Below are 57,671 nucleotides of genomic sequence, written 5' to 3'. Positions count from 1 at the left end.
TGGTAGACACTTTCTTAGTGTGTATATTAATATTGGAGAAGGTTTTGTAGATATGGGAACTACGGAGTTCATGTCTGTTCCATATGCGAAGCATGCTCAAATTGCGGAAAAAATTATTAAACTTCCTGAACCTTATATTTTAGGAAGAAGTTTAATAAGCTCTAATGCAAGATTTCAATTTAATGAAAAGCATGGGTGGCAGGCTGCACAAAAAATGTGTGAAGCAGCCTATCCTGGAGACCCTAACGTACGTGCTTTTACTTTAGAGCAAATAACCCAAGCCATAATTTTAGGAAACTATGATGAAACTAATTTAAATAGTATTAATCAAGTACGATTTTGGGCAATTACACCAGTTACCTATAATGTAGGTAATACCTATTTTGCAAGTGCTCATGAAAATAATGCTCATGGGCTCAATATTAACGCTGGAGATAGTGGCCGTGGAACAACAGGGGAAATACGTATCGAAGATTCAACTTTTATAGAAAATGGGAGTAATCCTTTTAAAACGTATTTAAAAGTATTTAATGGGGTTGGTCCAAATGCAAATTATCCATGTATGTGTGGTACATATAGGTGATTTGAATCTTGTATTTGTTTTAATAATGCTATGAAAACCTTAATTAAGTTTAGTAATAAATTTAATTATATTCTATATAAACTTTAATCTAAACTCATGAAAACATACAAGGTCATCTTACTACTTACCATACTTATTCTGTCTTGTAAAAACGAGACAAAAACAGCAACGGTTGAAAATAAAACACCAGAAGTCGTTAAAAAAGAAACGCCAAGTGTAACCAAAAAAAAATCTAAAGCTACTTTTTTTTGTAAAATCAACGGTGAAGCTTGGAGCTATAGCAAAGCTTCGGGTATTGTAAGCAGGCACAAAAAAACACAAAAGCGTACAGCTATAATTACGTTTACAAAGCAGTTAGAAAAAGGTAAGGAAAGTATACAGCTTTTTTATGATGGTGATACCAATATATTGGAAGAAGCTACGGCTATACTTAAAACGCCTAAAAAAGGTGGCGGAACTATGAGTGCCATGTATCAACTTAAAATAAAAGGCGGGAAGCGTGTGCCAGAAAGTAAAATTAACGGCACGTTGGATTTATCGAATCCAACAGCTTCTGGAACTGCTGAGGTATTAAACATGAAAATTCGCTTTGAAGAAGATCAATTAGCAGATGAAACGATGAGCACAATTTCCTTTACACCAATTACATTTACTGGTATAGGTTACTCAGATTCCGAAAAACTATTTGCACCGAAATAAATAAAAACTATTAATTATGAAAACAAAAATAACCTTATTCATCTTATTTCTAACTCCCATGGCTTTTGCCCAAAATGGTATTAATTATAAGGCTGTTATAAAAGACGGAAGTGGTAATTTAATAACGAACAGCCAAATAGAGGTGCAGTTTAATATATTACGTGGTTCTGCACAAACCAATGTCTATTCTGAAAATCATGAACCAACTACAGATGATAATGGCTTTATAGTTATTAATATTGGAGAAGGCACTTTAAATTCTGGAAGTCCAAATTTTACAAGTATTGAATGGGGCATCGACACTCATTTTTTAAATGTTTTAATTGATAAAGGTGATGGATTAGTCGATATGGGCACAACAGAGTTTAAGGCTGTACCTTATGCTTTGGATGTTGCTAAAAAGAAGCAAGTAATTAGTATTCCAGCAGCTGTGTTTTATCCGAATAATGAAGTCTGTTCATTTATTAATTCAATTGGTCCTGGTGGTGTAGAAATAACGAATACCAATGGAGCTACAACAATATGTGTATTAAACGCTCCAGTACAATTACCTCATGGCGCTCATATAGATGCTTTTACAGTGTATTACATTGATAATTCGGAGACAAAATTATCAATAAATTTAGGAAAGGAAAAATTTAAAGAAAGTTTCGCTTTAGTTTCAGATATTATTGAAACGACTGGGAATTCGAGTGATATTATTGAAGAAACGGTAGCACTCGATCATGTTGTAGATAATAATAACGGCGGTTATTTTGTCCGAGTATATTGTAGTAATTGGAATACTTATGGAGTAAAGAAAATTAAAGGTGCAAAAATTTCATACACGTATTGATATTAAAAAACAGGTTAAAAAACATAAAATTATGAAAGCAAAAATTATAATATTTAGTTTACTAATTTCCTATATGGGAAATTCTCAATCCATCGAAAAATTCAGTATAGATTCTGGTGGTGCATCAACAAGTGCTGATGGTATTCAAATGCTTTATACTATAGGTGAAGTTAATGTGCAAGAGTTATCTGTAGGTGATATTTACCTATCTGAAGGCTTCATTAATGGAGATATGGAGCAAATCACTTTATCGTCAAATAATTTAGAGTTTGAATCGAATTTTAAAATATATCCCAATCCTACATCTAATTTCATCAATATAGAATCTAATCTTGACTTAGACTACTTTGAAATGTACGATTTACAAGGAAAAAAAGTTCTAAGTTCAAGCAAACATGAAACGGTAAAAGTAGAATTTTTATCTAAAGGTGTTTATTTACTTAAAGCGTATTCTGGAAATAACTTTATTACAAAAAAGGTTATTGTGGAATAAAGATAAAATGGTAATTAATATAATCATTACAAAATGGGAGTGAGACCATTTTGTAATGATAAAATATACTTATTTTAATAATTCATATAATCTACAATCTCTAACCCATAACCAATTAATCCAACACGTTTAGTTTGTTCGGTGTTCGATATTAAGCGCAGTTTATGTATGTTTAAATCGTGCAGTATTTGCGCTCCAATACCAAAATCTCGATTATCCATATTGATTTTTGGTGCTTTTGTAACGCTTTTTTCTTTCTGATTCTCTTTTAAGAAAGACAAACGACTTAATATATTCATCGATTGTACTTCTTGATTAATAAATATAATAGCGCCTTTTCCACCTTTATTAATAACGTTAAACATATTTTCTAGTTGCGTATCTACATTGTTTGTAAGTGTTCCTAAAATATCGTTATTAATGAGTGTAGAGTTTATTCTTGTCGGTACCGCTTCATCATCACTCCAAGAACCTTTGGTTAAGGCAATGTGTACCTGCTTGTTTGTAGTTTGCTTGTAAGCTCTTAATCTATAGCTTCCAAAACGTGTTTCAATTTCAAAATCTTCTTTTTTCTCAATTAAGGAATCGTGCTGCATTCTGTATGCAACTAAATCTTCAATAGAAACAATTTTAATATCGTGTTTTTGTGCAATTTTGAACAATTCAGGTAAACGTGCCATGGTACCGTCTTCGTTCATAATTTCAACAATAAAACCCGCGGGCTCTAAACCTGCTAAACGTGCAAAATCAATAGCAGCTTCGGTATGTCCGGTACGTCTTAAAACGCCTCCTTCTTTAGCAACTAAAGGAAAAATGTGTCCTGGTCGTGCTAGGTCATGCGGTTTTGTTTCTGGATCAATTAAGGCCTGTATAGTTTTAGAGCGATCTCCTGCCGAAATACCAGTTGTTACACCATTACCACGTAAATCTACAGATACCGTAAAGGCGGTTTCCATAGGATCTGTGTTGTTGCGTACCATCATCCCTAAATCAAGTTCTTTACAACGTGTTTCTGTTAATGGCGCGCAAATTAACCCACGGCCATGTGTGGCCATAAAGTTTATAACTTCTGGAGTTACTTTTTCTGCTGCAGCAAGAAAATCACCTTCGTTTTCTCTGTTTTCATCATCAACAACAATAATAACTTTTCCATTTCTAATGTCTTCAATAGCATCGTGAATGGTGTTTAATTTAATATCTGGATTAGAAGCTTTCTTCATAGGTTCTGTAATCATGTGTTCTAGAATATTGTTATTTCAAAGAGTCTAAACAAAAACGTTTTAAATCTTCTTTTAATTTAACATTTAATAATGGGTAAGTAATCATATAAAACGGTAATCCTAAAAGGAGTAAAGCCAAGTTAGGACGTTTTGATTTTTTGTTTATGTAACTGTAAAAACTGTTTAGGTTCAAAATAGATTTTACATAGTAGATAATATACAGTGCAAATGATACAATACTTAATTGTATGGACGCTGTAGCCAATGGCAGTAATTTATTGTTTTTAAAGACAAAAAAGAGAATTAGTAGTACCGCACCTGTACCGTAAAGATAAATGGCAAACTTAGAGTGATCGCTGTAATCTTTAGCAATTTTTTCCGAAGCATCGTAGCTCTTGTCTATGTTAATTTTATTGGCCTCTTGTAAATCTTGAATGCTATGTCCGCGCTCATTCAAAATATTCAGTGCTTCATAACGGCAGTTTTCATCGTGTCCTAAAGCTTCGTAGTTTGTAATAACATTAACGAGTTCATCGTTTTTATAACCTCCTAAAAATCTAAAATCTTGACTATCTTTTTCTTTTATTTTGAATACTTTTTTAAGAGGTTCTGTAATGCTGCCTACATCGAAAATACCTTTATCGGCTGTGGCACGTTTAGTTAAATAAATACCTAAAGGCAACATAATAAGGGTTGAAAACCAACTGGCCAAAGCAGGATTAAAATCGCCGGTTTTAGCTGAGTTTGTTGCAAAAATACCAATGAAGTGATAGCTTAAGAAAAGTAAAATAGCAATAACCATAGGTAATCCAATACCACCTTTTCTAATTAATGCACCTAATGGAGCACCTACAAAGAATAAAATAATACAAGCAATACCAAGCGCAAATTTTTCGTGAAATGAAATAATATGGCGGTTAAAGGAAGTTTTAGCAATTTTGAAAGTTTTTATTTTTTGAGCTACCGTTTGTTTCGTACTCGAGGCGGCTTTTAAACTAAGTTCAATCAATTCTAGTTTTTTTCCAGTATCTAAAACATCTAGAATAGGACCAGTGTAAATCGAATCGTTACTTTTACTAGTGTTTCTATAGACTTTGTTTACGCTAGACCGATTTATTAAGTTTTTAGCAAGACCATCGTTTTCGTTTTTTTGCTTAACAATAAGCGAATCCATGGCCGTATTTAAATCTACAACATCTAGCATGCTGTATTTATCGGTTTGAGATTGCTCATCCATGTCAACCTTGTTAAGGTCTGATAAATCAATATTTATAATATACTTTTCAAAAGTACTTTTTGCAAAAGGTTTCTTATCTTTCTTTTTACTAGCAATATCACTGTAGTAGTTTCCATCGAATAAAATTAATTTTAAAACATTAGAATCTGGTTCACTTGCCAGTTCGCCTGTTTTAGATTTAATAGTCGTGGCGTTCGTACGGCCATCAGCAGCTTTTAAATGGATAGTCACGTCTTCCAGAAACTGGTCGCGATCACCATATTTTTTAGCAAATTTAATATTATAATTATCAACTTCGTTAAACTGCCCTTCGGCAAGTAGCATGGCCGGTTTCATTTTAGCAATATTACGCCGTAAGTTGTATGAGTTAACTTCTGCCCACGGAATCACGTTATTTGCAAAGAAGAAAGTAAGAATACCAAGGCCAACAATAAAAACACTTAAACCAGACATGGCACGTTGCAAGGAAATACCTGTAGATTTCATGGCAGCAAACTCATAGTTTTCGGCAAAACTTCCAAATACCATAATAGAAGATAGCAAAATGGTAAGCGGTAACACCAATGGTATAAGTTTAGGCATAAAATAAATTAAGAATTTTGCAATAACACCTATTTCTAGATCTTTACCTGCAAGTTCCTTAATGTAGAGCCAAATGGTTTGTAAAACAAAAATCAGCATGAGTATAATAAACACGCTGAAAAAAGTTTTTAGGTAAGTTGTTAGTATGTAACGGTCTAATATTTTCAAAGGAATACCTAATCTAGTTTATTGATATAATAGTCTTGATACTTGTTGGCATCAAAGGTAAATAAGGTTTTCGATAAAGTCTCGTTTGTTTTGAAAGAATTTACAGTAAGTGTTGTTTTTGTGCTATTCTTGCCTATTTGGATTAAGTTGTAAATGTTTTTTGTTTTAGAATCTATACCTAATAGTATAGTTTTAATTTCCGAACTAGAATCGATAGGTGTCAATTTTACATATTGAATTTTTCTACCATTAATATCTTGTTCTATATCTAAAGCATAGGTGTAACCATCTTCATAAAAAGATAACATTTTACTTGGTGTAATGGCATCGTTTTCATCATCATTCTCTTCAGAAATAGTAACTTCTTCATCCTCTGGACTAATGCTATACAGGGTTCTTCCGTCGAATAAACGGGTAATACCAAGTATATTTAGTTTGTAGCGATCACCTTGCATAATCACGTCGCCTTTGGTCACTTGTTTTAAACTTTCTGCTGTGTTCTCTAACACATACTTAAAATCTATTGAAATGTTATCGTAGCTTTTTACTTTTTGAGAGACTTCATTCAACAGTGCTTTTCCTTTATTTTGAGCAAAGGCGTTAACTGAAAGGGTAATTAATAAAAGTGCAATAATTTTCTTCATTTTCATTTTAAATTATATTTCATTTTCTAAATGCTGATCTAAGGCTATTAAATCGGTTACTAACACTTGTCTGGCTTTACTTCCTTCAAACGGACCAACAATACCTGCGGCTTCTAATTGATCTATAATTCGGCCGGCTCGGTTGTATCCTAATTTTAATTTTCGTTGTAATAACGAAGCAGAACCTTGTTGTGCTGTAACAATAACTATAGCAGCATCTTTAAAGAGTTTATCTCTATCTGATATATCTATATCAAGACTTGTGCCACTTTCTTCACCAACAAACTCTGGTAATTGATAAGCCTCAGGATAAGCCTTTTGCGCACCAATAAAGTCTACTATTTTTTCAACTTCTGGCGTATCTACAAAGGCACATTGTATTCTTATCATGTCGTTACCTTGTGTGTAAAGCATATCTCCACGACCAATAAGTTGGTCGGCTCCTCCGGCATCTAGAATAGTACGCGAATCAATTTTACTAGATACTCTAAAGGCAATACGTGCAGGGAAATTCGCTTTAATTATACCCGTAATAACATTAACCGACGGACGTTGCGTGGCAATAATTAAGTGAATACCGATGGCACGCGCTAATTGTGCTAATCGGGCAACTGGAGTTTCAACTTCTTTACCAGCTGTCATAATTAAATCTGCAAACTCATCAACCACCAAAACGATGTAAGGTAAATATTGATGTCCATCATTAGGGTTTAGTTTTCTCGCTTTAAACTTAACGTTGTATTCTGCTATATTTCTACAAAGTGCATTTTTTAGCATTTCGTAGCGGTTATCCATTTCTATACACAAGGAGTTTAGCGTATGGATCACTTTAGTATTATCGGTAATAATAGCATCACCATCGTCTGGAAGTTTTGCTAAATAGTGACGTTCAATTTTATTGAAAAGCGTAAGCTCTACTTTTTTAGGATCGACTAAAACAAACTTAACTTCGGCAGGATGTTTTTTATAAAGTAACGAGGTTAAAACGGCATTTAAACCAACCGATTTACCTTGACCCGTGGCACCAGCCATAAGTAAGTGAGGCATTTTTGCTAAATCGACCACAAAGGTTTCATTACTAATCGTTTTACCTAACGCAATTGGCAAATGCATTTCTGAGGCTTGAAATTTCTTTGAAGCAATAACAGAACGCATAGAAACAATGGTTGAGTTTTTGTTTGGCACCTCGATACCAATAGTACCTTTACCCGGAATAGGTGCAATAATACGAATACCTAAAGCCGCTAAAGAAAGTGCAATATCATCTTCTAAATTCTTGATTTTAGAAATTCGAACTCCAGCCTCTGGTACAATTTCATACAGTGTAACTGTTGGCCCAATAGTTGCCTTAATGCTTGCAATACCAATTTTGTAATTGTTTAAAGTTTCAACAATTTTATTTTTATTACTTTCTAATTCTTCTTGGTTAATGGTAATACCACCAGTATCATATTGTTTTAATAAATCTAAAGGAGGAAATTGATATTTACCAAGCTCTAGAGTAGGGTCGAACTGACCAAAATCTTCAACTAGTTTATTGGCTAAGTTGTCGGTTTCCGAACCTTCTTCAGCAACTTCAACCACTTTCATTTCTAAATCTTCCTCTACAACTTCTTCTTCTGCAACCTTTACTACAAGAGGTGTTTTGTCTTCAACTGTAACTTTTTCAACTTTAGGTTTTACAGGAGCTTCAACTGGTTCTAGAGGTGTTTCAATAGGCTTTTCTTCTTCAACAGGAATATTAAACGCAGATTTGATATCTTCGGCTTCATCAGATAAATTATTATCTAGAGGCACAATGATATCTTCCTTCATGTCAGATAATTCACTTTTGAAATTATTTTTAGCAGATTTAAATTGATTTGTAATACTTTCAAACGTTACTTTAAATCGAATGGCTAAATAGGTAATTAAACCAAAAAGAAGTAGGAGTGAAACCCCAATTTTACCAATATAGTCTTGTAGATAGTTGTTAATTTCAAAACCTATAGTACCACCGAGAATAGCATTTTTATTTCCGAAGAATCCGAAAAGAATAGAGCTCCAGATAATAATTAATACACCCCAAAACCAATGTCTTCTTAGTTTTTCTTTATTGATATTCATTAAAACATACATACCCGAAAGAAAAAGGAGACCTGCAAATATAAAAGAAGGTAAGCCAAAGCCACGTTGAATAAAGAAATCGCTTAACCAAGCGCCAGATTTGCTTAGCCAGTTTTGAGTTTCAATGTCTCGGTTTGCAAAATTAGATAAGCTACTTTGGTCGGCTTTTCCGGTAAAAAAGAACGATACAAAGGCAATAGCTAGCACAAAGCCAAACATAATTAAAAAGCTTCCTAACACTAGTTTTTGCTGATTAGACAACTTAAAACTAGGTAGTTCTACTTTTTTACGTGGTGCTTTTTTAGGTTTAGTTTTACTTTTCGCCATTAATGCGTTTAGATTTCATGATTGAGGCCTTGAAGCGAGTTCAAAGAGGTTATTATTTTTATAACGACACAAAAATACAAATTACTAACGTTAACGAAACTATATTTTAAAAAATTGCAGAGCAAACCTTTAATTAACTTAATTTTAAAGAGGATGACTTAGAAAATTTTAGGAATGTAGATAATAAGTCCGATAATAGAAGTGAAAATAGCGGCAATAAATACAGCGCCTGCGGCAATATCTTTAATTAAACCTATTTTTTCGTGATGTTCTGGGTGAATAAAATCGGCAATGGCTTCAATAGCTGTGTTCATGCCTTCGGCACACATCACTATGGCAATGGCTAAAAGCTGAATAAGCCATTCTGTAGTAGATATATTATAATAAAACCCGGCAATAGTGACTATAATGCCGAGCGTAAACTGAATTTTAATGCTGGCTTCGGTTTTAAGGAGCAATACTGCTCCTTTAAAAGCAAAGCCAACACTTTTTAATCTATTTACTAAAAAAGATTCTTTTTTACTACTCATTTAAAAGAGCTTCTAAAGCAGCTTTATAGTTAGGTTCTTCTGTAGTTTCTGCAACTTGCTCGGTGTATAAAACCGTGCCTTTTTCATCTAAAACAACAACACTTCTCGAGTGTAAACCTTCTAATGGGCCATCAATAAAATCTAAACCATAAGCTTTACCAAAGCTTCCTGTTTTAAAATCTGATAAACTTACCACATCATTTAAACCTTCTGCTCCACAAAAACGTGCATTAGCAAATGGTAAATCGCGAGATACACATAAAACTTTAGTGTTGTCTAATTCGCTAGCTTCACGGTTAAATTCGCGAACAGATGTTGCACAAGTACCAGTATCTACACTAGGGAATATGTTTAAAACAACTTTGCTACCTGCAAAATCACTTAATTTTTTTGTTGATAAATCGTTTGCGGTTAAAGCAAAATCAGGAGCTTTTGTTCCTTTTGCAGGAAGATTTCCTGATGTATTTATATTGTTTCCTTTTAATGTTACTGTTGCCATTATTTTATGTTTTATTAATTGTGTTGTAAAATTAAGAATAATTACATCTTTAAACTATTTGTTTAATCTTTTTTTAATTCTTATAGTTTTTGTTAATTATTTGTGATACAGCAGCTTGTATATCGCTATGCGTTAATAAATTGTTAAAGCTTAAATTTTTTTAAAACCGACATTGTCTAAACTTCGTTAATGTAAGCGAAACAATAAAATAACAATTTTTAAAAAAATCTAAAATTATGAAAACATCACAATTATTAAAATCAACTGTATTTACTATGGCTCTTTTTGCATCTATTAGCGGTTTTGCACAAAATAAAATGATGAAGAAAGATAAAATGATGAAAGAAAAAACAGTTATGGTTGGTGGAGCAGAAATGTACCCAAGCAAGAATATAATTGAAAATGCTGTGAACTCAGAAGATCATACCACTTTGGTAGCCGCAGTAAAAGCAGCAGAATTAGTAGAAACCTTGTCTGGTGAAGGCCCATTTACTGTGTTTGCACCAACAAATGCCGCTTTTGAAAAATTACCAGAAGGAACAGTTGAAACATTATTAAAACCAGAGAACAAAAAAATGTTACAAGGTGTTTTAACTTACCATGTTGTTGCCGGAAAATGGAATGCTAAAGCCGTTTTAGGTATGATAAAAGAAGGACATGGTAAAGCTGAAATTAAAACTGTAAGTGGCGGAACGCTTACTGCTTGGACCAAAGATAAAGCTGTTTATATTACCGATGAGAATGGTAACTCTGCGATGGTAACCATTGCAAATGTTAACCAATCTAACGGTGTTATTCATGTTATTGATACGGTATTATTACCGAAATCTTAATTTATTAGGGATTTATTAAGATTATTTAAAAAGCCGCTTCAGTTTGAAGCGGCTTTTTTTTGTACCTATGTTAGGTTTGCGTAAATTTAGAGACCTATTAAATGGTAATGTCTATAAGAATTTCTTATAGTAAAATAAAAACAATCAATTTTATTTATAGCCACTAAGCTCTTTAATAGAGTAATTTTATCAAAAATTAAAACGTAATAACTATATACTATGGATCATACAAACAGCGGCGATATTGGCAAATGTCCTTTTATGCAAGGCGCAATTACTACAACCGAAAAAACAGTTACAGATTGGTGGCCTAATACCCTTAATCTAGACATTTTACATCAACACGATAGCAAAACAAACCCGTTAGGTGCAGATTTTGATTATCATGAAGAGTTAAAAAAATTAGATGTAGCAGCATTAAAAAAGGATTTGCATGAGTTTATGACAGATAGTCAAGATTGGTGGCCTGCAGATTGGGGTCATTATGGCGGATTAATGATTAGAATGGCATGGCACGCTGCGGGTTCATATAGATTGCCAGATGGTCGTGGTGGCGGTGGTACAGGTAACCAACGTTTTGCACCGTTAAATTCTTGGCCAGATAATGTGAGTTTAGATAAAGCTAGACGTTTACTTTGGCCAATCAAGAAAAAATACGGAAATAAATTAAGTTGGGCCGATTTAATCATTCTTGCAGGTACTATTGCTTACGAGAGTATGGGCTTAAAAACTTACGGTTTTGCATTTGGTCGAAAAGATATTTGGCATCCAGAAAAAGATGTGTATTGGGGAGCAGAGAAAGAATGGTTAGCACCAAGTGATGAGCGTTATGGCAATGTTGATAAGCCAGACACCATGGAAAATCCGTTGGCATCAGTACAAATGGGCTTAATTTACGTAAACCCAGAAGGAGTAAACGGTAAACCAGATCCTTTAAAAACTGCACTACAAGTTAGAGAAACGTTTAAGCGTATGGCTATGAACGATGAGGAAACTGTGGCTTTAACAGCAGGAGGACATACCGTTGGAAAAACCCACGGAAATGGCGATGCTAGTATTTTAGGTCCAGAACCAGAAGCAGCAGGCGTAGAGGAGCAAGGTATGGGCTGGTCTAATCCAACTAAATCTGGTAAAGGTCGCTATACGGTTACTAGTGGTTTAGAAGGTGCATGGACAACGCACCCAACTAAATGGGATAATGGCTTTTTCGAAATGCTATTTAATCACGATTGGGAGTTACGCAAAAGTCCAGCAGGAGCACACCAATGGGAGCCTGTAAGCATTAAAGAAGAAGATATGCCGGTAGATGTTGAAGATTTAACAACGAAGCACAACCCGATGATGACTGATGCGGATATGGCCATGAAAATGGACCCTATCTATAAAGAGATTTCGTTAAAATTTAAGAACGATTTCGATGCCTTTTCTGATGCTTTTGCTCGTGCATGGTTTAAATTAACTCACCGTGATATGGGACCAAAAGACCGTTGGTTTGGACCAGATGTACCACAAGAAGATTTAATTTGGCAAGATCCAATTCCAAAGGGAACTACTAATTATAATGTTGCAGCGGTTAAACAAGCCATTGCAAATACAGATTTAAGTATTGCTGATCTTGTTTCTACTGCTTGGGATAGTGCAAGAACATATAGAGGATCCGATTTTAGAGGCGGTTCTGATGGTGCACGTATTCGTTTAGAACCACAAAACAATTGGGAAGGTAATGAGCCAGCAAAACTACAAAGGGTATTAGCGGTTTTAGAACCTATTGCTACGCAATTTGCTATTAGCCTTGCTGATACTATTGTTTTAGCAGGTAATGTTGGTGTAGAAAAAGCCATTAATAAAGCCGGTATGGATGTTGCCGTTCCTTTTACTCCGGGTAGAGGTGATGCCACGCAAGCCATGACGGATGTTGAATCTTTCGAGCCATTAGAGCCACTTGCCGATGGTTATAGAAACTATCAGAAAAAAGAATATGTTGTAAGTCCAGAAGAAATGTTACTCGATAAAACACAATTACTAGGTTTAACAGCTGCAGAAATGACAGTTTTAGTAGGTGGTATGCGTGTTATGGGAACCAACTATGGCGGAACAAAACATGGTGTGTTTACAGAAAATGAAGGCGCTTTAACAAACGATTTCTTTGTAAACTTAACCGATATGATTTACGAATGGAAATCTTTAGATAACGGTATTTACGAAATTAAAAATCGTAAAACAGGCGAAGTTAAATTTACCGCAACTCGTGTAGATTTAGTCTTTGGTTCAAACTCTATTTTACGTTCTTACGCGGAAGTATATGCCCAAGACGATAATAAAGAAAGGTTTGTAAAAGACTTTGTTGCCACTTGGACTAAAGTGATGAACTTTAATCGTTTTAACATAAAATAATACCATTAAACATAGCAATTAGAGGAATGGTTTTTAGTAGCCATTCCTTTTTTTATAATATAAATTCAGATGAAAGATATAGTTACCCTATTCGATAGTATAAAAAATAGAGACCTAATGACGTTAAAAAACGTATTATCAGAAAATCCTAAATTAGCCGAAGTTACCGACGAGCGTGGTTTTACACCATTAATTTTAGCGACTTATTTTGATAACGAAGCTGCAACCAAAGCATTAGTAGAGCACAAAGCACCTATAAACGCTAAAGATGCCTCAGGCAACACCGCGTTAATTGGTGTAAGTTTTAAAGGCAACGTGGCTTTTGCAAAATATTTAATTGAAAACGGTGCCGATCTAAACGAAGTAAATACCAACGGAACCACAGCGTTAACCTTTGCTACACAATACAACAAAGTAGACATTGTTAAACTCCTTTTAGAGCATAACGCTGATAAAACTATAAAAGATAACGCAGGAAAAACAGCTTTAGCTTACGCTGAAGAAAAACAGTTTACCGAAATTGTTGCGCTTTTGGGGTAATAGAAGTTGATGTTATTTATAACGAAAATGGAGATTAAAACCAGCCTAATACAAGCTGGTTTTAATCTCCATTTTTTGTTGAAATTATTTTCTTTTTATAAGGATACTTTTAGAATAAAGAATATCCTAAAATTACAGAGAAGGTTTTATACTTCGAATCATAATAAACATAATCCGATAAAACTTCTCTTTCTGGTTGAAAACGAAATTGTAAGCTGTATTTATCATTGTATTTGTAACCAATACCAAAACCTATATTAGGGTATGCATTAACATCTAAGTTGCTTAATTCAGTATTGTCTCCTCTTTTAAATGTAACTGAAGAGCTTGAACTAAAATCAAATATATAAGAGATATCAACAAAAATCTTAGAATTATCATTAATAAAAAAATAATGCCTTAAACTTACTGGCACTTCAATGGAAGTATAATCTACATTAGCTACTAACACACCTCCAGAAACGATACTGCTTTCAGAAGTTTGTTCGTTTTTGTAGCTTTGGAATGTTGGTTCTAGAGCAATAGCCCATTTATTTTTATTAAAAGGAAGAATAAACTCAGCCTCTAAACCCAATCCAAACCCTGTTTTATTATCAAAATCAGCATCTCGCGGATTGTTAGAATCTTGACGAATTGATAACGACGTGCTATTTACTCGTGGTCTAATCGTTAAATTAAATAGATTACCAATTCGTTTTTCTTCAAAATTAGTTAGTTCGCTGCCTTGGCATTCACCGTACTCATTAAAAAAGCGAACTAAATCATTTTTCTTATAGTTTACATTTTCAATTTTACTCATTTTAAAATCCGGACAAGGTAAATCAACCCATAATTGTTGTCTAAATCTATTATTTTTATGGATTTTATCATCTTTAGTTTTATAACTTTTGAATATTAATTGGCTAATATCAGCTGTTTCAGTGCTGTAAAAATAACGTTTTAAGTTACCCTCAATATATTCATATAAATTAGCTTTACCTTCAACTAATACTTTTAAAAATAGTTCTTCGTCATTAAACGTAGGGGCTTTGTCTTTGGTTAAATTACTAACGATCTCGCTAGATCTATCCATACTTACCGTTTGTTTTATGTATTTTGTAATTGTACCTATTGCAAATTCTTTAACAGTTTTTATTGTTGCTATTTTAGATTCGCTAGTTTCCGATAGTTTGTATTCAAATTCAGTTGGGTTGTTTTTTTTATCGCTATCCTTAATTAAACAATTAACTTTTTGATTGGCATTATCAATATAATAGCCTTTTTTAAAAGAAATTTGAGAATAGGAGGTAAAGCTTAAAATAGTTACTAAAATAAATAGAAGTTGTTTTTTCATTGTAGTTAATTAATAGAGGTGTAATTATAGTTTATATGTAAATTTTAGCTAATAAATTTTATGTGCGAAATATATTAATTATTCTTAGTTACTGAGTTATTATTTCATTAATTTTATTTGAAACTCTGCTGCTCTAAAAGCCATTTCTAAACCTTTTAGGCTTGGTTCCATGCTGTTTTCTTTAAATAGCGCATTTAAGTATTCAGCTTGTTTTGCAATATTACTGTGGTCTCTTAATAGCATTTGATATTTTAGTAAAACCAAATTTGCATGCACTTTGTCAGAAATATTTAAGCCTTTTTGTTTTAAAACATCATCTAGTGTGCTTTTTATTTTGGTATCGTTTTCTGGCAATTCATCTAGCAAATACGCTTGAGCCAAACTAGGCTTGGATTTAGCTGAATAATCACTTTTATCAGACATGTTTAGTCTATAAGTCATTTTGCTGCCATTTAGAAAATACCATCGCGTGTAAGAATCATTCGCGATGTCTATTTCTTTTTCAAATAGTTGTTCTCTTGTATTCCAGTTTGTATGTGCCACTAAAAGTTCATTGCCGTCTTTTGTTTTAAGAATAGCCATTTTTATTAAATAATTTCTATCTCCTGGTTTTTCAATCTCAATTTCCAAAGGCGTGTCTGCGGAAACATAGGTTTTTATAGCTTTTAATATAGACGAAACATCTTCTGTACTCGCCATAGGAAACAAGTTCTCGCGTAAAAATAAATCGATATAGAGATAATGCGTTAAATAGAAATCATCAGCTTTTATGTAGTTAGCTTCCTTAAGGCGCTCCGATTTTATTTTGATTTGTTCAGATTGCGTGAATCCAAAACTGCAGATGAAGATGGTGGCTATTAATACTATTTTGTACATGTTTTTGGTTTGTAATTTTTAGAGGGAGAATTTAATTTTTATATGATTAGATTGAAATAAGACTTTTACAAATTATAAATCGAGACTATTTTATGATGATTTTTGGAGAAGGGTTTTAGTTGAAAATCAGTGAGTTTTTACTTTTTTTAGCACAGTACTTTGTTGGCACAAGTTTATAATCCAAATAGCACCCCAATATTCCCATTCAGATTTTGATTGGCTTTCCAGCCATTAGGATATCCATTGAAATCAATTGGACTCAATCCGAATTGACCTCCCCAATCAAGAGTAATTTTTAAACTGTTTGTTAATTTGTAAATAACTCCAAGCCCACCAGCAAGCCCATAATCATAGGGCTTGAAATCCTCTTTATTATCCTTAACTTCATCATTGGAATATTCTTTTGAAGCAGACATTAGCAGACCTCCATACATTCCGAAATTAAAAAAACCTTGTAAATTTCCTTTGCCTACTCTCCATTCTGCCATAACAGGCATCACTATATAGTTTAATTTTTGTGTAAAAAGCTCTATTTCTGAATCGTCTGTAATCAAAATTCCTTTTCCTTCATATTTTAGTTTTGATTTTAGAGCCCAATTTCTAGAAAAGTTGAATTTACCCACGACTCCAAATGACATTCTATTTATAGATAAACCTCTTACATATTTAGCCTCAATATATCGATAGTCGCTAATATTTAATCCAATCTCAGGACCTATTTCAAATTTTGAGTTTTGAGCAACAATATTAAAAAAGGAAAGAACAAATATTAGTTGCAAGATTATTTTTGTCATTAAATTCTAGTGAGTTTGTTTTTAATTTGTGCTAACGTTTTTGTGTGCGAGGATTTTCCGAAGGAAAATCAGAAGCTAGCAAACGAGAAACTAACTTTGGTTTAGCTAAAACTAGCAATTTTTTTTATACGGTGTTGTACACAGTTATTTATAAAATGTATTTCAAACAATATATACTAGTCATTTGTATGACAAAAATTACTAGTCCGAAAATCGTCAATTTTTTGTTATACTTTTTGTTCAACAAGTCCGATTGAGTTTGTAATTCAATTTTTTGACTTTCTTTTATTCGTGCAAAATAATAACCTCCTTTTTGAATAAACTCTTGACCTTTTTGATTTATTTTCAAGTTTTTATTAAGGTCTTGAAGTATATAATTGTCTTGAAGTAATTTTTCTTTAATTAATTCTTTATGTCCAATATTCCAATTGTGATTAGGTAATGCTTTTGATACAAAATCCATATCAATAATTCTAGGATTGATTTCATCAAAGATTTTATTGAACGATGGATTTTCGTATGATAATAGTAGAAATAATATGTCATCTAAAATTCTACAAGTAGGTATTTCTAGTTTCATAATTTTGTCTATGGTATCTGGGTTTTAATTGTTTACAACGTCTACGTATAAGAAACGTAGGGCAGGTTATAAGCACTTTCGTTTCGGTTTATTACTTAGTTAAATATAAATATTTTGCTTTTATCTTTTCTACTATAAAAGCCAAATTTTATATTTAGCGGACTTCATTAATAAGCACATATCTTTAGGTTTAGCACAAACGCCCTATGTTTTTTATACATTGTTGGCATTAGTATTTATATTGTTTCAATTATTATATATGTATCAGCAATTAATTCAGCATATTTATTATCATTATCCTTTAACAAAGCTTTCTTTTCTGTACCATTACCAATACAAATCATATGAGCATTATCTTTAAAAATATCTGTTTTATAGCTTTCTATTTGTGATTTTACATTTTTGTCATCAGCTATGGATAATATTGTTTGTGTATCGGTAGGAAAATTAGAATTAATGAAATTAAGTATATTAATCTTATTCCCAGCTTCAATATCTTCATTAAAGATACTATCTAAAATAAAAGGTAGCCTATGTATGGTATCAGATTGAGTTAAAAGTTTATTAAAAGCAAAGTGGTAACTTAAAACAGCTAAATGTAATTCAACTCCTTGAAAAGGAAAACTTGAGATGTCGTATAATTTATAAAAGCGTTCTTCTTCTAATGAAGGAATACCTAATGCGACATTATTTTTAAAGTATTCTGTTTTAAATATTTTATTCTTTTTTGCTCTTTCAAAAAATATATCATCATCAGTTTTATATTCTTTTAATTTTTCTTTTTCAGTATCTAATTCAATAGTTAAAGCTCCAATTTGTTTTAATAAATTTTCAAATAACTGTATGTTAGCTTTATTGTTAATCCAATTTTCTAAAGTTACTTCACTTTCTGAATACTTATTAAATGTCTTATATTCTGAATTAATTGATTTTCGTAAAACTTCAATTTTTTGGTTAGTTGAATTAACTTTTGATTGAGCAGTTTTAATTTTACTTTTCAATTCACTTAGCATTGTAATAGTATCATTTTCTTCTTGAAAATGTTCATATACTTGTTCAATATTATTAGGTAATATTTGTGTGCAAGTTGGGCAAGAATCTTCTCCAGGAGTTTGGTTTTTATGATTTCTTTTGACTTTAGAAACAACTGAATGTCTTTGGTTATAAAAAGTTAATTTATTAGATAAGTTTACATAATCTTTTTCAAGTATTAGTAATTCATCTTTTTTTGAAGAAATAGACTCAATTAATTCATTTGCTTTACCAGAAAGTGAACTGTTTATTATTTTAGAAACTTCTAATTCTTCGTTTTCACGTTCTACATTTTTGAAAAATTTAATTTGTTTTTGTAAACTATTAATCTCTTTTTCAATTTTTTTCTTCTCCTCTCTATCAATAATATTTTCAATACCTAAATAGTAATCTAAAAAATCCTCTTTGAAATTTTTATAAAAAGTTAGATTACTAAATGATTTTCTTAAGTATACCCATCCGACATCCTGAGAAACGTAATACGGTAAGAATATTGTTTCCATTGGAGCTTCTGAAATACCAGAGTTAGACTCAAGAAGTAAGTTGAAATTAAATAGTTTATTGAAATACTTCTTTAATTTAATATGCTCTGCAGAGTTGTCACTTCCGATACCATTAAATCTAATTATCTTCGAATTATTATCTTTAATTATTAATGTTTCATCTTGCCTGATAAAGATAAACTCTTGTTTTTCTGTTCCTTTGTGTATTATACAATTTAATCGAACAAAGATTTCTTCTGTTAGAATTTCAGTCAATTTTATTTTGTTGTCATTTATACCAAATGAAAATAGAATAAGTTGAATTAAAGTACTTTTTCCAGCTGTGTTTTTACCATAAATAACATTTAGTTTATCCCTAAATGTTGTAAAAAAATACTTATCATTTAATTCACTATATACTAAAATATCTTTTATTTCTAATGTAATTTTCATAATTCAGTATTAATAATTTCTACAAATGCAGATGAAATGACTGCTTTAAGTTGCAACTCTCTTAATGTTGTTGTTTTTTTCTTATTGAACTCATTATAAAAAGCTAAAATACAATCAGATTCAGTTACGTGATTTTGAAAAATATTTTTATTGTTTAATACAAAGTCATAAATTTTCTTGTGTTCACTTTCTTTTAAATCTTTAAACTCATCAAAACTATTTAAGTAATGAAGTTTGAATGTTGGTTTATCAAATAGAGAGATATTAAATACAGTACATATTTCTTTCTCTTTTTCTCTCCAAAATGTGTAAGCTAATTTTTTGGTAGTGAAGACATTTAATATTTTATTAATATCATCAGATTCAATCCTTTTAGTTTCATCTGTTAATTTAGCTATGTTTCCCTGATTGTATTTAGATTCTATCTCTTTAAAATAATAGAGTAGCGTATCTATTGATGCTTTAGGGTCTTCTACAGAGCTTCCAAAAACAGTTTTGAATTTACCATATAATTGTTCTAATTGTGCTTTAGGTGTTCTATTAATATCAATGAAGTTAAAAACTAAGTTATCTAAATTGATTTTGTTTATTTCCGAAAATTTGATTGAAGAAGTACCTGTAGTTATCTTATCTTTTATATTAGTATCTAAATCAGAATATTTAACAATATTTTTTGTCTCATTAATAACTTCTTGGAAAATTTCCCCTTTTACTGTTTTCTTTAACTCTATAGTATTATTAGTAGTAAAATAGTTCTGTTGACTGAAATTATCATTTTTATTGATTTCATCGTCTAATATAGATTGGCTGACATCTGCAATTTTCTTAACAATTTCTATAAGTTTTTTTCCTATAGTCCATTTGTTTGTTGATTTTTTTGCTTGAAATGTTTCAATCTTTTCGAGTAATTCATTTTCATCTAGATACCCGAAAACAATGTCTTCTAAGTGTTCAAGAATAATGAAGTATTTCTCGTTTTTTATGTTTTCATACTTTTCAAGGAATAAATATAAAGTACAGTGTTTTTGAAACTCCATTCCTACATTTGCCTGTACACCTGAGTTTACGGCACTGTCTATATTTCCATTCATTAAATTTTTGGTTTTCTGAGTTTTTTTATATTAATGCCAACTATTATATATACTCACTTCTATTAATCATATCCAGCTTATAACAACACTAAAAACAAGAACCAGGAATTGGTCTTTCAATACAATTTCCTGCGCCAAAACAAACGGTTTCTGTTTCGCAACCGCCTTCATCTTCGGTGCAAGATGTAAAGCTTAAGGAAATTATTGCAGCTAATAAAAAGTGTTTTAATGTCTTCATCTGTTTTGTTTATAGTGTTAACATGGCGTATACTTTATACTTCAAAAGTATAAGCAACGAATTTACTTTGTTTATGTAAAAGAATCAATACGTATAACTGCGTATTTTTCTTTACTAACAGCAAATTACAACAGTTTGTTTAATTGCTTTTACGGGTAACCGTAATTTTGAAAAAAAAAAGAGCAAAAAAAATACCTTGCTTTTGCAAAGTGCTTTTAAAAAAAATAGGTTTTTAGAGGCTTTAAATTTAAACCTGCTGTGCTTTAATGGTTTAAATGCGCCAATGTTCTGTATAATTCTAAATGCACTAGGGTTTGCGCATAAGGGTTATTTTGATCGTAATAATTTTTATTAGCCGAATTTTTTACAATAACTGTATTTGTGGTTGGGTTAATATAGATATGCTGATTAAATACGCCAATGGCCATAAACTCGCCTTCGTTACCATCGTTTATCCACCATTGATAGCCGTAACCAATACCTGGACTAGAGGAGTTTTTACTTTCTGGTTGCAAATGCTCTTCATTGGCATCTACGGAAGCCTCAAACCAACTGAGCGGTACAATTTGTTTGCCGTTCCAATTTCCTTTTTGGAGATAAAGTTTTCCTAGTTTGGCATAATCTCTTAAACAGGCATTGAGTCCGCCGTTTACCATTTCCATGCCTTTGCCATCGGCTAACCAATAGGCATCGAATTCTGCGCCAATGGGTTTCCAAATTTTTTCTTCTAAATAGTCGGTTAAACTTCTGCCGGTAGCTTTAACGATAATCATGCCCAAAACATGGGTATTAATGCTTACGTAATGGTTGTAAGTTCCGGGAGGAATATCGTTAACTAAGGTGCTAGCAAAGGCATCTTGAGATTTTCCGGTAATAAAACCTTGCCAATATCTATTAATATCAGAATTAAGGTCGCTGTAGGTTTCGTCGAATTTAATGCCTGTAGACATTTGTAAAACATCTTTTATTTTTACACCATTGTAACCAGAGTTTTTTAATTCGGGCAAGTAGATTTCTACGGTTTCATCGATACTTTTAATGTAACCTTCTTCCATAGCGATGCCAAAAAGCGCCGACACATAAGATTTTGCCATAGACCAAGAGATATGCCGTACATCTTCTTTTTGTCCGCGCCAATAGTTCTCGTACTGTATGGTATCATTTTGAATAAAAATAAAGCCTTGCGTGTACGATGAGTCTAGGTATTTTAAAGTGTTGTAGGTTGTACCATTATGACTAAAACTTTCGGGCAATTTTATATTGTTTATTTTAGGAAATAGAAAAGGAACATCCGCTTTTTTTACTGTTTTAGCAGGCAAATATTCGTCCATGTGTATAAACGAATATTCTTGATTTTTCATGGCCATGGCGTCTTTAAACTCTTGGGCGTTTTTGTTGTTCTGGTTAAAGATCACAGCTGCTACTGTTATAATTAGCAATAAAATGATAAATGGAATTTTTAGCTGTTTTAAATTCATAGCTTATTCTTTTCCTGATAAATATATTTTTTTAGCACCAATGGTTTTTTTGTATTTAGTTTATTTTCAGTTTATTAATAGTGAAATCTAATGCGCTTATATCGCCTTTTGCTTCATTAATTCTGGAATTTGTATAATACAGCTCGTTGTTATAGATACTAAAAGTATCGGCCCATTTTACTTGTTCGCCTTCAGCAACAACACGTATTTCACCGTTAGTAATATCTAGCTTCATAATTTTATTATGTTCTAAATCGGCATAAAAAAGTTGTCCTGATGCATCCATAATCATCCCATCTGGAGCAGATGTTTTAGCCATATGTTTTACACCGTTTTCAATAGTTGCTTTATTTTGGCTCAATAGATTGTCGGTTGAAATAGCATAGAGATTATAACCGGTAAGTGCATGAAAATAAAGCATATCGTTTTTAGTATCGAGCGCAATACCATCGGAATGTACTGTGTTTTGCCAAACCCCGTTATTAAACTTTAATTGGTTGGTTTCTGCCAAGGTAGATTTGTGATTATCGAGCGCTCTAAAAGATGTTCCCGAAGCTATATCGATTACCACAAGGCCAGCATGACCAGAATCTGTTAAGTAAATTTTACCCTTCTTTTTGTCTACGCGCAAGTCGTTAATGTAAGAGTCTTTATGGAAGCTTTCCTCTTGTAAAACATAGATTTTTTCTAGTTTATTAGAAGATAGATTAAAAGCGAAAATTCTAGGGTTTGCTATAACACCTTTAAATAACGGGTTGCGAGTATCGAGAACATACAACGTATTTTCGAAAGCAACTACCGATTGTACGGCCACAAATACACTGTCGGTAGCGGTTTTTCCAATATCCCAACTGTTCCAAGTTTGATTAGGAAAAGGTGTTGATGTATTATTACTTACTTCAATTACCGAGTTTTTAACCTGTTCGCGCCATCTCGGAAAGTTGGCAAAAACACGACCATTATTACTCACTGTAACACCAGTAACTTGTTGACCTTTAAAAGAGGCTATTTTTTCAATTTCGGGCTTTTCAGAGGTGCAACTCCAAATTCCAAAGGCAATAACTAGTATATATATCTTTCTCATATTTTCCATTTAATTAAGCTACTAATTTAGCAAATATAACCGTAATAGAAACTTAAAAAGCTTTTGAAAATAGGGAAGTGGTTTCAGAAAAAACTATAGGGTTAATCTGTTTTACTATTCTTTTTTTAATTCGGTTTCGTACTTAATTAAAGCGTTCCAAATGGATACGACTTCGGGCCAAAAATTATCATCGAAATCGGAGTCTGTATTTACTAAAAGTATTTTACCTGTTTCAGTAATTGGATTAAAATACATGGCTGTCATCACACCAGGATCCGATCCGTTATGGCCAATAACATTGTCTTTAATTTTTATAAAGGCATTGCTAAACTCCATAAAAATGCCAAATTGTTCTCCCGTTTCTATATTCGGGAATTGCTGTTTTTCAAATAACTTTTTATAGCTTGCTTTGCTTAAAAGTTCACCATGTCCTTTGTAGCCTTTCATCAACTCTGTTAAAAATAGCCCTAAATCTCTATTAGAAGTAATAAAACCACCATCGGCATAGGTTATTAGCGCATATTCTGCGATTAGCATCTCTTTGTTAGCGAATAGTCTAGAGCGCTGCGTGGTATCAATATCTTTAGAAGACCAACCAGAGGATGTCATTTTTAAAGGTTTTAATATATAGTCCTTCGTAAACGCTTGGTAATCTTGTCCTGTTGCAAATTCAATAATTTGAGCACAAAGTGCTGCGCCTATATTCGAATAAGCTCTTAATTCTCCTGGCTTGCTATTGGTAAACATATCTTTGCTATACCATTTTCCTTCGGGAGTAAGGCTGTTTTTAATGAATTCTATAAGCGAAATTTTAGATTCAGGCATGTTAAACCAATCGTATACACCTTCGTTTTCATGGTGCTTAGACTTTTTTAAGACATAGGATTTAGAATACACCTCGTCAAGATCATTTATAGAGCTCGTGTGGTAGGCGAGATGTTTAATTAAAATGGGTGTTTCAGGAAAATTAGGATTTGTAATTTCGAAAGGTAAATACTTATTTATGGGATCATTCAGATTTAATTTCCCCATTTCTTGAGCTTTTAAAAGAGAAACTCCTATTAAAGTTTTTGATATGGAAGCTATATTTTGTGTGGTGTTTGGCGTGTACTTTTTTGTTAGTGCTATATCTGTATAGCCAAAGGCATTTTCATAAATTAAACCTTGATCATCCACCACAGAAACCGACAGCCCAATAATAGCACCTTTATCGAAAGCACTTTGCAAGTTTTTAGTTAGCGTATCGTTTATTGCCGTATAGTCTTTTTTGAGTGTTTTGTGAGATACTTCTTTTTGTTTACACGAAAATAATATAGTTGATACTAAAAGAAATAGAAGTGTATTTTTCATCTTGACTTAGTTTGTTTTATTAAATGTGTAATTGTATAGATTAACAATCGTAATATTCTGGTGCCGTTATTATTTCTAATCCGGTTAATTTAGATATTTTTTCTTTGTATGCATCAAAATTTTGGCAAGAACCGTAAAAGATAACATAGCTTCGATTATCGTTCTTAAAATTCAATTCTAAATAACTGGCGCCTCCACCTTTTGCGGGTAGGACATTTTGAATGGTAAAAGATGAAATATCACATGTATTATAAACTTGAGAATAGCATTTATCTGCAAAGCCAATTTTAGAGTTTTTATGATCGACCCAAATAGTTACTGCATCGTTATTATTCGGTAAAAGATTTGCTGGTCTTCGCTTTATTTGTCTGTTCCTTTTGTAATCGGAAGATGTTTTAACGCTTGTATCAATAACTAGATATTCGCTAACTTCCATGATATTCTCGTAATCACTATTAGCTAATAATTCGGGATAATCACGTTCGTTTTTTACAGAAAGGGATGTATATGCTCCATCAAATAGATACGTGCTATCATAAGTGTAAACTATGGAAATTACGATACCTTTAGCTTTAAATGAAAAGCTGTTTTGATCATCGCGCTCATAACCAAAATATTGGTTTTCTTCTAAAAAATCTTTTTGAAAGCGTTCTTTTAAAGCGTAATAACTTTTATCTGAATTTGAAACGTCGAAAGCATGTGTATAAAAATGCAAAACAGGAGCATCTGTTCTGGCATTATCAAAATAGGCCTTAAAATCTGTTAAAATGATGTTCCCAAGTCTAACGGGATATTTAAAATTCAAAATCTTTTGGCCATAAGGCGACTCGTTAAAATAAACATGAGGATGCTGTTCTAAATATCGATATGTTGTGTCCCAGTTTATAAAGGTTTTTTGTGGCGATTGTATTTCAAACCCTAATGCGTAATCATTATAGTTTTTATCAAGAATTTTAAAAGTTGTATTGTTTAATTTACGCCAAACTAGATGCTTTTGCTGGGTGGTTTTATTTATATTTTTGAAAAATACAACGTCGTTAAAATTAAATTTTGAAGACAATGTGTTATAAACTTTAGAAAAACCTTTAAAATTAGTTGGCAACCAATTTTGATGGTGATCGCATATAAATAATGAAGATTCACCTTGTGCATTTACAACCATATAGGCGTATTGCATAGCATCGATGTTAATCTCACAATTTTTGAAAGCATTATTACTTCTGCAAATAATTTTGTTTTCTGCTATGTAAATTTCGCCTAGATTTTCTTCTTTAGGAAATTTTCTTTTGTTTAAATATTTTCCAAACATGTTGCTTTAATAGTTTCATTATTTCTTAAGACGATATTTTTTAGAAAATAGCTTTTCAACATCAACATCAACATTAGCAATGGTGCATTCTTTCTGGACTCCAAGGTCAACGTCGCCCTTAACTAAAACAGCATATTTTCTTCATTTGTGCTTAAAGCAGACAAAGTACTCTACAGATTTTAAAATTTTATCTGCGCTAAATCCATTGGGAATTAACAAAAATGAGAAGCTTAGTAGAGCTTAATGACCAAAAAAGTCTGTTACATATTATATTACTGATAAAAGTTAGATGCAATAAAATTGGGAAACCTTCTTTTTTATAGTCTTATTTTGATGTTTTTTCTTTCAAGGATTTGAAATAATAAACTTCTTTCCTTTTCGCTCAGCAGATGAAGAAGAGTGAGTTTTTCTGTTTTTGTTCCATCGCTGTTTATTCCTATAAGGTTATATCCGTTATCATCTAAAGTACCGGAACCTTTATATATTAGATTAATATCAGAATAGTTAATTTTCCATTTTCTCATGGAATTAGTAAGCAATCTAATTATTACAATTAGTCCGCTGTAGCCAGAATGCAACATAATTTCTAAGTTATCTTCATTTAACTGAACTATTTTTGCTCCTAAATAACCATGAAACTCTGTTTTTGCAAAACGTTTTTTTACTTTATCGGCAGTTGCGTTTACTTTGTTAAGTAAATCACTAGGTAAATTACGGAGTTTGATTTCATCTTTTAATATTTCAACTATTTCAGGCTTTAAAATTTTAACATCTTTTTTAGCGATTTTAATTATTCTATCATCACTGAAACTCTTATAATTTTTTTTGATTTTATCTAACTCCATAAGTATTTTCTATATAGATGTAAATTTGATTTTGACTATTTTATAATGTGATTGAGCACCGAATTTAGCAAATAAATTTTGAAAATAAAAAGGGTAAATATTTTGCTATTTGATTTTAATACCGCTTTATAACGCTGTTATGTATTGAGTAAATGTAGCGTGCGGTTTTTCTAGCTTCTTTAAGTCTATTTACCTAATAATAATAGTTTTAAAATAGAGAAGTGTCTTGTTTAAAGTAAGTTACGGTTTAATATAGTTTAGTAAGGTTTTCATGAGCTTGCTTTGAATAGGGTAGCGGACGCTTTAATTTCTAACATACGAAGACAAACATAGTATAAAGCAAAAAACCACTAAGCTTTCACAAAGTGGTTTTTAAATACTAATTTTTCTTTTTCAATTATTTATCGATAGATCCTAATACGCGTTGCATAAAACTGTTTACAGCTTCCTTTTTAGGGGTGCCTTCTTTTATCATTTTATTCACTTCTATGGCGCCGTACATATTAGAAATAAGCTCACCAATAACATCTAATTCTTCATCTTTTAAAGAAGATACTTCAGTTAAAGCTTCTAATGTTTCAATAGTCTCAACAACGTAATCTTCGTCGTTTTCTTCAATAAATTGAGTTAAATGTTTTATTACTGGTAATTTCATTTTAATAGGTTTTTATTCTGCTTTCACAAAAAGATCTTTAATAGGTGTTAAATAACTTCGCTAACTAATTCTTTTAAAACATCGAATTTGTTAGTTTGTACTTGTTTAACTAATTTCCCGCCTTTAAAAGTAGCAAAGGTTGGTAAATTATCTACCGTAGCTAGTTTTCTAGATTCTGGAAATTTTTCAGCATCAGCAATAACAAAAGATACACCTTCATTTTCTGTTGCTAATTTTTTGAATTTAGGTTTCATAATTCTACAGTTACCGCACCATGTTGCAGAATATTGTACAATTACAGTATCATTATTTGAAACGATTTCACCTAAGTTATCTTGGTCTAATTCACTAATCATAACTATATTTTTTTGAGTGTAATTTAAAATGTGTTTATGGTTATAAGTATAACCTAGTGTAATTTTAAATTGAATTTTTAAGGCCTGCCGCATTTAAAATAACATAGACAAACAAGCCTTAAATTTTTTGTTACTAGTTAGCTGCTAAATATGCTGCTGTTCCTTTTGCATTTGGAGCCATAGCTTCTTTACCTTCTTCCCAGTTTGCAGGACAAACTTCACCTTTTTCTTGTACGTGAGTTAAAGCATCTACTAAACGGATGTACTCTCCAACATTTCTACCTAAAGGCATGTTGTTAATACTTTCGTGTTGTACAACACCATCTTCGTCTATAATGTAAGTAGCTCTGTAAGTTACGTTATCACCTTCAACTTGCACAGTGCCAGTTTCTTCGTCAAACGTTTCATTAGTGATATCTAAAATCCCTAAAATACTAGATAAGTTTCTGTTACTATCTGCTAAAATTGGGTAAGTAACACCTTCGATACCACCGTTATCTTTAGATTGGCTTAACCATGCAAAGTGTACTTCTGGAGTATCACATGATGCACCAATTACTACTGTGTTACGTTTTTCGAATTCTGGTAACGCCGCTTGAAATGCGTGTAATTCTGTTGGACATACAAAAGTAAAATCTTTTGGGTACCAAAATAAAACTACTTTTTTCTTGTTGTTTACTGCTTCTTCTAGAACGTTTACTTTAAAAGTATCGCCCATATCGTTCATTGCGTCAACGTTTAAATCTGGAAATTTTTTTCCTACTAATGCCATGTGTTTATGTTTTTATTTGTTAATTGTTTTCTGAGTACAAATATAAAACACATTTAAGATTTTTATAAGAAAGCAAAATTTTAATTTCTTATTACATTATAGTTTTTGTCTATTAGAATTAAAATTATTAATAATTTAATTCTATTTTGACGCTAATTGCCTAATTTTAATATTTAAGGCAGCGAACAGCAGTGTGGTAAAAGGACTTAACCAGTTGAAAATAGCGTAGAAAAAATATTCTGAAATACCAACACCTAATACACCAGATTGATAAGCACCGCAGGTATTCCAAGGAATGAGTACAGAGGTTACTGTGCCAGAATCTTCTAAAGTTCTACTTAAATTTTCTGGAGCTAAACCACGATCTTCATAAGCTTTTTTAAACATTTTCCCTGGTATTACAATTGCCAAATATTGATCGGATGCAATAAGATTTAAACCTAAACAGCTAACAACGGTACTTGCAAACAAGCCAAAAACAGAGGTTGCTATTGAAAGTAGTGCGTTTGTAATTCTGGCCAAGGCACCAATGCCATCCATAATACCACCAAATATCATGGCACATATTATTAAATAGATGGTCCAAAGCATCCCTTTCATGCCACCAGCAGAGAAGAGGTCGTTAAGTTTTTCGTTATCGGTAACTATTTGAGTATCGGTTAAAATAGAAGTTATTAAGCTTGAAATTTTAGAATCACCTAAACCATTAAGTATATCTGTTTGAAAAATATATGCGAAAACAGCTGCCAATAAAACACCAGTTACTAAAGCTATAAGCGGTTTTGTTTTTAACAAAATTAAAGCAATAACGGTTACGGGAACTAAAAACAACAAAGGTGTAATATTAAAGGTACTGGCAATTGTTACCAATAAACTTGAAACATCAGCACTTCCCGTGGTTTCCACATTTAAACTTAAAATACTAAACGCAATAAGTGTTATCACTATGGTTGGTATAGTGGTAATAGTCATGTAACGAATATGTGTAAATAAATCGGTGCCAGCCATAGCAGGCGCAAGGTTTGTAGTATCACTTAATGGGGACATTTTATCTCCAAAATAAGCACCAGAAATAACAGCTCCAGCAATCATACCTGGGGCAATACCTAGCGCGGTACCTATACCAACAAGTGCAATACCGACGGTAGCAGAAGTTGTCCAAGAACTTCCTGTAGCGATAGAAATTAATGCTGCAATAACAACAGAAGCGGGTAAAAATATACTTGGACTAAGCACTTGTAAACCATAGTAGACCATGGCAGGAATTACACCACTAACGAGCCATGTACCAGCTAATGCTCCCACCAAAAACAATATCATAATGGGTATAAAAACACTTTTTAGGTTTGCCCAAACTTCAGTTAGCATTCTATCGAAAGAGACTTTGTTGTAAAAACCAACAATGGCGGCAATGGCACCTCCAATAAGTAAAATAAATTGATTAGAATATTCTCCAAACCATTCACCATCTTTAAAGGTGATGTTATAAAATAACAATCCCATTAAAAGAATTACCGGAATTAAAGCTTCCCAAATGTTTAATTCTGAGTTTTCAATAATGGTTTCATGGTCTGCTTTTATTTCAGAAATATTCTTGTCGTCTTGCATACTATCAATTTTGTACCGTAATGTTACGATTTTAGTTGAATGTATGCAAATAGAAATACTTCCTTACTTTTGCATTTCATTTTTTAAAATAATATGGATTCATTAACTCAAATCGTTTTAGGCGCTGCTTGTGGCGAAGCTATTTTAGGAAAGAAAATAGGTAATAAAGCGCTGTTATTTGGAGCAATAGGAGGTACAATTCCAGATTTAGACGTTATTGTAGGTGGTTTAATTCATCAAAATAAAATAGATGCTATGCTGTTCCATCGTGGGTTTATGCATTCTATTCTATTTTCTGTTTTGGGTGCTTTTCTTTTCGGTTGGCTCGTTTTTAAGTTATATAACACCGGAAAAAGAGGAGATACCACCACCAGAGGCGATTGGATTCGCCTATTTTTCTGGTCGCTTTTAACGCACCCCATATTAGATTGTTTTACAGCTTACGGCACACAATTATTTGCTCCGTTTAGTGATTATAGAGTGGCTTTTAATAATATTGCTGTGGTCGATCCGTTTTATACCATTCCATTTTTGGTTTGTATAATCACACTTATGTTTTTTAAACGTAGCTCCATTAAAAGAAAAACTTGGTTAAAATTAGGTTTAGGTGTGAGCTCGGTGTATATGCTTTTTACAGTTATAAATAAATTGTATATCGATTCGGTGTTAAGAAGTTCTTTGGCTGCCAAGCAAATAGAATATTATCGTTATAGTTCTAATCCGGCATTGTTAAGTAACCTATTATGGTATGGCATTGTAGAAACAAAAACAGGTTATGTAATCGCTAATTATTCCCTTTTAGACACCAAAAGTAGTTTTATTAATTTTGTTGAATTGCCAAAGCAGCGTGACTTAAAACCAGAAGTTTATCGGGATATAAAAGATTTAGCCTGGTTTAGTAATGGATATTATAGCGTGTATAAAATGGAAGATAATAATTATCAATACAACGATTTACGCTACCCGTTATTAGATAAAAATAATCCAAATTCTTCTGTTTTTAAAATGAAAATTTTTAAGGATGGTGACAGGCTTAATATGATTCCTTTTGAAGCCGAATCTAGAGATTTTAATGCCGCAATAAGTAACCTTTGGGAACGTACTAAAGGTATTTAATCTTTCAAAATTTTGGTTTCAAAACCATCAATACTGGTTGTGTTTTTTTCTTTCCAGTAGTTTTCAATACGTGTTTTACCTTGTTTTTCAGACCAAGAATTTAGCATGCCACGCTCTTCTTTAAAATCCATAAAAGGAATAGAATAACCGCATGATGTTTGGAGCGAATCTACATTCATGACAATAATTTGTCTAGATCCCGTATTTTTTTCGAATAAACCAATATGTTTATGGAATTCAGCATCGCGTTCGTGATAAATTTTTGCACTACCATAAAGTCTTAAAATAAGTGGTTTGCCTTCAAACGCACAAAACATAATAGTCATTCTATTTTGTTGTAATAGGTGAGCGGCTGTTTCATTGCCACTGCCGGTTAAGTTTAACCAAACTATTTTATTTGGCGATAAAACGCGGAGCGAATCGTGTCCCTTTGGTGAAATATTTATACGTCCATCACTAGCCGCTGTACCAACAAAAAAGATATGCTGTTCTTTAATAAAATCTTTAATTTCTGGGCTTATGTGCGTATAAAAATAACTCATTTAAAAATCTTGTAATATTAATCCAAATACTCTGCAGGAATGGGGTTTAACCATGTTTCTTGAGTCCAATAGATATTCAAAATCCACCAGCGTTCACCATCATTCAATAATTGTATGCTGTTGATACCGCGCATTTCAGAATCTTCTTTATTTTCGTCTTCAGTATTATAGGTTTTATAACTACTAAATACGTGGGCCATTCGCCCAAATTCCTCTGTTTTTCGGCGCATTTCTTTTTTTACAAAACCATTAGAAGTAATCCATTTACTCGAGCTTTTCACATAATCTCCAGCACCCATAAATTTCACCTGAAATTCTCTTTCATTATTTCTTCCTGCTGTAATTAACTTCGCATCTGAGTGAAACAAAAGTTTAAAAAGTTTCCAATCACGTTCCTCATCTTTTTTTCCCGAAACTACATCGTAAAGCGTATTGATAATATTGTTTACTGTAGCAAAATTTTCCGTGTAATCAATTGGTTCTTCAGCCTTTTCTTTGTCATTTCCTTGTCCTTTTTTAGAACCTTTTTGCGCTTGGGCAGTTATAGAAATAGCAGTTAAAAAAAGTATAAAAACGTATTTTTTCATGGTTGTTTATTTGTAAATTTTCTTAATTCGGTCTAAATTTCGCTTATTATCACGATCTTTTATGGTTTCACGTTTATCATATAGTTTTTTACCTTTAGCTAAAGCAATAACCAATTTAGCGTAACCATTATCGTTAATAAATAAGCGCAACGGAATAATAGTTAAACCTGTATTTTGCACCTCTTTATACAACTTTTTCAATTCCTTTCGGTTCAGCAGCAATTTTCGTTCCGCTTTTGGTCTATGGTTGTAATAGTTACCATAAATATATTCTTCAACCGTCATATTTATTACAAAAAGTTCACCAGCTTCGTTAAACTCGCAAAAACTTTCCGCAATAGATGCGCGACTACTTCTAATCGATTTAATTTCAGTACCCGTAAGTACAATTCCCGCGGTGTACTTATCTAAAATCTCGTATAGAAAGCGCGCCTTTTTATTCTGTATGTTTACTTTGTTTTGCATGACCAACAAAATTACAAAAATTATTATGGCATTCCCTTTTTTAATGCTAGAAGATTTCTAAAATAAAATCTTCTAGCATTAAAAAACGTCGGGCTATACGTTACAAGTCCTCGCGCTGCCAATTACCATTTGCAGCACTGTGGGCTTTTCACTGCTATCCCTAATGCGAGCGCCAAGGTTCGGTTTACTTATAGTAAGAGTGACCTTTGTTTTAAATTTCTATATCTGTCAAAAAAATAAATTACTTTTACAACACCAAAACACATTAGAGCATCAATGCGTAAACTCATTTTATTTTTACTCTTAATTAGTTGTTGTGCATCTTGCGTAAGTGTAAAAAGGCACAATGCACAAATAGAGACATTGCACACGCCAAAGCACTTGCATCAGGATATAGATAAGGTTTACAACCAATTAAAAAAGCACCATCCAAAACTTTATCAATATACATCTAAATCTCAATTAGATTTTAAATTCGATAGCTTAAAGAAGGCTATAAATACACCTATAAATTCTCGTGAATTTTATAAAAAACTAGCACCAGTAATTGCAGAAATTAAACAAGGCCATGTGTCTTTAGGCTCTGCATATAGAGAATTTACAAAAAAAGAACGTAAGGCATTAAAAAAGAAAAAATTTGAATTTTACGATCTCGATTTTGAATATTTAAACCATAAACTTTGGGTTGTAAAAACGCGAGGTAAAGATTCTGCATTGGTAGGGGCAGAGGTTTTAAAAATTGATAATGAAAACGTAACGGACTTGGTAGAATCTTTTAAAACCCGTTTTGCTTCTGATGGTTATAATCAAACATTACATAACAGATTGGTTGGACGCAATTTTTCAACTTTTTACTATAAAGACAAGGGGTTTATTGATAGTTTGAATATTCAGTTTAAGTTGAAGGATTCTATTTTTTCAAAAACATTAAAACGTATTTTGAAAAAAGAAGAAACCAAAGAAACTGACTCTTTAAAGGTAAAACCAAAACCAATAAAATTAACAAGTGCGGAACGGAAGCAAAACAGAATAGCAGCCAAAAAGAAACGTACAAAAGATAAAAAATACGGTTTTATAGCAAAACAAAAAGAATATACACGGAACTTTAATTTTATTGGTAAAGATAGCACGACGGCGTACATGAAAATTAGAGGGTTTAAAAATGGAACTTATCGCAAATTTTATAAAGAGAGTTTTGCAAAACTAGATTCTGCAAAAACAAAAAACTTAATTTTAGATTTGCGTGATAATGGAGGTGGTCGCATAGAAGAAATTAATTTTTTATATGGGTATTTAACCAAAACAAAATATACATTTATGCCTCCAAGTCAGGTTAATAGTCGGTTGTCTTTTTTTCCAGCTTTCATGAATAACACTACAAGTATTACTCAAAAAATATTTGTTGGTCTATTTTCCCCTTTTTTAGCCTTAGACAATCTATTAAAAACTAAAAAACAAGATGGAAACTTGTATTATAGATTCCCGTATTCTAAAGAAAAAGACCCCAAAAAATTAAATTATACAGGCCATTTATATGTATTAATTAACGGGAATTCCTTTTCAGCATCTTCATTAATTTCAACGCATTTAAAAGCGACTAAAAGAGCTGTTTTTGTTGGTGAAGAAACTGGTGGAGCTTATAATGGTTGTGTTGCTGGTTTGTATAAAATTTATAGATTACCAGAATCTAAATTAAATATTAGAATGGGTTTAATGCAAATAGAAGCACCGTTTAAACAAAATCCTGATGGTTATGGTATAATACCCGATGTTGAAATAACACCAACAATTCCCGATAGGCTTTCAGGGAAAGACCCCGAATTGGAGTGGGTGCTTTCAAATATTTATAAAAACTAAAAATTTTTGGCAGTGTATTTGCTTAAAACAATTTGAAAGCGATAATTTCGTTTTCTAAAAATGTTACACTCTATATACATTAAGATATTCTATATGAAATTTATAAAATTATCAACTTTACTATTTTTTGCTTCAACTTTTGTTTTGTCTGCGCAAAGCATTAATCAATTAGATAGTGCCGGAAAGCGAGATGGAGTTTGGAAGAAAAATTTTGAAAGCACTGATATTATTAGGTATCAAGGTGAGTTTTTACATGGAAAAGAAATAGGAGAATTTAAATTCTATAAAAATGTTAGAGGGAAAGCGGTGCTTTCTGCTACAAAACTGTTTAATAAAGATAACAATATTGCAAAAGTGGTGTTTTTAGCTTCAAACGGAAAGGTTATTAGCGAGGGAGAAATGGATGGAAAAACCTATATTGGGACTTGGAAGTATTATCAAAAAAGTAACAATAACCTTTTAATTCTTGAAAACTTCGATAACTCAGGGCAATTAGTTGGAGAGCGGTTAGTTTTTTATAAGAATGGAGAAATTGCGCAAAGAGAGCATTACAATGCAGGAAAACTTCATGGCGAATCGTTTTGGTATTCTGAAAATAAAGTAGTTTTAAAGTCTTATGTTTATGAAAACGGGGAGCTTCATGGGCCAGCCAAAATATATAATGGTAAAGGTGAGCTACTTATTGAAGGCCAGTATAAACGTGATAAAAAACATGGCGTTTGGAAATATTATGACAATGGTAAATTAACCGAGGAAAAAGATTTTACTTACGTACCAAAATACGTTAAAAAATCTTAATTGATAGCTGTTTACTGGGTAAACAATTCTTATGTGTTTTTCTTATCTATAGCATAGTTATTTACTATCGAAATCCAATTTAAAAACAATCTATTATACCTACCTTTGTAAACTAATTTTTTTAGAGAACAAACATTAATTTAAGAAAACCATTTACCTGTTTTTATTTGTTAAAACCCAGGTAATTGGAACGTATATTTTATAATAATAAACATGAAACGAGTTGTAATTGGACTTTCGGGAGGTGTAGATTCTAGTGTTGCGGCCTATTTATTACAGGAGCAAGGTTACGAAGTTATTGGGTTATTCATGAAAAACTGGCACGACGATTCGGTTACTATATCCAATGAATGTCCGTGGCTAGATGATAGTAATGATGCTATGTTGGTTGCCGAAAAACTTGGAATTCCTTTCCAAACTGTAGATTTAAGTGAAGAATATAAGGAGCGTATTGTGGATTACATGTTCAATGAATATGAAAAGGGGCGCACTCCAAACCCAGATGTTCTTTGTAATCGAGAGATAAAGTTTGATGTATTTATGAAAATCGCTCTAGATTTAGGAGCCGATTATGTTGCTACAGGTCATTATTGCAGAAAAGGAACACTTGAAAAAGATGGTGAGGATATTTATCAACTTTTAGCTGGTGTTGATGGTAATAAGGATCAATCGTATTTTTTATGTCAATTATCACAAGAGCAGTTAGCAAAGTCTTTGTTTCCTATAGGGGAATTAACCAAGCCTGAAGTTCGTGAAATCGCAATGAGTCTAGATTTAGTAACTGCTGATAAAAAAGATTCTCAAGGACTTTGTTTTATTGGTAAAGTGAAGTTACCCGATTTTCTTCAACAACAACTAAAACCTAAAGAAGGTGTTATTGTTGAGATTTCAAAAGATCTTGACGTGTATAAAAAAGCAGAAGTCAATTTTATTTCCAAAGAAGAAAAATTAGCTTATTTATCGCGAAAAATTGAGTATAAAGTCGATTTAGGAAAAATAGTTGGCAAGCACCAAGGTGCACATTATTTTACTAAAGGACAACGAAAAGGTTTAGGTGTTGGAGGAACTATAGAACCTTTATTTGTAATTGATACCGATGTAAGTGAAAATGTTATTTACACCGGCCAAGGAAAAGAACATCCTGGGTTGTACAAAAGAGCTCTGTTTGTAACGAATGAAGAGCTACACTGGATTCGAAAAGACTTGGCTATTTTAAACGGTGAAACCTTGGAAGTATTAGCACGAATACGCTATCGTCAAACTTTAGAGAAAGCCACTTTGCACAAAGTAGCCTCTGGTTTGTATGTAGAATTCGAGAATCCGCAATCGGCAATTACCGAAGGTCAATTTGTTGCTTGGTATTTTGAAGAAGAGTTGCTTGGTTCAGGAGTTATTTCGTAACTTAGTGCTACTAAAACGTTTATATTGAAAAAAATTATTATTTCCCTCAGTTTAATTGCTTTTTCATGCCATTTATTTTCTCAAGAAGATGCATGGGTGTATTTAGCAGATAAAGAAAATGGAGCAGCTTGTATTGCTCACCCACTTACAATACTTTCCCAAAAAGCTATTGATAGAAAAGCGAGGCATGGCATAGCTATTGATGAGCGTGATATTCCTGTAAACGAAAATTATATTTCTGCTATTAAAAATGCTGATGGTATTTCCGTTTTGGCAAAATCTAAATGGTTTAATGCGGTGCATGTACGAGGTGAAAAAACGGCGATTGAGAATCTTTTTATTAATCAAAATACATTAATACAACCTCAAAAGACCTTTATAAGTAAAATTATTTTTGCAGATAGATCGCATGGCGCTATTGAGAAAGTAGCAAATACAAAACGTAGAAATAAATTTGAAAATATTTTAACTGATTATAATTACGGAAATGCTAATCAAAGTAATCAAATAGAAATGATTAATGGAGATGTGCTACATCAAGAAGGGTTTACCGGAGAAGGTATAACGGTGGCTATTATGGATGGAGGTTTTCCTAATGTAAGCACAATGAGTTCGTTTAAAACGCTTAGGGATGCCGGAAAAATTATCGACGATTACGATTTTGTAAATCGTGACGATGATGTTTACAGTAACACCTCTACAAACCATGGTACTCTGGTTTTGAGTGCCATGGCGGGTTATATTGATACAGCAGCTAAAAATTATGTAGGTACTGCTCCAGATGCCTCATATTATTTGTTTATTACTGAAGATAATGATAATGAAAATCCAGTAGAAGAAAGTTATTGGGTGGAAGCAGCTGAACGTGCAGATAGTCTAGGTGTCGATATTATAAATACCTCACTTGGGTATGATGATTTTGATCCAGGTTTTAAATACGATTATGCAACATCAGATATGGATGGGCAAACGGCGTATATTACAAAAGGCGCAAATATTGCTTTTGAAAAAGGAATGCTTCTTGTTACATCTGCGGGCAATTCATACGGTAGAAGTGTGGGGGCTCCAGCAGATTCTCCAAATGTTTTATCTATTGGAGCTGTCGATTCTAGAGGTGACTATGCTATGTTTAGTTCTATTGGTACAAATTACCAACCCACTATAAAACCCGATGTTGTTGCGCAAGGTGCAAGCAGTTATTTAATTAATGAGTATGATAACATTGTTACTAGCAGTGGTACATCTTTCAGTGCGCCTATTTTGGCAGGTGGTATAGCATGTTTGTGGCAAGCTTATCCGGGGATGTCTAACTTAGAGATTATGAATTTGGTTAGAGAGTCGGCGTCTCAATACAATAATCCAGATTTTTACTTAGGTTATGGTATTCCAAACTTGGAAACGGCCCTAACGGAACTTTATGCTCTGGATGCTGCTGATACTAGTGAAAATAATCAAATGTCTTTATATCCTAACCCAATCAGAGAGCGTTTGTACATTAATCTTCCTACTGATGATTTTGCGACGCTATATCTGTACGACGTTTTAGGTAAAAAAATTAATACGTTTCAGGTTTCAAATGATAGTAATTCAATAAATACATCAGAATTAGCCAATGGGATTTATGTTGTAAGACTGGAAACCTCTGATAGAATTGATACTTTTAGACTTATTAAAGAGTAATGGCGAATAGAATTAGTGAACTTTTTAGAATTAAGTACCCAATAATTCAGGCGGGAATGATTTGGAATAGTGGTTGGCGTTTAGCTTCTGCTGCCAGTAATGCAGATATTTTAGGTTTAATAGGAGCGGGGTCGATGTATCCTGAGGTATTGCGCGAGCACATTCAAAAATGTAAAAAAGCAACCTCTAAGCCTTTTGGAGTAAACGTCCCGATGTTGTATCCAAATATTGAGGACATCATGAATATTATTGTTGAAGAAGGCGTTAAAATTGTTTTTACTTCTGCAGGAAACCCAAAAACTTGGACTTCCTGGTTGCAAGATAGAGGTGTTACAGTGATACATGTGGTAAGTTCGGTAAAGTTTGCTTTAAAAGCTCAAGAAGCTGGTGTAGATGCTATAGTCGCTGAAGGCTTTGAAGCTGGTGGACATAATGGAAGAGATGAAACGACAACTTTGGCATTAATTCCAATGGTAAAAGAAAAAATAAAAATACCACTTATCGCTGCTGGCGGAATTGCGACAGGTAGAGCCATGCTTGCCACCATGATTTTGGGAGCCGATGCCGTTCAAATCGGAAGTCGATTTGTGGCAAGTAAAGAGAGTTCTGCTCACGCAAATTTTAAACAAGTTGTTGTGGATGCTAAAGAAGGTGATACGCAATTAACGTTAAAGGAATTGGCGCCAGTTCGCTTAATTAAGAATACATTTTTTAATCAAGTTCAAGATTTGTACAAAACAGCTCCTAGTATCGATGTGTTAAAAGACTTATTAGGCCGCGGACGCGCTAAAAAAGGTATGTTTGAAGGTGATTTAGAAGAAGGGGAACTAGAAATAGGGCAAGTAGCAGGACTTATTAATGAGATAAAGCCTGTTGGTCAAATTGTTTCAGATATAATAAACGAATTTGAAGAAGCAAAGTTGAGTATTTCTAGCCTTTAAAACTTATAGTTTTCTGAAGAGATAAACTTAAAAATTTCCTTTTAAATTAAGAATACAAAATTGCTTTAAACAAAGCATAAGATTACTTTTGCCGAATGCAATTAACTGATTACACCAAAGAATTTAAATACAACTGGCAACTCGCTGCACCAGTAATGTTAGGCATGCTAGGCCATACATTTGTAAGTTTTATAGATAATATTATGGTTGGCCAATTAGGAACAGCCGAGCTTGCCGCAGTATCTTTAGGTAATAGTTTTATGTTTATTGCTATGTCTTTAGGTATAGGTTTCTCTACAGCAATAACACCTTTAATAGCAGAAGCGGATGCTGAAGAGAACTTTTTAAAAGGTAAATCGTCTTTTAAACACGGTTTATTTCTATGTACTGTTTTAGGATTGGCGTTATTTTTGGTTGTATTTTTTGCAAAGCCATTAATGTATTTAATGAAGCAACCTATAGAGGTTGTAGAGTTAGCTATTCCGTATTTAGATTTAGTTGCTTTTTCGCTTATTCCTTTAATTATTTTTCAAGCTTTTAAACAATTTAGTGATGGTTTATCTTTAACCAAGTACCCTATGTATGCCACCATTTTAAGTAATGTTGTAAACGTAGTTTTAAACTATTTATTAATTTTTGGAAAATTTGGTTTCCCAGAAATGGGTATTGTTGGTGCGGCTTATGGAACTTTAGCGTCCAGAATTGTAATGGTTTGGTATTTATGGTTTTTGCTAAAAAGAAAAGATAAATCTAAAGAATTTGTTACCAATATTAAGCTTTTTGTACTCGATAAATTAATGCTGAAAAAAATTATTAACTTGGGTACACCAAGCGCTATGCAAATGTTTTTTGAGGTGGCCATTTTCACGGCCGCTATTTGGCTTAGTGGGTTGTTGGGTAAAAATCCGCAAGCTGCGAACCAGATTGCATTAAACTTGGCTTCTATGACGTTTATGGTAGCCATGGGATTAAGTGTGGCTTGTATGGTACGTGTAGGCAATCAAAAAGGACTTAAGAAATACGTGGATTTAAGACGTATTGCATTTTCAATATTTTTATTAGGTGTAATCATCGCCTTTGGTTTTGCCTTAATGTTTTTTGCTTTTCATGATTATTTACCAAAACTGTATGTAGATTTAGATGATGTAAAAAACTTTGCCGATAATAATGAAGTTGTTACTATTGCATCAAAATTGATGGTTGCGGCAGCAATTTTTCAGATAAGTGATAGTATACAAGTGGTATTTTTGGGAGCTTTAAGAGGACTACAAGATGTAAAAATACCGATGATTCTCGTTTTTATTGCTTACTGGATTATAGGGTTTCCTATAAGCTGGATTTATGGTAAAGAAGATGCTTACGGTAGTTTTGGCATTTGGCTAGGTTTATTGGCAGGTTTAACAACGGCATCTATTTTATTGTTTTTAAGGTTCAATTATTTATCAAAAAGGTTAATTTTGTCCAATAAGTAACAATTCAATTTAAAATGACACTACCAAAATTTATATTAGGCGACAATACGGAATATCCGAATGCCATTTTTGTAATTCACACTGAATTTCCAAGGTTTATAATTAACTTAGAAGATGATGATGTAGAGTGGTTTGAAGATTTTGATGATGAAGATCAGGCGGAATTAGAAACTGAAACTGAAAATGCCATTAAAGAAGCTACTGCTTTTTATGATGCGGAAGTTGCTAAGTACGACGAATAATAGCGTTAGGGATTGAGGCTTTGTTGAAGCTCTTTTTGTGTGGTTGCACCTATGCAACACAAAAAAGCGACTGCCGAAAGCCCGACCCTTGTGGTAACGCCAAATACTATATTAATGATAGATAAGCTTTTATATTACGACACAGAATTATTTGTTTTCCTTAACAGTTTGGGTTCCGAAACTTGGGACGGCATGTGGTTAGCGATTACAGATAAACTCACGTTTATCCCTTTGTATGCCGTTTTACTATATTTACTTTATAAAAAGTTTGGCTTAAAATCTTTATTAGTTTTTGTGGTTGTAATAGCTTTAATGGTGACTTTTACGGACCAAATTACTAATGTGTTTAAGCGCGGATTTGAGCGTCCTAGACCTTGCGGTGCTGCAGATTTAGTAGATAGAGTTCGCTTTATTGCTGTACGTTGTGGTAAGTATGGTTTCTTTTCTGGGCATGCATCTAACACCATGGCAGCGGCTGTTTTTGCAGGTTTAACACTTAAACCATTTTATAAAAATTTAATTTTTATTATGGTATTTTGGAGTGGTGTGGTTGCCCTTAGCAGAATTTATGTGGGTGTGCATTATCCGTTAGATATTTTATGTGGCTTAACTTTTGGAGCACTATCCGGAGTTTTATTCTATAAAATTGCGCAACTTTTATTGAAGCGATTTATTAAGGCTGAGTAAATAATCGGCTGCAACAAATGGTGTGGTTTGGTTGGTTTCAATAAGTTTTAACTGCTTTTCGAGTTCTTCTTGTATTTCTTTTTTATTGAAGAAAGACCGTTTTAATTCGTTTTCAATGGTTTGAATAAGCCAGAATTTATTTTGTTCGATTCTATGAGCTTCAAAATAATTGTTAGAGGTTGTTGTCTTTTTATAATCTAGTATTAATTTCCAAATAGCTGTAATGCCTTCATTTTTTAAAGCACTGCACAGCATCACTTTTGGAGTCCATTGGGAAGTTTTGGCGGGATAGAGGTGAAGCGCACGGCTAAATTCAACTTTGGCCAGTTTAGCTTGTTTCAGGTTCTCACCATCAGCTTTATTAATAGCAATAGCATCTGCCATTTCAATAATGCCACGTTTTATTCCTTGAAGTTCATCGCCAGCACCAGCCAATTTAAGTAGTAAGAAAAAATCAATCATACTATGTACAGTGGTTTCACTTTGCCCAACACCAAGAGTTTCAATTAAAATCACATCAAACCCTGCCGCTTCACATAAAATAATACTTTCCCTAGTTTTTCTAGCAACACCACCTAAAGAGGTTCCTGAAGGAGAGGGGCGAATAAAAGCATTTTTATTTTTAGACAAGGCTTCCATTCTGGTCTTATCTCCTAAAATACTACCTTTAGTTATGGAGCTTGTTGGGTCTATAGCTAAAATAGCAATACGCTTTCCTTGTGATATTAAATAGTTTCCGAAGGCTTCAATAAAAGTACTTTTTCCAACGCCAGGAACACCTGTAATACCTATTCTGATGGATTTGTTGGCATATGGTAAACAAGCTTTTACTATAGTATTTGCTTTATTTAAGTGTTTTTGACTTTCACTTTCCACTAAAGTAATCGCTCTACTTAAAGCTGATATGTTTTGATTAAGGATAGAGGATACTAAAGTATTGGTATCAACTTTTGCGTTTCGTTTAGCTTTGAAAAGCTTAATAGCATTAGTATTTGAAATTTCTGGTGAAGAAATTCCGGTATGCTCAGAAAGTGCCGATTTGTTTTTTTTTGTCAAAATATTCCTTTTGGAACTTCAATTTACAAATTTATTCAATAAGATATTTTGATTTTTTTTTTGAACAATTTAAAGTAAAATTATTTTAAAGGCACAGAAACTTTAACCACATCCCAAGCCATGGTTAAAAATAAATCGTCGGTAGAATTATCAAAAGCGATAGTAAATTGTTCTACAGGTTTACTTAAATCATGTACAGGAACTTCTATACTCAAGGCATCATAATTAGGATCCCACATAGGTTTCATTTCAGAATCGACACCCCAAGAATATTGTTTTGTATTAAAAATCACGGTCCAAACTGAATCTTTTGGAACAGTCCATAACGTGTATTTTCCTGCAGGTAAAGGCATACCCATAACTTCTAGAGTTCTATTAGTTTCAAAAGTTGTTGCCTCGTTGGCTCCTGTACGCCATACTTTATTAAAAGGTACCAAGGCTCCAAAAATATCACGATTTTTCTTAGACGGTCGGTTGTAGAACACTTTAAGTTCTAAGTCGTTCAACTCGAACTTTACTGTGTCTTTAGGACTTAAACGTGGTGCGAATATATTTTCAACAAAAGTAGAATATAAAAATAAAGCTAAAGCGATTACAGATAATGATATTAATACGCGTTTTAAAAAGGTGTTCATTTATGGAGCAATTTATTGAGGCAATAAAGATACTTTAAAAAGTATTGATTACTAAAATTCCTAACGCACATTTGTAGCAATTTGGTATATTTTAAGTAAAATTTAATAGTTTTTGCAACACTTTGTTTTTTTTGTCGTCTTTTAAACGAACCTAAGCCAATATAATGATAAATTGGCCTAACCAACCAAAAGCAAAATTAGTATGTTTCAAGTTGACATTATTGAAAAATGTAAACAAAACAATCGGAAAGCGCAATTGCAGTTATACAACCAGTACTGCGACGGTATGTATATTGTTGCTAAACGATTTTTAAAAGATGCGAACGATGCTGAAGATGTGGTGCAGGAAGCTTTTATAAAAGCATTTACAAAACTGGATCAGTATAAAGCGGAAGTTACTTTTGGAGCTTGGTTAAAACGTATTGTTGTTAATAAAAGTATCGATTTCTTGAAATCTAAAAAGCAAGAACTTGTGGAACTAGAAGAGGTGCACCTGAAAGTGATTGATACTACAAAAGACGACAAATGGTTAGTTGACGATGCGGTAACGTTGCATGATGTAAAAGAAGCTATTAATAAATTATCGCAAAAATATCAATATGTGGTAATGTTATATTTAATTGAAGGATACGACCATCAGGAAATATCTGAAATTTTAAACATAACACAAGTAGCATCGAGAACGCAACTATCGCGGGGAAAATTAAAATTACAAGAACTATTAATACACAAAAATAATGGCACAAGATATTAGAGACTTATTTAAGAATGAAAAGGTTGTACATGATGAAATGCCAACCAAGCATGAAGCGCGCTTTCTTGAAAAATTAGATAAGGCTTTACCTGAAGCTCCTAAAAAATCTGGTTTGGGGTGGTTGCAAATTGCAGCTAGTGCTGTTGTGTTTTTAGGTTTAAGTTTTGGTGCTTATTGCTTTTTTGACGGAGACATTGAAACCACCGAGACTATTGAGACTGTTGCAACTACAAAGATAACGGAAACAAAAACTTTAGGTGATGTATCTCCAGGACTTAAAAAAGTGGAAGACTATTATTTAGCGAGTATTAATTTAGAATTATCTAAAATGAAATACACGCCAGAAACCAAAGAATTATTCGATGGGTATTTGGCGCAGTTAGACGAATTGGATAAAGAATACAAGCGATTATCGTTAGACCTTACAGAGTCTGGACCATCGGAATTAACAGTGAATGCATTAATTGATAATTTAAAATTCAGATTAAATTTAATGTATCGATTACGCACACAATTAAAAGAAATGAAATCATCTGATACTTTATCAGAAAAAGAACAATCAATCTAAATCAATCAAAAAATGAATAGTACAATTATAAAAATTAAATTATTAATACTGTGTTTTGTTTTAACAGCAAGTGCTTTTGGACAACAAAAGTTAACAAAACTAGAGCAAAGTATTAAGGTAAATAAAGATGTAGTTATCGATTTAAACACAAGCCATTGTAATGTTGTTTTCGATACATGGAATAAAAACACCATTGAAATTGAAGCCTATGTTGAAGGTGAAAAAATATCGGAAGAAGCGCTTAAAAGTGTTTTGAAATCTTGGGATGTTGATATTGATGCCACTTTTGATAAGGTTTCGATAAATACAAATAAATCAAACCCTAATGTGGTTTGGGTTGAAAAGAATAATGACAGCGATGGCGATTTATTAACCATAATTTTTGACGAATTAAAATACGAATTGGCCGATTTACCTCAAGCTATCATGAACGGTTTAACTGTAGATGTGCCTGAAATTCCGGCTATGCCAGAAATGCCTCAATTACCAGAACTTCCGGCAGGCGCACATGCCATGGAGTTTGACTATGAAGCCTATAAACAGGATGGTGAGAAGTATTTAAAAAAGTATGAAGAAAAATTTGAAGCCACTTATGGAAAAGATTTTGAAGCTAAAATGGAAGCTTGGGGCGAAAAATTTGGAGAAGAATGGGGAGAGAAGTTTGGCAAGCGTATGGAAGCCTGGGGAGAAGCTTTTGAGGAACGATTTAATGAAGGCGATTTTGAAGAGAAAATGGAAGCTTGGGGAGAACGTTTTGGAGCGCAAATGGAAGCACAAGCAGAGCGTATTGAGGCGCAAGCCAATCGTGTTGAAGCGCAAGGTAAGCGAGTTGAGGCCAATAGAGAACGCCAAGAAGAACGTGCAACTTTAATGAAAAACCGCCATAAAGAAGTTGAAAAATTAATGAAAGGGCATGGTGATTCTAATATAAAGAAAACTATTAAAATAAAAATGCCAAACCATGCCAAGTTAAAAGTTAATATTAAATATGGTGAAGTAGAATTTGCCACTAATGTTAGTGATTTAAAAGCTAATTTATCACATTCAAAATTTAAAGCATATAGCGTTAATGGGAGTTCTACTTCCATTAATGCTTCTTATTCGCCGGTAAATGTAGAATTCTGGAATTTAGGAGAACTGAATCTAAATTACGTAAACAATGCTGAAATAAGAGAGGTAAAGCAATTAGTTTTAAATGCCACATCATCTAATATCGATATCGAAAAATTATGCGGTAGTGCTATAATTGATGGAAATATTGGTGATTTAAATATTTCTAAAATAGAAGATAGTTTTAGTAACTTAAACATTATTCTTCAAAATAGCAATGCCTTTATTAAATTACCCAATGTAGATGCTAGTGTGCAATACAAGGGAAGTTATTCTAAATTCTCGCATCCAAATCAATCAGCTAAAAATCAATCGTCCTCTTCTTTTTCTAAAAGTGGATCTAGCGGAAAAAGTATTATTATAAATGCAAAGTATAGTAATGTTGAAATGGAGTAGGCCGATATAATAATGCCTAATTTTTCAGCATAAAAAAGCGCCTTAAAAAAGACGCTTAAATTTTATTATTGATATCTAAATGAATTAGAATTGATATCTTAAACTTAATGCAATATCGAAAACAGTATTATCTGTAAAGTTGTTATTCCCAATTTCTGGTCGAAAATCTAATGAGATTAATAAAGGAATATCAAAATCATATTCTATACCCACATCTCCAGCTGCAAAAAATCCAAAGTCATCATCTAAGTTACTGTCATTTCTTCCAGAAAAAGATGCTACACCAGCGCCAGCGCCTGCATACCAGTTAAATCCACCTTCAATATTCCATACCCATTGGTATAAACCAGCTAATTTAAAAGCACTGTAATTATTTCCATTTCTCCAGCCTAAATCAGCTTCAATCCTATTGTTATCACCCAAAGCATGTTGGTATGTAATTTCTGCCCCGAGACCATCGCTATCTCCAAGACGCAACCCTAAAGCGTGATCGGCAATATTTTGTGCGCCAGAGGCAAATGTAAATCCTAATAATGTAATTGATAATAAAAATAATTTTTTCATAGTTTAAATAGTATTTGTTATTGATATACGATCTTTTTTAGTAAAAAGATTGTTTTGCTTCTGCATATTAAATGCATTGCAATAACGTAAAATTTAGAATTATATTTAATGAAATATTGGGTTAGCGGTTGTAATATACTTTTTTGAGTTAAAAAGAATTCATCTAAAGAGCTCTTTCGCGTAAAAGCACCGGTGTAGTATGTATAATGTTAGTTATTTAATCCTTCTTGCTTGCGTTGCAAATGATAAACCTTGTTGACCTACAGTAGAATTCATAATTGCTTCGAATAGAGGTTCTGGACAGCCTTTAGGTGTTTTCCACTCAAATACAAAATTAGAACCGGTACCTCCAGAGTTATCAATTTCATCAATAATAATTTCGCAGGTTTCCATAGGCGCTAAAAAAATAGCATGGCCAATGTAAGGGCGCACATGCTTACCGTGTGTATCAAAATACTTAGCACTTAGCACATAAATGGTATCTACATCGCTCGTATTTCTTAAACTAACCATTGTGGTTAAATTGTGTGTTTTATGCTCATGCATGCTAAAAATTTGCGAGTATGTCGATAAGTAAGATTTACCATATTCCAAAGAATCTGATAAGGTTGAATTTACTTTGCGTTTAGACCAATTTTCAGTACTTACTGAACTCATTTTTGTTTCATGGTTACAGCTTGTAGCTAATAGTAAAGAAAAAATAATAAGAAAGTATTTAGACGTATGCATAAAAGACATGATTAAAATGAATTGATTCTTATAAAATAAACTATTTATCACCAATGGTAAATTATATCGAATAATTAGGTGGTGATTAATACAAAGATAATGAAGTAAAGTGTTTAATAATGGCTTCAGTTGAGTTTTAAGAATAGCACCAGATTGAATTTCATTCTAGTGCTATTTGTTTTACCTTAATTATTTTATTTTAGAAACAATAAATTGTGTACGTCTGTTTAATTCGTGGTCTGCTTTAGAACATTTCACGCTGCCATCACAATGGTTTACAAGTTTTTCTTCTCCAAAACCCTTTACGGAGATAATTCTATCTTTATTAACACCGTGTTCAATAAGATAATTATAAGTAGATTGCGCGCGTTTAAGGGAAAGTCTTTTATTGTATTCCGCTGGTCCTCTAGAATCGGTGTGTGATTCAATTTCAATAGCCATTTCAGGATATGTATTCACCATCAAATTAACAATTCTATTTAATTCAGCCGTATCTTGGTTTCTAATAGTTGCTTTATCAAAATCAAAATATATAGGAGCTAACTCAACAATAGGATATGGAGCCACTTTTGGTTTATCTTCTTTTATCTTATTTAAAGTAAAATTCTCGTTGATAGTGGATATTTTTTTATCAATATTTTTAGATGTAGTATCTCGGAAGTCTTCAATATAACCATCTTTTATAACCTGCAATTTATAATCAGCATCGCGATCAATATTAATCTCGTAATAACCCACGTTATCTGTTTCAACAAATGCAATAGTGTTGCCTTCTGTATCTAATAAATTTACAGTAACATGCTGTATAGGTAGGTTTGTTTCGGCATCAGTTATTTTCCCAACAATTTTTAATTGTGGGGTTCTGTCAAAAGCATAAATATCATCACTTCCCACACCTCCTTCTCGATTGGATGCAAAATACCCAGAAAGTCCATCTTCATTTAAAAAGAATGAAAAATCGTCTTTACTAGAATTTACAGGAACGCCTAAGTTAACTACGTTTGTAATGGTTTTATTTTTACTATAAACGGTTGCAAAAATATCCATTAAGCCTAAACCTTGATGACCATCGGAAGAAAAGAATAATACATCTTCACTATTTACAAAAGGGAATTTTTCGTTTTTATTGGTGTTTACAATTTCACCTGCATTTATAGGGTCTCCTAAGCTGCCGTCGGCACTAATATTTGCGTAATAAATATCCGATCCGCCAAATCCACCAGGTCTATCTGATGCGAAATATAATTTTGTTTCGTCACTATTTAAAGCTGGATGACCAGTAGAGTAGGCACTGTTGTTAATAGTTAATTCTTCTAAATTTTTCCATTTTCCTTTAACAAGAGAGGCTCGGTATATCTTTAAATTGGTAATACCGCTTTCATTTTTTCCTAAAACGTTTTTATTAAAATCATTTCTAGAAAAATAAATAGTTTTCCCGTCTTTAGATATAGTTACGGGACCATCGTGAAAAACAGAATTTATATCGCCCTTTAATTTGGATTTGTGGTCTACTACGCTATCGTTAGCATTTTTATTAGTGACGTATATATCCAAAAAAGGTTCATTATTCCAGCCGTAAAGATGATTGGTTAAAGCACCTTGATCTCGTGAGGATGTGAAATAAATATTACCGTTATTCTCAACGGCTCCAAAATCGCTAAATTTTGAATTGAATTTAACATCGGTTAAAAAGTAGTGTGGTTTGGCATTTAAAACAGATTTTAAAAAGTCCTTATCACTTGCGAGTTGCTCTTCATTTATAACTCCTCCTTTATTTTTATACTCCTTAATCCATTTACGATACCCTTTATAATTTTTAACACCTCTCAATGCTTGTGCATAATTATAATAGTATTCAATAGGAATATTTTCTTGTTCTATTGCTTTTTGATAATACACTACAGCGCTATCTGGGTTGCGCATAAACGCATAAGTATCGGCTAATTGCCTAATAGCATAATCTGTATTAAAATCTTTATTTATTAAGTTTGTGTATACTTCTGTCGCATCAGCAAAGGCAAAAGTATTGAATAATTTATCCGCTTTTTTTTGCATGCCATACTGCGCAAACGCAGTTAAAGAAACAAGTAAGAGCAGACTTGTTAAGCAGTAATTTTTTAATTTCATGGGTTTATATTTAATTAAAAAAAATATAAGTAGGGTTTAGATATTATAAAACACATGCAAGGTTGTGTATGTATTATTCCATTTTTATAACTATAAATTGTGTACGTCTGTTTAGTTGATGATCTTTTTCTTCACATTTTTGACCATCTTCACAGCCATTTGTTAGTCTACGTTCACCAAATCCTTGATGTTCGGTAATTCTTTCTGCTTTTACTCCCTTAGAAACTAAGTAATCGTAAGTAGAGTTAGCTCTGTCAATAGATAATTTGTCGTTGTACGATAGAAGACCTCTAGAATCTGTGTGAGACTCTATTCTAATAACCATTTCTGGATAAACATTCAACATTAAATCTACAATTTTATCTAATTCTAAAGCGGCATCTGGACGAATGTAATGCTTATCAAAGTCGAAATAAATTGTATTTAATTCGGCAAGTTTGATAACATCTGGAACCGGATTTAAAAGTAAATTAGCTGTTATAGATGTTAATTCAGTTTGTAAATTTTTAGAGGTAAAAGTTCTGTAATCGTCAATATATTTTTTCTGACTTGCTACAATTTTATAATCTTGATTTCTGTCTATATTGATTTGATAGAAACCATTTTTATCAGTAGTCATGTATGCTACTTTTTCTCCTTTAGAGTTTATAAGTTCTATAACCGAATTTGGAATTGGTTTAGAATTTATAGCATCTGATACGACACCTTCTACTTGTAATACAGGTTTTCTGTGATAGGCATAAATATCGTCGTCACCGCGACCTCCAGGACGATTAGAAGCAAAATAGCCCGTAATACCATTTGGATTCATTGTAAACGAAAAATCATCTTTATTCGAATTTATTGGAACTCCTAAATTTATAACATCTACAACCTCGTCTGCTTTAGCTTCTTCACCTTTAATTGTGGCAAAAATATCTAATAAACCTAGACCAACATGTCCTGCTGAAGAGAAGAATAGCGTTCCTTCATTGTTGATATATGGAAATCCATCGGCTTGATCTGTATTAATTACTGGGCCAACATTTTCCGGTTCACCTAATGTGCCATCGGTATGTATATCTACAGCGTAAATATCAGATCCTCCATAACCACCAGGTCTATCTGAAGCAAAAAACAATTTGGTATCATCGTTATTAAGAGCAGGGTGCTGGGTAGAAAAATCGGCATTATTAATAGATAAATCTTCTACATCTGTCCAAATACTATCCCGTAATGTGGCTCTATAAATTTTCATGTTGGTTAAACCCTTAGAATCCTTTTCTTCAACTTGATCTTTATAGTTGTTTCTAGAAAAATACATGGTTTTTCCATTTTTAGTAATAACTGCTGGGCCATCATGATATATAGAATTGACATCACCTTTAAGTTTAGCGGTATAGTTTACATTTCTTCTTGTTCCTGCTTTAGCTACATATATATCTAAAAACGGTTGCTCATTCCATCCATAAACTCGTTTTACAGCTACACCTTCATCTCTAGCCGAAGCGAAATAAACTTGTCCGTCTTTTTCAAAAGCTCCAAAATCACTATACTTAGAATTAAATCTAACCTTGTCTAAAAAATATTGCTGTTTAGAATTGAAAACACTAGTAATAAAATTTAAATCTTTAGAAAAATCGTTTGAATTTACAACACCTCCAGAATCTTTAAAAGTTTGTAACCACTCGCGAGAATCATCGTATTTTTTCATTCCACGCAAAGACTGTGCGTATTTATAATAATACTCTACTGGCACGTTATCTTGCTTTACAACACTTTTATAATATCTAGAAGCATTTCTAGGATCACGAAGTAGGGCATAACAATCTGCTAATTGCCTAGTGGCATAATCTCGATTATAGTTGTTTTGAATGAGTTCTCTGTATACTTTAGCAGCCTTAACAAACGAAAATTTATTAAAAAGGGTATCTGCTCTTTTTTGTTTTCCTTGTTGAGCAAAACCATTAATACTTAATATTAAGGCTATACAAACCAATATGTAATGTTTTAGTTTCATATATAAGGTTTTATTTCTTTTTAGGTTGTTAGAGTTAAGCCGATTGAGATAATTTCTTTTTTAATCTGAAATTAATAGATAACATGATTATCTATTATTTAAAAATAACGAGGAGATTTTAGTTTAGAACTCAAGAATTTGAATTCATAAATTAAAAGAACCTCATGTGTTCCTGTTGTATAATCGGCAATTTCTGAAATTGGTTTTTCGTATGCGTAACCTAAACGCAATTGTCTAGAAACTTGAAAATCTACAATGCCACCAATTGCAGCTGTTTGTTCGTTAATTCTATAAGATCCACCTAACCAGATTTTTTCTTTATATAAAAAATTAGCTGTTAAATCGTATGACACTGGAGCACCGTTTGTCGCTTTAATTAATGCCGCAGGTTTAAATTTGAAATCTTGACTAATATCTAAAACGCCACCTACTGTAAAATAATAACTAATACGCTCTAATGCTTCAAAGTCATTTTTATTATTGATATCGTTATTTAAAATTCTAGGAGCAGAAAGACCAGCATAAATACGATCGGTGCTCCAATATACACCAGCACCAATATTTGGTGTCCAACGATCTTCAGCTCCAAAAATTAATGGATCGGAAATATTAGAACTATCGAATCGAAAATCTGTATCAAAACTAAACTGTGTAAAACCACCTTTTAATCCAAAGGCTAATTTTCCATTTTTTCCTGTTGGAATAGAGTAGGAGAAATCAGCATATAAATATGAGAAATTTTGAGGTCCTAAATCGTCTTCAATAAAAGACAAACCTAAACCAATACGATCGTTTCTTAATGGTGTATGGATCGATAAGGTTTGTGTAATTGGCCCGCCTTTAAAACCAACCCATTGGCTTCTGTGCAATCCAACAATGCTTAAAGCTTCTCTACTACCTGCATAAGCAGGGTTTATAGAGATTGTATTGTACATGTACTGGGTAAATTGCGGTAGTTGTTGCGCAATTCCAACTGTACAGCTAAACAATGCAATAGCTATTATGTTTTGTTTTAAAAATTTCATAGGTTAATATTTTATTTGGTTCCTAAATATATTGGGCCAGTTAAAGGTTCTAATCCACTATCTTGTAAATAAATAATGTAGTAATATGTTCCGTTTGGTAATGTACCATTGTTTCCTATCGAAGATTTAGGAGAGTATCCATCCCAATCACCTTCACTACCAGAAGTAGACATACTGCCTAAGGTATAGTTTAAAGATTCATAAACAATAGCACCCCAACGGTTAAATATTTTTACATTAGCAACGAAACCACATAAATCTATTCCTGATATATCGAACGTATCATTTATACCATCTCCGTTTGGTGTAATGGCAGTAGAGATATCAATATCTGTTTCACCACAAGGTAAAACATCACAATCAGCGTGTATATTCATGGTAACCTCTGTGATACTAATACAACCGTCATTAGTTGTGGAATATCTAAACAGATAATCAATGCCACCATCGTTTGGTAAAAAGTCTGCACTAAGTTCGAGAGTAGAAGGGTCGAAAATATTATTCGTTAATGTAGCCTTTAGATCTCCTTCTAATAATTCCCATGTTCCATCGGTATCTAGTGTTTCATCAATAAATTCATTCAGATCTACAACGCCTTCTTTATAACACCAATCTGGCGCAACGATATCGAAATAAATTTCATCTAAAGCAACATTTAGTGTTTGCGTGTAAGTTTCTGAGTTATCACAAGCATCAGTAGCAACCCAAGATCTTACTATTTGATAATCTACTAACATGGTTTTATCAAATGAGTTTGTTTCACTGTATTCAACAGTTACATTATCCGAACAACTATCAGTGAACTGAATTGTTGGTATTTCTGGAATATCCTTACAGCTTACCTCTAAAACAGCATCGAAGGTTGTTATAGGTGTTGGTGCAGTTGTATCTGTTACCGTTATTATTTGCGTATGTGTTGCTGCAAGACCACAATCATCAGTCGCTGTCCAAGTTCTTGTAATTGTGTAGTTAGAAGGACAATCGCCATCTGTTCTTACATCATTAACTTCCACATTGGCCGTACCACAATTATCTGTAGCTGTTAAAATTTCAGCATTAGGAATGGCATCACATTCAGCTTGCAATGTTGACGCAGGTAGCGTACCATCGAAAACAGGTAGAGTGGTGTCTCGAACTGTAATTATTTGTGTGTAAGATGTCTTGTTCTCACATTCATCTTCTGCTGTCCATATTCTGGAAATAGTGTAATTAGATGTGCAATCACCGGTTGTAATAATATCTTGTACAGTTACGCTTGCCGATCCACAAGAATCTTCAGCACTTAATATTTGGGCATTAGGAACTGAATCGCATTCAGCCACTAAGTTCGCACTTGGTAAATCACCAACAAATGTTGGAGCTGTGGTATCTTGCACGGTTATGGTTTGCGTATAGCTAGTTGTTAAATTAGCAGCATCTGTGACTGTCCAAGTTCTTTCTAAAATATAGTTATTAGTACAATTACCGTTAGTACGTTCTTCATTAAATGTAACAACTGCGGTATTACAATTATCTGCACCTGTTAGTGTTTCTGGAGCAGGAATTGCATTACATTCTATTGTTATTGTTTCTATTGGTAAAGCTTCAACGAAAGTCGGAGGAATATTATCTACAACGGTTACTGTTTGTGTACAATTGCTAACATTACCTTCAGAATCTGTTACAGTCCAATTAACAACAGTATCTCCAATAAGAAATGATGTAGGTGCATCGTTTTCAACTATAACACTTGTACAATCTTGAATATCTAACGTTCCTAGTTCTACGTTTGTAGCACTACAAGAATCTGAATCTACAAAAACTGAAACATCTGCAGGGCAAACAACTTCAGGTAAATTACCATCGGTAACGGTTACTTTTTGTAGGCAAGTAGTTTCGTTTCCAGAAGTATCGGTAACCGTCCAAGTCACAATCGTTTCACCTAAAACAAATGGTTCTAAAGCATTGTTTGTAATAGATGCTACGGCGCAGTTATCGTCTGTTATTGTATTGCCTAAATCTACGTTTGTGGCTGCACATTGTCCAGGATCGGCAGCTACTATAATATCTGCGGGACAAGTAATAGTAGGAGGTATATTATCTTCTACTGTTACAGTAGCTTCACAACTACTAGAGTTTCCATTTATATCTGTTGCGGTTATTATAACTGCAACATCGCCAATGTTAGAGCAATCAAAAGTTGTTTGAGAGGCCGTTAATGTAACTGTTCCACATGTATCTGAAGATCCACCATCAATATCCGACGGTTGTATATTAGCAGTTCCAGTTTCATCTAATTGAATTGTAATGTTTGAGCATAGCGCTGTAGGTGGAACATTGTCCTCTACAGTTACAGTTGCTGTACATGTTGTTACGTTATTATTAGCATCTGTTACTTCAAGCGTTACTGTGTTGTCTCCAACATCAGCACAGGTAAAGATAGTTTGAGATACAGCAAGTGTTACTAATCCGCAATTATCGTTAGAACCATTATCTACATCGGCAGCAACAATAGTTGCAGAACCATTAGTATCTAATTGAATAGTTATACTTTGGCATAGCGCCGTTGGAGGTATATTGTCTTCAACGGTTACAATTGCAGTACAAGTAGAAGTATTATTGTTGTTATCTGTAACGGTTAATTCTGCTATGTTATCTCCAATATCTTCACAGGTAAAACTTGTTTTATCTAAAGCAATAGATTGGATTCCACAAGCATCGTTTGAACCATTATCAATTTGATCTGGTGTAATGCTCGCATTTCCATCTGTGTCTAGTTGTATTGTAACAGCTTGGCAAATTGCTGTTGGAGCTATAATATCTTCAACGGTTACAATGGCATCACAGAAACTTTCATTATCATTTATATCTGTTACAGTAAGCGTTACCGTATTTTCTCCAATATTTGTACAATCAAATGTAGTTTGAGAAGCTGAAAGCGAAACTTGACCGCTACAATCTGCAGAGCCACCATCAATATCTTGTGGTAGAATTGAAACAGAACCTGTATTATCTAACTGTACTGTTATGTTTTTACATAGAACAGTAGGTTCAATAGTATCTTCAACAGTTACTATCGCTGTACAAGTATCTTCGTTTCCGCTAGCATCTGTAACTGTAAGTGTTACCGTGTTTTCCCCAACATCTGCACAACTAAAGTTTAGTTGAGAGGCTGTTAGCTCAGGAATACCACAATTATCTGTAGAACCACCATCGATATCACTTGGCACAATATCAGCATTACCAGAACTGTTTAGTTGAACGGTTATATTTGCACAAACTGCAGTTGGCGCTATGCTATCTTCTATAGTTACTATTGCCGTGCAAGTCGATGAGTTGTTGTTAGCATCTATAACAGTAAGCTCTACTGAATTATCACCAATGTTTTCACATGTAAATGATGTAGTATCTAAAGTAATACTGGCTATTCCACAAGAATCGTTCGATCCGTTGTCAATTTGCTCTGGAGTTATAGTAGCATTACCATCTGCATCTAATTGAACCGTAATAGCTTGGCATATTGCTGTTGGAGGTGTAATATCTTCAACAGTAACAATAGCGCTACAACTGGCATCATTTCCGTTAGAATCACTAACAGTTAATGTAACCGTGTTTGCTCCAACATTAGAACAATCAAAAGTGGTTTGAGATGCAACATAAGTAACATCGCCACTACAATCTGTAGAGCCGCCATCAATATCAATAGGAAGTATTGAAACTGTTCCTGTTTCATTTAATTGTACTGTGATATCTTTACATAAAACGGTAGGAGGGATATTATCTTCAACCGTTACAATGGCATCACAAGTACTTTCATTTTCATAAATATCTTTAACGCTCAATGTAACTGTATTGTCTCCAATATCTGAACAATCGAAATCCGTTTGCGATATTGAAAGCGTTACTGTAGAACAAACATCGCTTGATCCATTGTCAATATCATCTGCCGTTATAGTTGCATTTCCATTTGTGTCTAACTGAATAGTTATGGCTTGACAAATTGCTGTTGGTGGTATAATATCTTCAACAGTTACAAGTGCATCACAGGTGTCTTCGTTTCCAAAAGCATCTGTAACGGTTAAAGTTACTGTGTTTGCACCGATATTTGTACAATCAAAAACTGTTTGAGAAGCCGAAAGAGTTACTTCGCTACCACAATCTGAAGAGCCATCGTCAATATCACTTGGCTCAATAGTTACAGATCCTGTTTCATCTAAACGAACTGTAATATTTTTACAAGCAATAACGGGAGCAATATTATCTTCTACTGTTACTGTAGCATCACAAGATGCTTCATTCCCATAATCATCAACTGCAGTTAAAGTAACTGTGTTTGGTCCAACATTAGAACAATCGAAACTGGTATTAGACACACTCAGTGTAACAGCTGAGCAGTTATCATTACTGCCATTATCAACATCATCCGCAGTAATAGTTGCAATTCCTGAACTGTTTAATTGTACAACAATGTCTTGGCAAATTACATTAGGAGCAATATTATCCTCTACCGCTACTGTAGTTGTACATGTTGAAGAGTTTCCATTAATATCGGTTACTGTTAATATAACCGTATTGTCTCCAATATTAGAACAATCAAATGTTGTTATGTCTAATGCAAATGTATCAACTCCACATGAGTCTGTTGATCCATTTTCTATTTGGTCTGGAGTTATTGTTGCATTACCAGCAGCGTCTAATTGTACTGTTATAGCTTGGCATATTGCTGTTGGTGGTGTAATATCTTCTACTGTTACTGTGGCAATACAAGTATTTTGATTTCCCTCTTCATCTGTTACAGTTAATGTAACCGTGTTATCACCAACATTAGAACATTCTAAAATACTAGGCGAAACGCTCATTGTTATATCACCGCAATTATCAAAAGAGCCATTATCAATATCTGAAGGTGAAATAG

At 32.9% G+C, this 57,671-nt stretch carries 52 protein-coding genes (1 of these 52 running past the window's edge); 19 read left to right on the top strand and 33 right to left on the bottom strand.

Annotated elements, in window-relative coordinates; all coding sequences use genetic code 11:
• From ACJJV4_RS02350 to ACJJV4_RS02335, 4 genes are all read left to right on the top strand, one after another.
• Positions 1-583, top strand: the 3' portion of a protein-coding gene (locus tag ACJJV4_RS02350) for a hypothetical protein (RefSeq protein WP_405291733.1). 284 nt of this gene lie to the left of the window's left edge; only the last 583 of its 867 coding nucleotides appear in the window; the start codon falls outside the window, past its left edge; it ends in the stop codon at positions 581-583.
• Between the two features lie 96 nt (positions 584-679).
• Positions 680-1,282: a hypothetical protein gene (locus ACJJV4_RS02345; protein ID WP_405291731.1), complete on the top strand. Its 603-nt coding sequence runs from the start codon at positions 680-682 to the stop codon at positions 1,280-1,282.
• A 16-nt stretch (positions 1,283-1,298) separates the two neighbouring features.
• Positions 1,299-2,117 (top strand): hypothetical protein, encoded by an 819-nt coding sequence (locus tag ACJJV4_RS02340; protein WP_405291729.1) that lies wholly within the window; start codon positions 1,299-1,301, stop codon positions 2,115-2,117.
• 31 nt (positions 2,118-2,148) lie between these two features.
• Positions 2,149-2,610, top strand: coding sequence for a T9SS type A sorting domain-containing protein (locus ACJJV4_RS02335; protein WP_405291727.1), 462 nt, complete (start codon positions 2,149-2,151; stop codon positions 2,608-2,610).
• Between the two features lie 74 nt (positions 2,611-2,684).
• Here the strand turns inward: ACJJV4_RS02335 and ribB are convergent, their stop codons facing one another.
• From ribB to tpx, 6 genes are all read right to left on the bottom strand, one after another.
• Positions 2,685-3,845: a 3,4-dihydroxy-2-butanone-4-phosphate synthase gene (ribB, locus tag ACJJV4_RS02330; protein WP_405291725.1), complete on the bottom strand. Its 1,161-nt coding sequence runs from the start codon at positions 3,843-3,845 to the stop codon at positions 2,685-2,687.
• A 16-nt stretch (positions 3,846-3,861) separates the two neighbouring features.
• Positions 3,862-5,817 (bottom strand): LptF/LptG family permease, encoded by a 1,956-nt coding sequence (locus ACJJV4_RS02325; RefSeq protein ID WP_405291723.1) that lies wholly within the window; start codon positions 5,815-5,817, stop codon positions 3,862-3,864.
• A gap of 8 nt (positions 5,818-5,825) precedes the next feature.
• The gene (locus ACJJV4_RS02320; protein ID WP_405291721.1) at positions 5,826-6,461 is read right to left on the bottom strand and encodes a LolA family protein; all 636 of its coding nucleotides are present in this window, start codon (positions 6,459-6,461) and stop codon (positions 5,826-5,828) included.
• A gap of 12 nt (positions 6,462-6,473) precedes the next feature.
• Positions 6,474-8,894 (bottom strand): DNA translocase FtsK, encoded by a 2,421-nt coding sequence (locus ACJJV4_RS02315; RefSeq protein WP_405291719.1) that lies wholly within the window; start codon positions 8,892-8,894, stop codon positions 6,474-6,476.
• A 158-nt stretch (positions 8,895-9,052) separates the two neighbouring features.
• Positions 9,053-9,424, bottom strand: coding sequence for a diacylglycerol kinase (locus ACJJV4_RS02310; RefSeq protein WP_405291717.1), 372 nt, complete (start codon positions 9,422-9,424; stop codon positions 9,053-9,055).
• Positions 9,417-9,923 (bottom strand): thiol peroxidase, encoded by a 507-nt coding sequence (gene tpx / locus ACJJV4_RS02305; protein ID WP_405291715.1) that lies wholly within the window; start codon positions 9,921-9,923, stop codon positions 9,417-9,419. Before tpx ends, ACJJV4_RS02310 begins: the two co-directional genes overlap by 8 nt.
• A 236-nt stretch (positions 9,924-10,159) precedes the next feature.
• On the opposite strand from tpx, the gene ACJJV4_RS02300 reads away from it, so the two are divergent.
• The 3 genes from ACJJV4_RS02300 to ACJJV4_RS02290 all read left to right on the top strand — a co-directional run bounded on the left by ACJJV4_RS02300 (position 10,160) and on the right by ACJJV4_RS02290 (position 13,690).
• On the top strand, positions 10,160-10,756 hold the full coding sequence (locus ACJJV4_RS02300) for a fasciclin domain-containing protein (RefSeq protein ID WP_405291713.1): 597 nt from the start codon (positions 10,160-10,162) through the stop codon (positions 10,754-10,756).
• A gap of 219 nt (positions 10,757-10,975) precedes the next feature.
• Positions 10,976-13,150, top strand: a complete 2,175-nt coding sequence (gene katG / locus ACJJV4_RS02295) for a catalase/peroxidase HPI (protein WP_405291711.1) — start codon at positions 10,976-10,978, stop codon at positions 13,148-13,150.
• A 69-nt stretch (positions 13,151-13,219) separates the two neighbouring features.
• On the top strand, positions 13,220-13,690 hold the full coding sequence (locus ACJJV4_RS02290) for an ankyrin repeat domain-containing protein (RefSeq protein ID WP_405291709.1): 471 nt from the start codon (positions 13,220-13,222) through the stop codon (positions 13,688-13,690).
• Between the two features lie 109 nt (positions 13,691-13,799).
• Here the strand turns inward: ACJJV4_RS02290 and ACJJV4_RS02285 are convergent, their stop codons facing one another.
• From ACJJV4_RS02285 to nhaC, 16 genes are all read right to left on the bottom strand, one after another.
• Positions 13,800-15,023 carry an autotransporter outer membrane beta-barrel domain-containing protein gene (locus ACJJV4_RS02285; protein WP_405291707.1) on the bottom strand — a complete coding sequence of 408 codons (1,224 nt, stop codon included), beginning with the start codon at positions 15,021-15,023 and terminating at the stop codon, positions 13,800-13,802.
• A 99-nt stretch (positions 15,024-15,122) separates the two neighbouring features.
• On the bottom strand, positions 15,123-15,899 hold the full coding sequence (locus ACJJV4_RS02280) for a hypothetical protein (RefSeq protein ID WP_405291705.1): 777 nt from the start codon (positions 15,897-15,899) through the stop codon (positions 15,123-15,125).
• A 173-nt stretch (positions 15,900-16,072) separates the two neighbouring features.
• Positions 16,073-16,693 (bottom strand): porin family protein, encoded by a 621-nt coding sequence (locus ACJJV4_RS02275; RefSeq protein ID WP_405291703.1) that lies wholly within the window; start codon positions 16,691-16,693, stop codon positions 16,073-16,075.
• A gap of 148 nt (positions 16,694-16,841) precedes the next feature.
• Positions 16,842-17,273, bottom strand: coding sequence for a hypothetical protein (locus ACJJV4_RS02270; RefSeq protein ID WP_405291701.1), 432 nt, complete (start codon positions 17,271-17,273; stop codon positions 16,842-16,844).
• Positions 17,274-17,509: 236 nt separating this feature from the next.
• Positions 17,510-19,240, bottom strand: coding sequence for a hypothetical protein (locus ACJJV4_RS02265; RefSeq protein WP_405291699.1), 1,731 nt, complete (start codon positions 19,238-19,240; stop codon positions 17,510-17,512).
• Positions 19,237-20,331: a hypothetical protein gene (locus tag ACJJV4_RS02260; RefSeq protein ID WP_405291697.1), complete on the bottom strand. Its 1,095-nt coding sequence runs from the start codon at positions 20,329-20,331 to the stop codon at positions 19,237-19,239. Before ACJJV4_RS02260 ends, ACJJV4_RS02265 begins: the two co-directional genes overlap by 4 nt.
• 88 nt (positions 20,332-20,419) lie before the next feature.
• Positions 20,420-20,569, bottom strand: coding sequence for a hypothetical protein (locus ACJJV4_RS02255; RefSeq protein WP_405291695.1), 150 nt, complete (start codon positions 20,567-20,569; stop codon positions 20,420-20,422).
• 263 nt (positions 20,570-20,832) lie between these two features.
• Positions 20,833-22,047 carry a serine hydrolase domain-containing protein gene (locus tag ACJJV4_RS02250; protein WP_405291693.1) on the bottom strand — a complete coding sequence of 405 codons (1,215 nt, stop codon included), beginning with the start codon at positions 22,045-22,047 and terminating at the stop codon, positions 20,833-20,835.
• 55 nt (positions 22,048-22,102) lie between these two features.
• Positions 22,103-23,131, bottom strand: coding sequence for an L-dopachrome tautomerase-related protein (locus ACJJV4_RS02245; protein ID WP_405291691.1), 1,029 nt, complete (start codon positions 23,129-23,131; stop codon positions 22,103-22,105).
• 114 nt (positions 23,132-23,245) lie between these two features.
• Positions 23,246-24,481 carry a serine hydrolase domain-containing protein gene (locus tag ACJJV4_RS02240; RefSeq protein WP_405291689.1) on the bottom strand — a complete coding sequence of 412 codons (1,236 nt, stop codon included), beginning with the start codon at positions 24,479-24,481 and terminating at the stop codon, positions 23,246-23,248.
• A 40-nt stretch (positions 24,482-24,521) separates the two neighbouring features.
• Positions 24,522-25,790: a hypothetical protein gene (locus ACJJV4_RS02235; RefSeq protein ID WP_405291687.1), complete on the bottom strand. Its 1,269-nt coding sequence runs from the start codon at positions 25,788-25,790 to the stop codon at positions 24,522-24,524.
• A 317-nt stretch (positions 25,791-26,107) separates the two neighbouring features.
• On the bottom strand, positions 26,108-26,635 hold the full coding sequence (locus tag ACJJV4_RS02230) for a hypothetical protein (RefSeq protein WP_405291685.1): 528 nt from the start codon (positions 26,633-26,635) through the stop codon (positions 26,108-26,110).
• 397 nt (positions 26,636-27,032) lie between these two features.
• Positions 27,033-27,290, bottom strand: coding sequence for a DUF6952 family protein (locus ACJJV4_RS02225; RefSeq protein ID WP_042503452.1), 258 nt, complete (start codon positions 27,288-27,290; stop codon positions 27,033-27,035).
• A 47-nt stretch (positions 27,291-27,337) separates the two neighbouring features.
• Positions 27,338-27,646 carry a thioredoxin family protein gene (locus tag ACJJV4_RS02220; RefSeq protein WP_405291683.1) on the bottom strand — a complete coding sequence of 103 codons (309 nt, stop codon included), beginning with the start codon at positions 27,644-27,646 and terminating at the stop codon, positions 27,338-27,340.
• 133 nt (positions 27,647-27,779) lie between these two features.
• Positions 27,780-28,418 (bottom strand): peroxiredoxin, encoded by a 639-nt coding sequence (locus ACJJV4_RS02215; protein ID WP_405291681.1) that lies wholly within the window; start codon positions 28,416-28,418, stop codon positions 27,780-27,782.
• Positions 28,419-28,559: 141 nt separating this feature from the next.
• Positions 28,560-30,026: a Na+/H+ antiporter NhaC gene (gene nhaC, locus ACJJV4_RS02210; protein WP_405291679.1), complete on the bottom strand. Its 1,467-nt coding sequence runs from the start codon at positions 30,024-30,026 to the stop codon at positions 28,560-28,562.
• A 93-nt stretch (positions 30,027-30,119) separates the two neighbouring features.
• Here nhaC and ACJJV4_RS02205 point away from each other — a divergent pair, with 93 nt between their 5' ends.
• On the top strand, positions 30,120-31,142 hold the full coding sequence (locus ACJJV4_RS02205) for a metal-dependent hydrolase (RefSeq protein ID WP_405291677.1): 1,023 nt from the start codon (positions 30,120-30,122) through the stop codon (positions 31,140-31,142).
• On the opposite strand, the gene ACJJV4_RS02200 is transcribed toward ACJJV4_RS02205, so the two are convergent.
• The 3 genes from ACJJV4_RS02200 to smpB are packed head-to-tail and all read right to left on the bottom strand — an operon-like array spanning position 31,139 to position 32,736.
• Positions 31,139-31,684 (bottom strand): pyridoxamine 5'-phosphate oxidase family protein, encoded by a 546-nt coding sequence (locus ACJJV4_RS02200; protein ID WP_405291675.1) that lies wholly within the window; start codon positions 31,682-31,684, stop codon positions 31,139-31,141. The genes ACJJV4_RS02205 and ACJJV4_RS02200 overlap by 4 nt on opposite strands.
• Before the next feature lie 17 nt (positions 31,685-31,701).
• Positions 31,702-32,271 carry a hypothetical protein gene (locus tag ACJJV4_RS02195; RefSeq protein WP_405291673.1) on the bottom strand — a complete coding sequence of 190 codons (570 nt, stop codon included), beginning with the start codon at positions 32,269-32,271 and terminating at the stop codon, positions 31,702-31,704.
• Between the two features lie 6 nt (positions 32,272-32,277).
• Positions 32,278-32,736, bottom strand: a complete 459-nt coding sequence (smpB, locus tag ACJJV4_RS02190) for an SsrA-binding protein SmpB (protein ID WP_405291671.1) — start codon at positions 32,734-32,736, stop codon at positions 32,278-32,280.
• Positions 32,737-33,012: 276 nt separating this feature from the next.
• On the opposite strand from smpB, the gene ACJJV4_RS02185 reads away from it, so the two are divergent.
• The 8 genes from ACJJV4_RS02185 to ACJJV4_RS02150 all read left to right on the top strand — a co-directional run bounded on the left by ACJJV4_RS02185 (position 33,013) and on the right by ACJJV4_RS02150 (position 41,814).
• The gene (locus ACJJV4_RS02185; protein WP_405291669.1) at positions 33,013-34,593 is read left to right on the top strand and encodes a S41 family peptidase; all 1,581 of its coding nucleotides are present in this window, start codon (positions 33,013-33,015) and stop codon (positions 34,591-34,593) included.
• A gap of 93 nt (positions 34,594-34,686) precedes the next feature.
• Positions 34,687-35,391, top strand: coding sequence for a toxin-antitoxin system YwqK family antitoxin (locus ACJJV4_RS02180; RefSeq protein ID WP_405291667.1), 705 nt, complete (start codon positions 34,687-34,689; stop codon positions 35,389-35,391).
• Between the two features lie 213 nt (positions 35,392-35,604).
• Positions 35,605-36,792, top strand: coding sequence for a tRNA 2-thiouridine(34) synthase MnmA (gene mnmA / locus ACJJV4_RS02175; RefSeq protein WP_405291665.1), 1,188 nt, complete (start codon positions 35,605-35,607; stop codon positions 36,790-36,792).
• A gap of 24 nt (positions 36,793-36,816) precedes the next feature.
• Positions 36,817-38,472 (top strand): S8 family serine peptidase, encoded by a 1,656-nt coding sequence (locus ACJJV4_RS02170; protein ID WP_405291663.1) that lies wholly within the window; start codon positions 36,817-36,819, stop codon positions 38,470-38,472.
• Positions 38,472-39,413 carry an NAD(P)H-dependent flavin oxidoreductase gene (locus tag ACJJV4_RS02165; protein WP_405291661.1) on the top strand — a complete coding sequence of 314 codons (942 nt, stop codon included), beginning with the start codon at positions 38,472-38,474 and terminating at the stop codon, positions 39,411-39,413. The genes ACJJV4_RS02170 and ACJJV4_RS02165 overlap by 1 nt, the downstream gene beginning before the upstream one ends.
• A gap of 95 nt (positions 39,414-39,508) precedes the next feature.
• Complete coding sequence (locus tag ACJJV4_RS02160) at positions 39,509-40,885, top strand: MATE family efflux transporter (RefSeq protein WP_405291659.1); 1,377 nt, start codon at positions 39,509-39,511, stop codon at positions 40,883-40,885.
• Positions 40,886-40,899: 14 nt separating this feature from the next.
• Complete coding sequence (locus ACJJV4_RS02155; RefSeq protein ID WP_405291657.1) at positions 40,900-41,127, top strand: hypothetical protein; 228 nt, start codon at positions 40,900-40,902, stop codon at positions 41,125-41,127.
• A 51-nt stretch (positions 41,128-41,178) separates the two neighbouring features.
• Positions 41,179-41,814, top strand: coding sequence for a phosphatase PAP2 family protein (locus tag ACJJV4_RS02150; RefSeq protein ID WP_405291655.1), 636 nt, complete (start codon positions 41,179-41,181; stop codon positions 41,812-41,814).
• Here ACJJV4_RS02150 and meaB read toward each other — a convergent pair.
• Positions 41,785-42,870 (bottom strand): methylmalonyl Co-A mutase-associated GTPase MeaB, encoded by a 1,086-nt coding sequence (gene meaB / locus ACJJV4_RS02145; protein ID WP_405291653.1) that lies wholly within the window; start codon positions 42,868-42,870, stop codon positions 41,785-41,787. The two genes, ACJJV4_RS02150 and meaB, sit on opposite strands and share 30 nt — an antisense overlap.
• Positions 42,871-42,950: 80 nt before the next feature.
• Complete coding sequence (locus tag ACJJV4_RS02140) at positions 42,951-43,505, bottom strand: DUF2911 domain-containing protein (RefSeq protein ID WP_405291651.1); 555 nt, start codon at positions 43,503-43,505, stop codon at positions 42,951-42,953.
• 202 nt (positions 43,506-43,707) lie between these two features.
• Between ACJJV4_RS02140 and ACJJV4_RS02135 the strand changes: the two genes are divergently transcribed.
• Genes ACJJV4_RS02135 through ACJJV4_RS02125 form a run of 3 tightly spaced genes read left to right on the top strand, consistent with a single transcriptional unit; the run spans position 43,708 to position 46,333 of the window.
• Complete coding sequence (locus tag ACJJV4_RS02135) at positions 43,708-44,259, top strand: RNA polymerase sigma factor (protein WP_405291649.1); 552 nt, start codon at positions 43,708-43,710, stop codon at positions 44,257-44,259.
• The gene (locus tag ACJJV4_RS02130; protein WP_405291647.1) at positions 44,243-44,827 is read left to right on the top strand and encodes a hypothetical protein; all 585 of its coding nucleotides are present in this window, start codon (positions 44,243-44,245) and stop codon (positions 44,825-44,827) included. The genes ACJJV4_RS02135 and ACJJV4_RS02130 overlap by 17 nt, the downstream gene beginning before the upstream one ends.
• 12 nt (positions 44,828-44,839) lie before the next feature.
• Positions 44,840-46,333 carry a hypothetical protein gene (locus tag ACJJV4_RS02125; RefSeq protein WP_405291645.1) on the top strand — a complete coding sequence of 498 codons (1,494 nt, stop codon included), beginning with the start codon at positions 44,840-44,842 and terminating at the stop codon, positions 46,331-46,333.
• 84 nt (positions 46,334-46,417) lie between these two features.
• Here the strand turns inward: ACJJV4_RS02125 and ACJJV4_RS02120 are convergent, their stop codons facing one another.
• From ACJJV4_RS02120 to ACJJV4_RS02095, 6 genes are all read right to left on the bottom strand, one after another.
• Complete coding sequence (locus tag ACJJV4_RS02120) at positions 46,418-46,897, bottom strand: hypothetical protein (protein WP_405291643.1); 480 nt, start codon at positions 46,895-46,897, stop codon at positions 46,418-46,420.
• A 213-nt stretch (positions 46,898-47,110) separates the two neighbouring features.
• On the bottom strand, positions 47,111-47,554 hold the full coding sequence (locus ACJJV4_RS02115) for a DUF3124 domain-containing protein (RefSeq protein ID WP_405291641.1): 444 nt from the start codon (positions 47,552-47,554) through the stop codon (positions 47,111-47,113).
• A 261-nt stretch (positions 47,555-47,815) separates the two neighbouring features.
• Positions 47,816-49,753 (bottom strand): OmpA family protein, encoded by a 1,938-nt coding sequence (locus tag ACJJV4_RS02110; protein ID WP_405291639.1) that lies wholly within the window; start codon positions 49,751-49,753, stop codon positions 47,816-47,818.
• Positions 49,754-49,826: 73 nt separating this feature from the next.
• On the bottom strand, positions 49,827-51,752 hold the full coding sequence (locus tag ACJJV4_RS02105) for an OmpA family protein (RefSeq protein WP_405291637.1): 1,926 nt from the start codon (positions 51,750-51,752) through the stop codon (positions 49,827-49,829).
• 98 nt (positions 51,753-51,850) lie between these two features.
• Positions 51,851-52,777, bottom strand: coding sequence for a type IX secretion system membrane protein PorP/SprF (locus ACJJV4_RS02100; RefSeq protein ID WP_405291635.1), 927 nt, complete (start codon positions 52,775-52,777; stop codon positions 51,851-51,853).
• A gap of 11 nt (positions 52,778-52,788) precedes the next feature.
• The coding region (locus ACJJV4_RS02095) for an HYR domain-containing protein (RefSeq protein WP_405291633.1) at positions 52,789-57,671 on the bottom strand (4,883 nt) is incomplete at its 5' end.

It is taken from the genome of Algibacter sp. Ld11 (assembly GCF_045066735.1).
GTDB lineage: Bacteria > Bacteroidota > Bacteroidia > Flavobacteriales > Flavobacteriaceae > Algibacter.
This window is presented reverse-complemented; position numbering and strand designations above follow the sequence as displayed.

Bases quoted from the DNA above. Each gene is read 5' to 3' on its own strand.
- ACJJV4_RS02345 (WP_405291731.1), top strand. From the start codon at position 680: ATGAAAACATACAAGGTCATCTTACTACTTACCATACTTATTCTGTCT.
- ACJJV4_RS02340 (WP_405291729.1), top strand. From the start codon at position 1,299: ATGAAAACAAAAATAACCTTATTCATCTTATTTCTAACTCCCATGGCT.
- ACJJV4_RS02335 (WP_405291727.1), top strand. From the start codon at position 2,149: ATGAAAGCAAAAATTATAATATTTAGTTTACTAATTTCCTATATGGGA.
- ribB (WP_405291725.1), bottom strand. From the start codon at position 3,845: ATGATTACAGAACCTATGAAGAAAGCTTCTAATCCAGATATTAAATTA.
- ACJJV4_RS02320 (WP_405291721.1), bottom strand. From the start codon at position 6,461: ATGAAGAAAATTATTGCACTTTTATTAATTACCCTTTCAGTTAACGCC.
- ACJJV4_RS02315 (WP_405291719.1), bottom strand. From the start codon at position 8,894: ATGGCGAAAAGTAAAACTAAACCTAAAAAAGCACCACGTAAAAAAGTA.
- ACJJV4_RS02310 (WP_405291717.1), bottom strand. From the start codon at position 9,424: ATGAGTAGTAAAAAAGAATCTTTTTTAGTAAATAGATTAAAAAGTGTT.
- tpx (WP_405291715.1), bottom strand. From the start codon at position 9,923: ATGGCAACAGTAACATTAAAAGGAAACAATATAAATACATCAGGAAAT.
- ACJJV4_RS02300 (WP_405291713.1), top strand. From the start codon at position 10,160: ATGAAAACATCACAATTATTAAAATCAACTGTATTTACTATGGCTCTT.
- katG (WP_405291711.1), top strand. From the start codon at position 10,976: ATGGATCATACAAACAGCGGCGATATTGGCAAATGTCCTTTTATGCAA.
- ACJJV4_RS02290 (WP_405291709.1), top strand. From the start codon at position 13,220: ATGAAAGATATAGTTACCCTATTCGATAGTATAAAAAATAGAGACCTA.
- ACJJV4_RS02285 (WP_405291707.1), bottom strand. From the start codon at position 15,023: ATGAAAAAACAACTTCTATTTATTTTAGTAACTATTTTAAGCTTTACC.
- ACJJV4_RS02280 (WP_405291705.1), bottom strand. From the start codon at position 15,899: ATGTACAAAATAGTATTAATAGCCACCATCTTCATCTGCAGTTTTGGA.
- ACJJV4_RS02275 (WP_405291703.1), bottom strand. From the start codon at position 16,693: ATGACAAAAATAATCTTGCAACTAATATTTGTTCTTTCCTTTTTTAAT.
- ACJJV4_RS02270 (WP_405291701.1), bottom strand. From the start codon at position 17,273: ATGAAACTAGAAATACCTACTTGTAGAATTTTAGATGACATATTATTT.
- ACJJV4_RS02265 (WP_405291699.1), bottom strand. From the start codon at position 19,240: ATGAAAATTACATTAGAAATAAAAGATATTTTAGTATATAGTGAATTA.
- ACJJV4_RS02260 (WP_405291697.1), bottom strand. From the start codon at position 20,331: ATGAATGGAAATATAGACAGTGCCGTAAACTCAGGTGTACAGGCAAAT.
- ACJJV4_RS02255 (WP_405291695.1), bottom strand. From the start codon at position 20,569: ATGAAGACATTAAAACACTTTTTATTAGCTGCAATAATTTCCTTAAGC.
- ACJJV4_RS02250 (WP_405291693.1), bottom strand. From the start codon at position 22,047: ATGAATTTAAAACAGCTAAAAATTCCATTTATCATTTTATTGCTAATT.
- ACJJV4_RS02245 (WP_405291691.1), bottom strand. From the start codon at position 23,131: ATGAGAAAGATATATATACTAGTTATTGCCTTTGGAATTTGGAGTTGC.
- ACJJV4_RS02240 (WP_405291689.1), bottom strand. From the start codon at position 24,481: ATGAAAAATACACTTCTATTTCTTTTAGTATCAACTATATTATTTTCG.
- ACJJV4_RS02235 (WP_405291687.1), bottom strand. From the start codon at position 25,790: ATGTTTGGAAAATATTTAAACAAAAGAAAATTTCCTAAAGAAGAAAAT.
- ACJJV4_RS02230 (WP_405291685.1), bottom strand. From the start codon at position 26,635: ATGGAGTTAGATAAAATCAAAAAAAATTATAAGAGTTTCAGTGATGAT.
- ACJJV4_RS02225 (WP_042503452.1), bottom strand. From the start codon at position 27,290: ATGAAATTACCAGTAATAAAACATTTAACTCAATTTATTGAAGAAAAC.
- ACJJV4_RS02220 (WP_405291683.1), bottom strand. From the start codon at position 27,646: ATGATTAGTGAATTAGACCAAGATAACTTAGGTGAAATCGTTTCAAAT.
- ACJJV4_RS02215 (WP_405291681.1), bottom strand. From the start codon at position 28,418: ATGGCATTAGTAGGAAAAAAATTTCCAGATTTAAACGTTGACGCAATG.
- nhaC (WP_405291679.1), bottom strand. From the start codon at position 30,026: ATGCAAGACGACAAGAATATTTCTGAAATAAAAGCAGACCATGAAACC.
- ACJJV4_RS02205 (WP_405291677.1), top strand. From the start codon at position 30,120: ATGGATTCATTAACTCAAATCGTTTTAGGCGCTGCTTGTGGCGAAGCT.
- ACJJV4_RS02200 (WP_405291675.1), bottom strand. From the start codon at position 31,684: ATGAGTTATTTTTATACGCACATAAGCCCAGAAATTAAAGATTTTATT.
- ACJJV4_RS02195 (WP_405291673.1), bottom strand. From the start codon at position 32,271: ATGAAAAAATACGTTTTTATACTTTTTTTAACTGCTATTTCTATAACT.
- smpB (WP_405291671.1), bottom strand. From the start codon at position 32,736: ATGCAAAACAAAGTAAACATACAGAATAAAAAGGCGCGCTTTCTATAC.
- ACJJV4_RS02185 (WP_405291669.1), top strand. From the start codon at position 33,013: ATGCGTAAACTCATTTTATTTTTACTCTTAATTAGTTGTTGTGCATCT.
- ACJJV4_RS02180 (WP_405291667.1), top strand. From the start codon at position 34,687: ATGAAATTTATAAAATTATCAACTTTACTATTTTTTGCTTCAACTTTT.
- mnmA (WP_405291665.1), top strand. From the start codon at position 35,605: ATGAAACGAGTTGTAATTGGACTTTCGGGAGGTGTAGATTCTAGTGTT.
- ACJJV4_RS02165 (WP_405291661.1), top strand. From the start codon at position 38,472: ATGGCGAATAGAATTAGTGAACTTTTTAGAATTAAGTACCCAATAATT.
- ACJJV4_RS02160 (WP_405291659.1), top strand. From the start codon at position 39,509: ATGCAATTAACTGATTACACCAAAGAATTTAAATACAACTGGCAACTC.
- ACJJV4_RS02155 (WP_405291657.1), top strand. From the start codon at position 40,900: ATGACACTACCAAAATTTATATTAGGCGACAATACGGAATATCCGAAT.
- ACJJV4_RS02150 (WP_405291655.1), top strand. From the start codon at position 41,179: ATGCAACACAAAAAAGCGACTGCCGAAAGCCCGACCCTTGTGGTAACG.
- ACJJV4_RS02140 (WP_405291651.1), bottom strand. From the start codon at position 43,505: ATGAACACCTTTTTAAAACGCGTATTAATATCATTATCTGTAATCGCT.
- ACJJV4_RS02135 (WP_405291649.1), top strand. From the start codon at position 43,708: ATGTTTCAAGTTGACATTATTGAAAAATGTAAACAAAACAATCGGAAA.
- ACJJV4_RS02130 (WP_405291647.1), top strand. From the start codon at position 44,243: ATGGCACAAGATATTAGAGACTTATTTAAGAATGAAAAGGTTGTACAT.
- ACJJV4_RS02125 (WP_405291645.1), top strand. From the start codon at position 44,840: ATGAATAGTACAATTATAAAAATTAAATTATTAATACTGTGTTTTGTT.
- ACJJV4_RS02120 (WP_405291643.1), bottom strand. From the start codon at position 46,897: ATGAAAAAATTATTTTTATTATCAATTACATTATTAGGATTTACATTT.
- ACJJV4_RS02115 (WP_405291641.1), bottom strand. From the start codon at position 47,554: ATGAGTTCAGTAAGTACTGAAAATTGGTCTAAACGCAAAGTAAATTCA.
- ACJJV4_RS02110 (WP_405291639.1), bottom strand. From the start codon at position 49,753: ATGAAATTAAAAAATTACTGCTTAACAAGTCTGCTCTTACTTGTTTCT.
- ACJJV4_RS02105 (WP_405291637.1), bottom strand. From the start codon at position 51,752: ATGAAACTAAAACATTACATATTGGTTTGTATAGCCTTAATATTAAGT.
- ACJJV4_RS02100 (WP_405291635.1), bottom strand. From the start codon at position 52,777: ATGAAATTTTTAAAACAAAACATAATAGCTATTGCATTGTTTAGCTGT.